Below are 57,671 nucleotides of genomic sequence, written 5' to 3'. Positions count from 1 at the left end.
TCACTTGGACTTTTTCTTTTGAAGGGTCACCCGAATGCGTTTGTGAAAGCCGGTGAAATTTCAGGTAATTAACCCATGTTGCAGAAGCTACTGAGTTTTCCGCCTCATTATCCAGTATGGAAACACTACCTGCATGAACTGCTGAAAAACCGATCTTGACCTTGCCGCCACCGGCGCTGGTCGTCATGCCGATTTGCGTACCATACAGTGCCTCCAAACCAGGAATGCGGGGGATCAGCATCACCGGGCTGAAATAGTTGGACGAAAGCTCTTGAATCAACGCTGCCACAGAACCCAAGCGATACTCCTGCTGGCCTTCGGCATCCTGGTCACTGCCATCGGTCTTCAACGCACTGCAGTCCTGATCCACATCAGAGACGATATTACCGTTCTCAAGCACCGTGAAATCAATTTTCCCGACCACACATCCGTTGGCTCCGCAACCGCTCAGCGGGCGCGTGTCATTGTTACGCAAGGTCATCTTCAAATGCAGCGGGAAAACCGGCTTGGCGTTCTGCCCGGAAGGCAAGGTACTCATGGTTTTCCAGACCACCGGATCGAGGAACGGGTCAAGGGTGCGGAACCTCTGAATCGTCGCGTTGCCTTCATACTGTGTCAAACCGGTGGGTCCCAACCGTTTCCATGACCCGATTTTCTTGGGGTCGACCGGCTCGGAATCAGACAGGCCGAACAGGTTCCGGTAAAACACCGCATGTCCCAAAATAAAACCATGCTCCATGGTTCCGGCTGTAATCTGCACAGTGCCCAGATTCTCCCCGGTTCCCGCTGTGCCCACACGGAATGAAAAATCAGGCTTGATCAAACCGGACATATTGAAGCCGATATTATTGCTGACCGGCGTCAAATCTACCGGGGCGGATTTTAATCGCATATCACTGACGGAGCGCGGAATCGACAGATCAGACGCATCAGTTGGGGAAGTCTGCACTTCATCCAGCCATTCCAGACCAAAGCCCAAGGATTTGCCGTCCCGATCCAGCATTAACAGGAAACCTTCCAGTGCCTTTTGGGAAATCCTGTTAGAGCCCGCCACCACGGTTGAACCACTTTGCCCAACGACGCCGACATCCCGAAGGTTCTGCTTTTCCAGATCAACAAATCCGGAAAACACCTGCGGATTGGCCTCATAAACACCGGCCTGCAACGCCCGAAATCCGGTCATGTAGCGGTCAATTGCAGCCGTTGCGGAAGGTAATGTGACACCGGCTGGCCCGACCTTGGCCAAAACCGGCTGTATCAGGCTGTCAAAATTAGATGTTGAAAACAGCACGGCTGCAAAATCCGTCTCCAAGGCTTCAATTGCTTTTTTCCGTTCATCCGTCAGCGTAATGCGGCCGCTTGCGCCCGGATAAGCATCAGCGGGATCACCCATCGCCTGTAGGAAACGGATGATGTTCAGAACCTGAATTACCTTGTTTTCCTGAGCATTCAGGTCATCAATGGCGTAACCATTATCAACCAGATTACGGGGGGTAATCTGCAGGAATTTGACGGTCTGGTAATTGTTTACACTGACAACCTTGGCAATCTTGACCGAGCCTAGCACAATTTCACGAGTGCCGTTTTTGGCTTTCAGATAAAAAGTTACCACTGAATTATTGGGGCAACTGAACATTCCTGTCGCGGATGTTTCACCCACCACATTTTCACAACGATAATTCAGGCCAGCCACCGGTTCGTCAACAAACTGCCCGGAAACGCAGGTAGCGCCAACGCAGGACGACTTGATTTCGGTGACAGGATCGTCAAGATTGTTGCTGCCGCCGCAAGCGGTTAAAGCCGCAGCCACCGCAGCCAATGCGGTCGACAGATAAAGCCTGCGGAAAAGATCAGCCATGATTCCAGCCTCATTATTCATATATTTCAACCGAAAACGAACCTTCCCGCTGGTAGCTGAAAGGAAGCCTGCTCTTGATGGAGTCTGAAGGGTTGTGCAAAGTGACATAGGCAACACCGTCACCAACCAGCAAGGTTCCTTCAAGGGATTCAAAACGCAAATCTGTCGAGGGATTCTGGTGTGACCAATAATTCCAAGCGCCCGATATCACACACCCTTTGGCATCGCGAAAAACCACAACGGGTGTATAAAAGCCCGGAATCGCAATAGAATCGGAATGCGTCAACATGAACAAGGCGGAATCAGGCTTGATGTTTTTCAGGCTCAATACCATGTCCGGTTGGCGAGGATCCTCATCCAGTGGGCGATAAACACGAAACACACTACGATGCAAAATAGTTCGAGCCTTCTTCAAGGCGCGAGCAGAAAGACACTGTTCTGACGGGACACCATAAGACGTCAACTCATCCGGCAACAACACCTGATAGTTCGGTGATGGCCTGACGGTGGGAGCCGAGTCTTCCTCTCCGGCAGATGGCTGGGTCCAGACCGGCACACCGTCCTCTGACTCTAGCGGAGTCTTGCCCATGCTGCCATCCGGCAGATAATAAAACCGGTTTTTCCCTTCTGGCTTGTACCCTTTTTGCTCCAACTCCTCACTAAAGGTATATGGCTGGGTTTCAGACAACTTGTCGATGGCTCCGGCTTGCGACTCCCCCCCACTTTGCTTTTCCACTGCCTTCGGCTCAGGCTTCGACGCATCCACTGCCGGCGGACTTACATCCGAAGCTTTGGCTTCCGGTTTGCCATCCTGCGCAGCGGACGACTTGATCACTATCATCCGCCCATTAGCATCCACGGTTGGAAAAAACTTTTCCCCAGCCGTCGCAAATGAGCAAACCGCCGCCATCAAAACACACATTCCACGCATGAATCACCAGCGAGTACGGTAAACAAGACCCATGATATTGACCACTGCCCTGGTTTTGACATCGAGGCCGGCAAAGGGGTTGTAAACCAAGTTATTGACACCTGTATTGTTAAGCAAGCTACTGGAGTTGGCCGGAATATCGTCACGACTGCGAAGATGCATCAGTGTCAGATCCAGATCGGTATCACGATCAAATTTATAACCGATACCGGTGCCGAACATTTGGGCATCATTGATAGGTGCCAGCGCATTACGCTTGTTCAACGGAATAGCGCTCTTGCGGGGTTCATAACCCAAACGGAATTTCAGGCGGTTGGTATGCGAATATTCAATACCGACACCCCAACTCCAAGGGCTGGAGAAACCCAATGGGAAATTCAAGGTTGTGGGTGTGGTGCCGGGCACCAGCAGACGGGCAATCTGCAGCACGGCCAATTGCCGGTCAAACTCGAATTTGAAGGCATCCCATGCACCATAGTCGGTCCAGCCAATATCGAAATTAATTTGCAGGGGAGGAATGACCTTATACTTAATGCCGGTCTGAAAGTGGGCCGGATAAGTCAGGTTCATGGACATCAACCCTTCTTCCTTGGCCGGCATATAAGTGGGCAAACCAAGAATTGCACCAAGAATCTGGCCGGTAATGGAGCTTTGCAAGCCGTTATTGATCAGTTCACGGGCACCCTTTTCGTAGGTGATTTTATATTTGCCCTTCAGTCGCATATTACTGCCGCTCTGATAGACCGCTCCCCAAGCGAAACTGTCATTCGGCTCCCAGAGCACACCCAAGTTATAAGTAGGGGACAATGTTTGCTGCATGCTTACATCCAGCGCCGCCAGCTTTTTGAACGGGCCCAGGCTTTCCTCGGCATTACAGATACCGAACAGCAGCAAATCAGTGACAATATTGGCGTTCCCCTTGAACGGAGCGCAGACATCTTCGTCTAGCAACCGGAAAACACCAATCAGTTCGTTGGGTCCTCTAAAATCCGTATTCAGGGTAATAGCCTGATAGGACATCCCGACTGAAAGCCCTACAGAAAGATCATCCGTCAGCTTGTAGGCCACAGAAGGCGAGAGATAGGTAATCCGTTCCAGCGCAACCTCCTTGCCCATGAAGGTTCCAGGATCATCAGGACTACGATATAGACCGGCAATCATGGGTGCATAGGCAGCCGTGGCGAAAGTGAAACGCGAGCCAGGAGGCTTGTATGCAATGCCAGCAGTAGGAGCGGCAATCGGACCAGGCGGCAACTTCACGAACTTGTCCAGAATGGGTAGATAAAGACCCACCCCCTTCACGGAACTTCTGCCAATCCTAAAGTTGGAGCAGAGTCGTTCGCCATCATTTTCAGCGTCATCACAAACTACAGGGTCATCAGAATAACCAAAGACATTAAAACCTTTGGGAGCAGAGAACTCACTCTCAATAGAGAAGTCTGCCATCAGTAACTGGACATCGAGCTGCAAACCATTGATTTTGGTAAGTCCAGCCGGGTTGAAGTGAATGGCATTCACACCCGGAGGATCGGCCGTAACCGCATTACCCAGTGACAATGACCGGAGATCAACGGAAAGATTCTGAGCCAGCTGCGCCTGAGCCGCACTGCCGGAGAGACAAACCGCCGCTGCCAGCGCACATCTCTTTCCCTTTAAATATGACATTTTCATTCTTTCACCCGGCCATCAAACGCGGTCAGTTAGCCGAAGCCAATCCAAGGAACTCTATCGGCATCGAGAAGCCCAATGTCACGTCAGGGGTGTCTTCGGTAAGACCATAGCCCAGATTCAGGTTGACAATGCGTTTAGGCGACGTACGGAGGGAAAGCGAAAAGTTGACCAATGCCGATACTTGGGTTGCAGACTCAACATACTTGCCATCATTAAACTTGAACCGGGAACCAGAGGTAACGCTTTGCTGGAAAGAGGCACTCATGCTCACATCATAATTCAGCGAATACGCAAAACCCATGGATACACCCAAGGTATCACCTGGGCTAACCCCGACCAAAGCTCGCGAACCGCGCTGCTGATTCAAGCTGCCAATATTATTACTGATAGTGGCGCTTGCAGAACCAAATAGCACAATGGGGTCTGTCACCTTGTTCATACTGACGCCGCCGGAGAAGCTGTAATAGCCCTTGCCAGTGGATAGATCCTGCCCGGCGTTGATTTCAAATGGACTATCGCCGGTGGCCGTGGAAATTGAACCAAACAATGTAGTGGTAGGCAGCCCGTTTTTCAGAGGCACCGGTTGCCACCTGACCCCGAGGGAAAGGTCTCCCAGTCCAACGACTTGCTTGTCCGCCTGGGAATCAATCTTGTAAACCAAGGGCAAACTGGCGGAAAAAGTCAGGTTATCCCGAAAGCCATAGGTGACTTCGAGCGAGTTGGAAAAAGTATGCTGAGCATCTTCCTCAATACGGAAACGGGTCAATCCGGAACCATTGCCATCCAGGGCAATATCAATACGACTGTCGCGGTAATAACTATAGTCGCCGCTATAGTTAGCGCCGAACTTGCCTTGCTTGAGCAGGGAATAAGTTTTTTCAGTAGCCTTGAATACCTGCTCAAGATTCTTGGTTGAACTGGCGTCTTCACTTTTCTGCGTCAAGGCGTCACGGGCCGCATCCGCGCCAGAAGCTGGTGCGGCAGCGGGAGTCACGGCTGCTGGTACAGCTGCCGCAGGCGTCGCAGCCGGGGCTGAAGCATCAGCTGCGGGCTGATCTTCCGCATAGGCCGCCGAGAAACACAAGCCATTCAGCATCATCACGAGATGCGGCGCCTTACCCCAATTTCTCATCATTGTAATTCCTTGGTCTTGTAAGAGTCTAATTCAGCTCAGCCAACTTATTTGCGACGGAAGTAGGTTCGCAACGGGACATTAACCGGCTTGTTGAAATCCGGACTTTCGGTGTCCATATTCAATACACGCTGCATGGTGCCCGCTCTGTCTGCATTCTCAGTCATCTGCTTGTCAAACGTGTACAGAGATGCAAACGTCAACTGGTTGATGGTCTGGTCATCCACATAACGCAGATCGGCTTCCGTTAACTCAAGTGTAGAGCGGGGTTTGAAACCGTTGGGGAAGACAATGAACATGACATTGTTTTCCCAGATTTCAGCAAAACGGTACTCCGGAAAACTGATATTACCCAGTGCCGGATCAGCCACAAAGAAGCGTCCGTCCTGATATTTACGGATAACCACGAAATGCTTGAAATTGGCATAATGAATGGGAACAATGGCCGGATGGTCAAGCTTTTTCAAGTCATCCATGGTCCCCTTGTAGCCACCACTGGGGTGTCCGAGCGCCGTTACCAAACGCTTCATGTCCAGCAGCGAAAATCCACGCCGCTGAACAATCTTGTCATATTCACCAAATTTCAGCAGTCCATCCATTACCTGCTTTTCAGTGAACTTGCGGCCCAAATAGCCATTCAATAATGTAGTCAGTGCCGCCGAGCCGCAGCTATAGTCATATGCTTGATGAACAATATTTCTGTAGCGCTGCTCTTGCAATGTCTCCACGGTCACTGGAGATTCACGCATGTTTTTTGGGCTATCCACCCGGCCATCCACCGTATGCGTGTAGTAAATTGTGGACGCAGGCACATCCGCCACTTCAAAAGCCTCGTTGGCGAACATGTAGATCAGGGCGGAGCCAAGTGTCAGTGTGAACATAAACTGTTTTTCTAGTTTTAGGCACCCGGAGGAGCCATGATGATTATGACCGCAGCCTATAGACTGCCTGATGGCTTACAAGCAATCAACTGGTGAAAAATACCTTCTTTTAAAAGAGTTTTCACGCGCAATTTACGTAAACCCTACGCAAATACGCATGCAACCCCAACAACTGTTCGTTCTTTCAGCTTTTCCCGGAAATACGGACAGACAGGTTGGTCAGCGTGATATTCGTTACGCCCACCGAGCCCATGGTAGTGGTGGTATTCCCGGCAATGATATCGGTCATGGTGAAGCCAAGGCCAGTCATGCTGGGATTGCCGATCACCAGTCCGGTGGGAATTACATTCACAGTGGTGTTGGTTAAATCCAGACCGGTCAGGGCGAAGCTGAACCGGATGTTCCGGTTATTAACAAGCGTATCACTCTTGTCGCGCAGCAGCACCTGACCAAAATCCAGTGTACCGACATTAAATGATGCCAGCGTTATCATGTTGCCACCGGGTTCGTTACCCAGCTGAATATTCAAGGCCGGTGCCCCTGCGGGGCGAATCACATCAACATAGCCCTGCGCCAGATCAATTATTTCAACATTGTTGCCGCCTAACCCGTTTTGCAAACTGATGTTATCCAGCAGGAAACGAATTTTACCAATGCCAGCATCCCAGTTAACTGCCATTTGTATAAAAGGTGCAGCACCGCCAGTGGCATCAATCAGGATATTGAACGTCGGATTGGTGGTGGTGGTGCAGGCTGCACCCGCGCCATTGGTACAACCCTGCATGCCCCAGCCATTGAATGCCACGGTGCCAGCATTGGCATTGCCTGCCACCAAGGTGGCTGGCACCCCGTTAAGATCATGAACTTTGACTGACTGCGACAACCAGTTTACGGAGGTGCTGATGGTGATGCCATCCTGGCCTACGGACTCGGACAGGGCCTCATCAGCAATGGATTCCAGCGCATGGGCCTGAAGGGAAAGCACGCCGACAATAAGGATTCCGGGAATTATGAAGTTGGCCATACACTGATCCGCTGGGTGGCTGTTATTTTTATTGACCTTTGGATGATAAACGATAGGTGGATTTATTTCATCGTTTTTAGTGGCGTTTTTTGTACCCAACAATACAAAACGGCAGCCGAGGCTGCCGTTTTGACCAACAGAGGCAAACCTCTATTGATTAGTGACCGCTGATGATCAGGCTGGCACCGGCCAGGTTCAGACCCAGCATTTGCACGTCGCCCAGATCGGGAGCAGCAGCGCTACCCAATTGAACATTGTTCAAAGTGATGTCTGCACCGCCAAGAGCCGTACCCAATTGACCCAGTGTGATCACCAGACCATTCGGGTTGGTAGCGGCAGAACCGTCACCCACGTTCACACCAGCAACGACATCCAGATTACCACCAACACCGGAACCAGCGTTGTTGATAGCCATGGAAGCGGCGCGGATGCCACCCAAGCCAGGACCGGCAACTGCGTCTTGGTCAAGCAGTTCCAGATTGGAAATCACCAGACCGCCAGTCAGAGTAGCAGTCAGCTTGATCATCACTTCCGGGTTCACAGCAGAAGCAGCGCCACCGAACAGGGTCTGAGCTTCGTTACCCAGTTGGATGGTCATCAGGTTGTTACCGGCACCGCTGGCACCAACCTTCAGGGTCAAGCCATTCATGATGCGAATGGAGTCAGAGTTGCTGGAACCGTTGGTTTCGACGTCCAGAATGTCGCCGTCGCCATTGTGATCCAAACCGGAAACAGTTTCGTCAGCGTTGGCGTTGGAAGCAGCAACGTAAATGTCAGAGGTCTTGATGACCAGCGTCGGGGTTTCGATACCAACTTGCAGCATGGCGGTGTTACCGGCAGCAGCTGAGTTATCACCAATAGCATCGATCTTGACAATGATCGGGGTTTGGTTGTCAGCAAAAATCACAGTGGCGTCAGCAGCAGTGCCGTCACCCATGACGATGGCACCAGCGCGGGACAGACCAAGAGTGTTCAAGCCGTCGTCATCATGGATAACGGTTTGGGTGATGCTGAGGCCCTTGTACACGCCGTCAGCGTTACCGCCGTTGATTGCCAAGTCCAGATCCACGCCGGCATCCAGCAGATTGACACCAAGACCAGTCAACTGGGCACCGGTGCGGGTACCAGGAGCGATGGCGATGGTGATACCGTCTTGGCCAGTTGCAGCAGCCAGGGTTTCGTCATCAGCAACTTCCATGGCGAAAGCGGTGGAGGTCAGAGCAATAGCGGAAACAAGAGCGAGCTTTTGAAAAGCTTTCATTTGGAGTTCTCCTCGAGGGGGTTTAATTCTAATTTTTTGTCACCGTGGAATCGGTAACGTGCTATTAGGCAAACGAAAAGTAACACTACTCCTACCATCGGACAAGCCCCGGAATGCATCTTTTTGCCCCGAGTCCGACAAAAGGTAGAATTTTCGTTACGAATGAGGACTGCATCACAAAACTTGTTGGCTGGCGAAGCTGTTGAAGCCAAGGCTTGCCCTTTCCGTCAGCATATGACTCGGGTTTGGAAGCTGAGTAGCATCCAAGAGCAACCATCAAGCGACCGTTAGCGAGCCCTATCCCGGCGCTGCGCGCCACCCTCCTTCAGGCATTGATAAAGGCGTTTTAACGGCCTGCGGTGACATAGTCATAAAAAAGGCCACGTATAAAGTGGCCTTTTTTATGACTATGTCACCCACTCCGCATCAAAGATGACCGGATATCTGGATCAGCGTAGACGCCAGGTTCAAGCCGACAATATCCACATTGCCAATGGATGTGGCGCCAGCATTGCCAAGCTTCACGCCACCCAACTGCAAGTCCATGCCACCTGCCAGGGTACCCAATTGAATGACCTCGGCTACTAGACCCGCCGGCCCGATGTCTACGCCCACGGAAACATCCAGCGCAGTACTGGCTCCGTTATTCTCAATCGCAATGGTATTTATACGAATACCCCCCCCCGAATTGACATCATTCAGGACAAAGTTGGAACCCGTAATTCCACCCGCCATATTCCCATTGACCAGCAACATGTACCCTTGGTTTTCTGTGCCAAGCTGGGCATTCACAGTTAAAGCCCCCACATTTAGGGTCATACCCTCGGTAATGGCCCCGGACAAGTCAGAAACAACTGCACCTGTACCGTTACTGCGCGCTGCATACAATTTACCTGTCTTGAGGGTAAAAGCCGGCACATCAATATTTATGTTCAACATGGCCTGGTTGCCCGGCAATGCACTGGCATCACCCACAGCATCAACCATTGTCGTGATGACGCTACCCGCCGCCATGGTCAACTCCAGTCGATCCCCCACAATACTCGTACCATGAACTATTGCGCCCGGCGTGCCATCACCGTCATGCAGCAACGTTTGGCCAACACTCAAACCGAGATCGGTGCCCGCCCCTGCGCCGTCAAAATCCGCCAGAATCAGTTTAAAGGTGACACCGTCACGCGCGACTTCACCGGACAGATCGGTATCGGAGAGATTTTCAAGGGCAAAAGCCGGGGAAGCCGTGAGTACACAAGCCATGAGGGCGGTTGCTTTGGCAAAAGGAGTGGGGCCTTTCATGGGCAGATCTCCATGGCATTGTGATTTTTATAGTGTTATTAGTTTGCACATCTTACAGCAAGCTTTTTGCTTTGGCCACAGCACTGATCATCCAGCAGACAGAAGGCCTGGATTCCCTCCCAATTTTCACTTTTGATGCCCCACAAAGCAGAATGCCCCGATAACGGGGCATTCTGCACACTTAAAGCAACAACCGGATTAGTGACCGGCGATCTTGATCAGCGTACCTGCCAGGTTCAGACCGACGATATCCACGTTGCCAATGGCCACGTTATCCACTGCGGAAGTGCTACCGAAGCGCAAACCTGTCAACTGTACATCAGCACCGCCAGCCAACGTACCGAACTGAACCAGATTGACTTGCAGGCCGGTAGGCACTACATCAATACGGGCATCAATGTTAAGGTCGGTGCTGGCACCCAGATCATTCATGACAATGCTGGTGGCGCGAATGGCGGAGCCACCACTGGCCGCACTACCGTTGCCGCCGTTGGCATCACGAAGGGCAAAGTTGGCCAGCGTCAAACCACCGGTCATGAGGGAGGTAAAGCGCATCATTTGGCCGGTAGTGGCTACTTCATTACCCAGTGTCATGGCCAGAGTGGTTGCACCCAAGGTCACAGTGATGTCATCAACAATAGCCGCAGTTTGGTTGGTGACAGCCACGCCGGCCAAGTTACTTTGGGCTGCCGAGATGGAGCCGGTATGAATGATGGTGCCTGTCGGAATAACCACGTTAACCAGCAAGGAGGCCTGGTTACCAGCGGTGCCAGCATCTACATCACCCGTGGCATCGACCACCAGATTGATCGACTGACCAACCGGGGTAGTGATACTGGTAGCGGTATGACCGGCTGCCGACAGTGGGTTACCAATGATGATGGCGCCATCAACAGCGGGATCAGAATCATGGATCACCGTAGAAAACACGATACCGGCGACAGGCGGGGTAATGCTGATGGTGACGCCGTCCTGACCGGAGGTCTGGGACAGGGCCTCATCTTCCAGCGACTCCAGAGCGAAGGCGGAAGAGGATGTGGCAATCAGGGAAGCAAGCAGAAGGCGATTGAAATGAGTCATTGTTCTCTCCAAGGGGTGGCAATATTGGCTTATTCGCGTGGTTTTTAGTACACCCGTCCTTATTCTTTCACACACCTCCCCCCAAAACAATACTTGATGCGCCATTTGCCAATGAGACGGATGAACAATTTCCAGCCACTCCCGTGCAAGACTCTGCCTGCAGCTTTGTGGATTGCGACCACCCGGTAACTTAGCCTTGCGGCCTAACGAATATTCCGATAATTGGCCTGAATATCCATTCATTCCCATGTCAACTTACGAAAAAGAATGCCCCGAATACGGGGCATTCTGTACACCTAAAATAACAACCGGATTAGTGACCGGCGATCTTGATCAGCGTACCTGCCAGGTTCAGACCGACGATATCCACGTTGCCGATAGCCACGTTGTCCACTGCGGAAGTACTACCGAAGCGCAAGCCCGTCATCTGCACATCCGCACCACCAGCCAACGTACCGAACTGCACCAGATTGACTTGCAGGCCGGTAGGCACTACATCAATACGGGCATCAATATTAAGATTGGTGCTGGCGCCGAGATCATTCATGACAATGCTGGTGGCGCGAATGGCAGAACCGCCGCTGGCCGCACTGCCGTTACCGCCGTTGGCGTCGCGCAGGGCGAAGTTGGCCAGCGTCAAACCACCGGTCATGAGGGAGGTAAAGCGCATCATTTGGCCGGTAGTGGCCACTTCATTACCCAGTGTCATGGCCAGAGTGGTTGCACCCAAGGTCACAGTGATGTCATCAACAATAGCCGCAGTTTGGTTGGTGACAGCTACGCCGGCCAAGTTACTTTGGGCTGCCGAGATGGAGCCGGTATGAATAATAGTGCCTGTCGGAATAACCACGTTAACCAGCAAGGAGGCCTGGTTACCAGCGGTGCCAGCGTCTACATCACCCGTGGCATCGACCACCAGATTGATCGACTGACCGACCGGGGTAGTGATACTGGTAGCGGTATGACCGGCTGCCGACAGTGGGTTACCAATGATGATGGCGCCATCAACAACAGGATCAGAATCATGGATCACCGTAGAAAACACGATGCCGGCGACAGGCGGGGTAATGCTGATGGTTACGCCGTCCTGACCAGTGGTCTGGGACAGTGCCTCATCTTCCAGCGACTCCAGAGCAAAGGCGGATGAAGATGCGGCAACAATGGAAGCAAGCATAAGGCGGTTGAAATAAGACATTATTCTCTCCATGGGGTGGAAGTATTGGAATTTTTGCGTGATTTTAGTACACCCGTTCACATTCTTTCATAGTTAGCACGGGTGTGCAAGATTCAACCAGAACATTGACGGCAGGCGTTTTGCTGGAAAATGCTACGGGAGTCGGCCTGAAAACCCTTACGGCGCAAAACAGCTTGTCATTGACAACGCGTTCAGGGAAGATCAACTTCAGCTTCAACCACGGCCCCTCTGCGCGCATGCCCCACCACCCATTCAGCCAGCAATTACCTTCAGACATCCCCCCGGAAACACTGTCAGACAAACCGGGTGACTGGAGCGTTTGGCTGCGATCCGGAACTGCGACCACCCTTGCCACACTACCCCGGCAGGTCATTGTGCAGACCGGTAATGACGGCATCCATCTCTACACGCGCCAGGATGATTACAACTACCGTCATGAACGCATTGACAGCCCACTGCTGCCGCTGCTGAAAGCCACCTTGAATCACTTTCCCTCCCTGCTTCCCCACAGCCCGGACTTCAGTGGCGGCATGATCGGCTGGCTGGCTTACAATGCAACCCAAAATCGGACTCACCCCAAGCAACATGCGCCAGATTTTCCCCTGGCGTGCTTCGGGTTTTATGATGCGTTCATTTCCCTGCAAGCCACCGGCGAAGCCGTCATCACGGCCGCCACCAGTGAACTGCTGTCCACCCTGCATGCAGCCGTCACCACCAGTAAAACCGGACTTGCTCAACCGTTCCAGCTGAACGCCGCCTTCAACGCACTTACCCCGGCCGCAGACTACGCACATAACTTCCAGCGCATTCAGCACTACCTCCATGCCGGTGACTGCTATCAGGTCAATCTGGCGCAGGCCTTCAAGGCCCCTTGCCGGGGCAACAGCCTGAACGCCTTCCTGGCTCTTGATAGCATCAGCCGCCCTCCCCACGCTGCCTATGCCGCCACCCCTTTTGGCGATATCCTTTGCCTGTCACCGGAGCTTTTCCTGCGTTTCGACGGCAACCGCGTAGTCACCCGCCCCATCAAAGGCACCCGCCCCCGCAGCTCCGACCCTGCGGAAGACGCCGCCCTGCTGCAAGAATTGTCCCTGCACCCCAAGGACCGCGCTGAAAACCTGATGATTGTCGACCTGTTGCGCAATGACCTCAGCCAGCATGCCGTTACCGGCTCGGTGCGCGCCGACGAGCTGTTCCGCATTGAGTCCTTCGCCCATGTTCACCACATGATCAGCGAAATCAGCTGTCAGCTTCATCCGGACTCCCACCCGCTGGATTTGCTGTTTGATGCCTTTCCCGGCGGCTCCATTACCGGCGCCCCCAAAAAGAGGGCCATGGAAATCATCGACGAGCTGGAAAACTGCGAACGCTCCATTTATTGCGGAACCATGGGCTGGCTGTCGGCGGACGGGCAGGGGGAATGGAACATCGCCATCCGCACCTTGCTGCGGGTGAAGAACGAAATTTACGCCTGGGCGGGCGGCGGCATTGTAGCGGATTCGGAATGCGAGGCGGAGTATCAGGAATGCTTCAACAAGATTGGACCGTTGCTGAAGGAATTGGAGCGGCGGTTTTTGAAACCGGGTTGAAAACATGTTTCCACCATCATGAACTTTAGTGGTTCAGATGGCGGACACATGTGAATGCGTAACTTTAATCAGGGAATATTGCGCAACGAGCCGCTGCGAATCTGGGCCTTCAGTTCTTCATAGGTCTTGGTCACCGGGAACTGCGGAAATTCGCGAATGACGTTGTCCGGGGCATCAAAAAGAATGCCCTTTTCCGCTTCGCCCAGCATGGCGGTGTCGTTATAGGAATCACCGGCGGCAATAACGCGATACTTCAGGCCATGCAGGGCTTTGACAGCCTCACGCTTCTGGTCCGGCTGGCGCAGCACATAATTGGTGATCATGCCGTTGCTGTCGGTTTCCAGCTTGTGGCAGAAAATGGTGGGGCGGCCCAGTTGCTTCATCAGCGGATCGGCAAACTCATAGAAGGTGTCGGAGAGGATGATCAACTGGAAATGCTCGCGCACCCAGGCGACAAATTCAGCGGCGCCGGGAAGCGGCCCCATGTCGGCGATGACGGCCTGAATGTCGGGCAAGCCCAGCTTGTGCTCGCGCAGGATTTCCAGGCGCTGCTTCATCAGCACATCGTAGTCGGGAATGTCGCGAGTGGTGGCTTCAAGCGCCTTGATGCCCGTCTTCTTCGCAAAATTGATCCAGATTTCCGGCACCAGCACGCCTTCCAGATCCAGACATACGATTTCCATAGCCACCCCGTCAAATATTGTGTTTAAAACCTGGCGCGAACTCTACCGATTTCATCCCGCCGGTGCAATCTCCGACTTTTTTGCTGGTAGAATTATGCCCCTTCGTCCCCATCTTACTGATACCCATTCCCCTCACGAGGATCCGTCATGACCATCACCAAAGAGACTGTCCAGCAATGGGCGGCTGATTTCGACGCCAAAACACCCCAGGAAATCCTGGCGCTGGCACTGGACAACTTTGGCGAAAATGCAGCCATCTCTTTCAGTGGCGCGGATGATGTGGTGCTGGTGGACATGGCGGCCCGTCTGGGCAAGCCGTTCCGGGTTTTTTCGCTGGATACCGGCCGCCTGCACGGTGAAACCTACCGCCTGCTGGACAAGGTGCGTGATAAATACAAGGTCAGCATAGAAATCTGCTTCCCCGATGCCACGCTGGTGGAAGAGATGGTGAACAAGAAAGGCATGTTCAGCTTTTATACCGAGGATCACAAGGAATGTTGCGGTGTGCGCAAGGTGGCTCCCTTACGCAAGAAACTGGCCACGCTGGATGCCTGGATTACCGGCCAGCGCAAGGACCAAAGCCCCGGCACCCGCGTCAGCGTGCCCGTGGTGCAACCTGATGCCGCTTTTTCCGGACCGGGCAAGAGCCTGGTGAAGTTCAACCCGCTGGCCAACTGGACTTCGGAACAGGTGTGGGATTACATCCGCGCTTATGAAGTTCCCTACAATGAGCTGCATGAGAAAGGTTTCACCAGCATTGGCTGCGAGCCCTGCACCCGTCCGGTGTTGCCGAACCAGCACGAACGTGAAGGACGCTGGTGGTGGGAAGAAGCCACCAAGAAGGAATGCGGCCTGCACGTCGTTAACCTGAAGTAAGCCAACGGCCCCGGTTTTAACGTTTTTGCATACCCGCCCGGATGCAAGCAGTATTGATGGAGGTAACAACCATGCACATTACCATGGTGAAAAAGATCCTGATGGATGGCTCTCCCTGCAAAAAGTGCGGTGAAGTGCTGGAACGCATGGAAGCCGAGAACCAGATGCGCTTTGTGGATGAACTGCTGGTGGCTGATGAGCGCGACCCGGAATCCGCCGGCATGCAACTGGCGGCCCGACTGAGCGTGGACCGGGCGCCGTTTTTTGTGGTTACCGCCAATGACGGCACACAAACCGTGCATACGGTTTATTTGAAGTTTGTGAAGGAAGTTCTGGCAACTGCCGTATCCGAAAAGGATGAGTTGCGGGAAATCATGAACAACGAAAATCTGGACTTTCTGTAACGGGTTAGGGTTCAGGATAAACCTGCAACCCCGAATTTCATCAATGCAGACGGTGGCGGTCAACACTCTCTGCCGGGGTGTCTGCCGCATTTTCATCTTCGTCGGCACTGGCCTCATGCCCGGCCGCTTCCGCCTGCTGCCGGAACATTAACCCGACCATCTGCAATCCGGCGGCAATCATGGACTTGCCCAGATTACCGGCCTGACCGCCCAGAATCTCCCGCGCTTCCTCCGAAAAGCGGATTGAGACCAGCGGCTCCCCGGAACCTTGGCTGCTGTCAGCGCGACGCAATACGACTTCGCCATCCCTGACTTCAACCACTTCCAGCAACTCGGGGCCGGATTCTTTCTGTTCTATCATTCCACCCGTTCCTGACGATCACTGGCTTCACCGGCCGTCAGCTCAGCGCCAACGGCCAGAAGCCGCTTATTTTTCACCCTTGGGCATTTTCCCCTTCACCACTTGCCAGTGGCCGTCGCGGAAAAAGGCCTGCCAGCCCGAAGGCTTGCCTTCGCCGTCTTCGGTAGTGACATATTGCTCCTTGCTTTTGCGGCTGAACCGCAGTTGCGCGGGGTTACCGCAATCATCCATGTCCGGGGCCTGCAACAGGTAATGATGCTTGGGGTCCAAGCGGTCGGCGACGCTGCGCAGTTCGGCAATGGTTGGCGCCCGGGTTTCCCGATGTTTGGGGAACTGGCTGGCAGCCAGGAACAGTCCGGCGGCGCCATCCCGCAGAATAAAGAAGTCATCCGTCTTGACGCAGCGCAGCTCCGGCATGGGAATCGGGTCAGCCTTGGGCGGAGCAGCCTCCCCGTTCTTCAGGACCTTGCGGGTATTGGCGCAGCTGGTGCAGGCGAAATACTGGCCAAAGCGGCCACTCTTCAACTCCATGCGGCCGTTGCACTTGTCACACTCAATGGTGGGGCCTTCATAACCCTTGAGCCGGTATTCCCCTTCTTCCAACTGGAAACCGTCACAATCCGGATTATTGCCGCAAACATGCAGCTTGCGCCCGGCATCCACCAGATAGCTGTCCATGGCGGTGCCGCACTTGGGACAACGCCGACGGGCGCGCAATTCGTTGGTTTCACCTTCTTCATCATTATCGGCCAAGGCCACATGTTCGACCGGCACCAGATTGACCGTACCCTTGCAGCGTTCCTTCGGGGGCAACGCATACCCTGAGCAACCCAGAAACACCCCGGTGCTGGCGGTACGGATCTGCATTTCCCGTCCGCACTGTACGCACGGCAGGTCAATGGTGACCGGCTGGTTGCGGCGCATGCCGTTATCCCCGGCCGCCTGCTGCAAGCGCTGGCTGAAGCCCTGATAGAATTGATCCAGCACTTGTTTCCAATTGCTGTCGCCCTCCGCCACCTTGTCGAGATTCTCTTCCAGATGCGCGGTAAAGTCGTAGTCCATCAGGTCATGGAAGCTTTCCAGCAAGCGGTCCGTGACAATGTCGCCCATTTTCTCGGCGTAGAAGCGCTTGTTTTCCAGCTTGACGTAACCGCGATCCTGAATGGTGGAAATGATGGAGGCATAGGTCGACGGACGGCCGATGCCCCGTTTTTCCAGCTCCCGCACCAATGTCGCTTCAGTGAAGCGTGGCGGCGCCTTGGTGAAATGCTGGGTGGGTATCAGCTCCACCAGCGTCAATGCCTCACCCACCTTGATATCGGGCAGGACGATATCTTCATTGTCCTTTTGCACCGGCGACAAGACGCGGGTAAAACCGTCGAACGTCAGGATACGGCCCTTGGTGCGCAATTCATAAGCGCCGGCGGTTACGGTAATGGTGGTGCTGAGGTATTCGGCATCGGGCATCTGGCAGGCTACAAACTGACGCCAAATCAGGTCATACAGCCGTTCCGAGTCACGCTCCATGCCGGCGATGCTGCCGGGCCGGGTATGCACATCTGAAGGACGAATGGCTTCGTGCGCTTCCTGGGCGCCGGACTTGCTGGCGTAAAAATTGGGTTTTTCCGGCAGGTATTTATTGCCGAAGGTCTGGTCAATAAAGCCGCGCACGGTTTGCAGGGCGTCCTGACTGAGGTTGGTCGAGTCGGTACGCATGTAGGTAATGTAGCCCGCCTCGTACAGCCGCTGCGCCAGAGTCATGGTCTTCTTGACCGTGAAGCCCAGACGGGTGCTGGCCGCCTGTTGCAGCGTGGACGTGATGAAAGGTGCTGGCGGGCGGGTGCGGGTTGGCTTGTCCTCGCGCTTGCCCACCGACATCGGCGCGGCTTGCAGCTCGGCTTTGGCCTTCATGGCGTCTTTTTCGTTATGCGGGCGGAAGGCCTGATCCTGGTAGCGTGCAACTTGCAAGCGCAATTTCACGGCCTGCGGAGTCAGGGTGTCAGCGTGAATTTCCCAGTACTCTTCCGGTACAAAGGCGCGGATATCCCGTTCCTTTTCCACAACCAGGCGCACAGCCACGGATTGCACCCGGCCGGCGGACAAGCCGCGTGCAATTTTCTCCCATAGCAGCGGCGACACCATGTACCCGACAATACGATCCAGAAAGCGACGCGCCTGCTGGGCGTTGACGCGATCCATGTTCAGCTGGCTGGGTTTCTGGAAGGCGGCCGTGATGGCGGTCTTGGTGATTTCGTTGAAAACCACCCGCTGGTAACGGTCCGAGTTGCCGCCGATCACTTCTCGCAGATGCCAGGCAATCGCTTCTCCTTCGCGATCCAAGTCGGTTGCGAGGTAGATGGTTTCGACACCGGCCGCCAACATCTTCAATTCGGCAATGACTTTTTCCTTGCCGGGCAAAATCTGGTAATGGGCTTCCCAATCGTGATCGGGATCCACCCCCATCCGTGAAATCAGGGCGCTGCGGGTCCTTTCGGCCTTGTCGGCAGGACTCTTGGCCTTGGTGCGGACAGCAGGCTCCTTCTCGTCTTTGGCGCCTCCGCTGACCGGCAGATCACGCACATGGCCGATACTGGATTTGACGATGAAATCCTTCCCGAGATATTTGTTGATCGTTTTTGCTTTGGCGGGCGATTCAACGATTACCAGTGCTTTAGCCATAAGGTTCCGGATTTGTAATTAAAAGTCAGGCGCGGGAAGGCGCAAAGTCGGCCATATATAAAAGGAAGAAACGCCGGGGTCAAGCAAGCATACAAGAAGATGGCAGACAAAATCGCCGGAACCCGCTTTCAGACCCCTGATTTTGCGTCATTAAGCAGCAACCGAACGAGTTTTGACCTGTGTTAAAGACCAATAAGCTGAGGACTCTTATTGTAAGTTCGCCTTAGCCAGTAATTGAAGCAGGCTTTTCAACTCCTCCAGCACCTCGGTTCCGGCCGTTTCACGCCAGTAGAAGCAGACGGCATTCGCCTGTCCTTCCATGGCCAGCAATTGATCGGCAGCCGCCGGCATGACAATGCCCGGCAAACGATCCTGTCCCGAAACAGTTTTCCATTGATCATCAATGCGTTGCACCCGCCAATAAGGCATGACGGCCTCGGGAACGATCAGGGTGTAACACGCCACCATTTGCCGCGAATCCTGCTTCAGCCACTCCGGGGCTGCCAGCAATCGCGGTTGCAGCCCCGTTTTCCGGGCGGTCTCCCGCAGTGTCAGCAAGGCTTGATCACGGGCATTGGGACGCATCGCCAGAATCTGACCGCCCACAAAAATCACCACCGCCAGCATGATCCAGATAAATGCCGTCATAGTTCATGGCTGCTGTAAAAAACATTTTTCATGCGGGCCAACTGGGAGTCCAGCGATTTGGCGACATCGGCGGAAATGGTGAAGAAGCTCAGCAAGGCCTTGGAGTTGGCATCACTCTCATAGGCCGTCATCAAGCGCTGCCAGAACGCCTGGTTGACCTTTTGCAACTCCTGATGCTCGTTAACGACGCCTCGCAGATCCCAATCAGGCTCCTTGCCGTCACGCCAGACCAGATATTGCTTCATCAGATACAGCGAGGCCAGACGCAGCACCATTTCTTCCCGGCTGGCGAATGGCAAATGCGTGCGGGCATTGGGCTTCAACTCCTGGAACACTGGGCAGGCGCTGGTGGACATGATCAGCCCGATCAGCGAACGCACGCCCTCTTCCACCGGCGCGCGCTTGGCATACTCGCGATCCGGCGCCATCACCTGAACATTCACTTTCAGGCTGGCCGGTATGCGTTGGAAGCTGCTGACCACCTTGTCCAGATCCAGGGCTGCCGGACAATGGGAGTACACCGAGGCGTCCAACGGACAATTGGGGCATCGGCAATTGCCCAGATGCGTCCAGGCCGGTGCGGAGTCACGGTTCTGCCGGGTGTCAAAATGCCGGTCCAGATCAACAACGAAACTCAGATCACGGCCGTCATCGAACGAAAAGCGGTAATCAATCTGCATGATGCTGGTATCTCCTCAGGCTCCGGCGAATGGACAGTAGCGGAAATGAAACCCTCCTGGTGACTCATCCGGACAGCGCGCTACCCTCATTCTGTCGTGAAAAATACATTTTTCATGCGGGTAATCTGGCTTTGCAACGACGATGACATACTGGAAGACATCGTGAAGAAGCTCAGCAGCGCCTTGGAGTTGGCGTCACTCTGGAACTCGGTCATGATGCGTTGCCAGAAAGCGTGATTGACCATCTGCAACTGTTCGCTGTTCTTGACCAAGCCTTTCAATTCCCAGTCCGGAGCGCCTCCTTCACGCCAGACCAGATACTGCTTCATCAGGTAGAGGGACACAGACCGCAGCACATATTCTTCCTGACGGGCAAATGGCAGGTGGTGACGGGCGTTGGGCTTCAGGGTGCCGAATACCGGGCAGGCGCTGGTGGCCATGACCAGCCCCATCAGGGCGCGGGCCCCCTCTTCCAGCGTCACCCGCTTCACATACTCACGCTCCTGCGTCACCACCCTGACATTGATCTTTGTCGAAGCCAGTGTGCCGTGGAAGCCACGGATGACATCATCCAGATCCACCGCGGCCGGGCAATGCTGATGACTGGATGAAGAAAGCGGGCAATTCTGGCATTTATTATTGTCCAAGGCCGTCCACGATGCAGCCTTCTTCGCCTTGGCGGCATCATAGTGACGGTCCAGATCGACGTTGAAGGACATCTCCCGTCCATCATCAAACGAAAAATGATAGCTAATGATCATGACTTTATTCCTTATTATTGCCTGTCAGCCGATGGCGAAAACTCGCCATCCGGCCACGATTCAAACTGCAGTAATCCACTGCACCCTGTCACCCGTACTTATCCGGCCTTCCCCACCCAGCGTGATGACCACGGCATTCTGGCCCAGATAAATTTTCCCGTCGGCCTGACGCCGCTCATGGGCCAGCATCTGCTGAAAACCACTGTCCTTGAGCGCCGTCACCGGGTCAATAGACGGGATGACACAGCGCGAACATGGTTTCACCATGGCAAACTTCGTTCCACTTATCTGCAATTCCGACCATTTGTCTTCAGCAAACGGCAGCGCTGTGCCCCCGATCACAATATTGGGCCGAAAACGCAGCCAATGAACCGGTCTTTCCCATTGCATCGACAGCCGGTCAAAGCCCGACTGCGTGGTGACCAGAAACGGGAAACCGTCAGAAAATGACGTAAAGTGTCCATTTCCGGCCCAGAATGGATCTACCTCCCGTTGTACAGCCTCCGGGAAGTGCACCAAACGTACCTTGGCGCTCAAAAATGCGCACAACCAGGCATCCGCCTCGGCGCTCACGGTTTCAGCCGGAACCTGATCATTCCAGACCTTAACATGAAGCGTGACGGGTGTGTAAGGTCTGGCAAGCAAGTCAGGCATGCCCGGCGCCTCCAGCGCCAGCATTCCGTCTTCCACCGAGGCCCGGATCAATGCCATGCGCGGCTGGACGCGCTGCGTCACAAAGTTGCCATCCGCATCCACCAACATCCAGTGGCGGTCCCACTCCAGCCCGCGCGGAGTTATCCTGGCGCTTGGCACCGGAATTCCTGCGGCTGACTTCAAGGGATAAATCGCCAGTGCGGAAACAAAACAATCCATGATGGCTTCCTGAGAGACTTCCAGGGGAAACTCGTAGTTTTCGGGGCCCCGAAACAAGAACGCCCCGTCGGGGACGGGGCGTTCTTGTTGGCAAAGCCGGTGAATTACACCAGTTTTTCCAATTGCGGCACGATGTCGAACAGATCGCCCACCAGACCATAATCCGCCACAGAGAAGATCGGAGCTTCTTCATCCTTGTTGATGGCGACAATGACCTTGGAGTCCTTCATACCGGCCAAGTGCTGGATGGCGCCGGAAATACCGACAGCGACATACAGTTGCGGTGCCACGATCTTGCCGGTCTGACCGACCTGCATGTCGTTGGGCACGAAACCGGCGTCAACGGCGGCGCGGGAAGCACCGACGGCAGCTCCCAGCTTGTCAGCCAGGCTGTAGAGGATCTTGAAGTTATCGCCATTGCCCATGCCACGGCCGCCGGAAACAACGATCTTGGCAGCCGTCAGTTCGGGACGGTCAGACTTGGCCAGCTCTTCGCTGACAAACTTCGAGGAACCGGCGTCGGTCGCGGAAGCCACGGCTTCGATAGCGGCGGAACCACCGGTGGCGGCAACGGCGTCAAAGCCGGTGGCGCGAACGGTGATGACCTTGATGCTGTCGGAGGATTGCACAGTGGCGATGGCGTTTCCGGCGTAGATGGGGCGCTCGAAGGTATCGGCGCTGATCACCTTGGTGATTTCGGAAATCTGGCCAACATCCAGCAGCGCAGCGGCACGCGGGGCGAAGTTCTTGCCCGTGGTGGTGGCGGAAGCCAGGATGTGGGTATAGCCCTTGCCGAGTTCGGCAACCAGCAGGCTGACGTTTTCAGCCAGTTGGTTGGCATAGGCGGCGTTGTCGGCAACCAGCACCTTGCTCACACCGGCAATTTGCGCGGCGGCCTGGGCGGCGGCCTGGCAGTTACTGCCGGCAACCAGCACATGCACGTCACCGCCAATGGCCTTGGCAGCCGCGACGGTGTTAAGGGTGGCGCCTTTCAGGGAGGCGTTATCGTGTTCAGCGTAAACCAGTACGGCCATGATTAGATCACCTTCGCTTCGTTTTTCAGCTTGGCAACGAGTTCCTCAACAGTCTTGACCTTGATGCCGGCCTGACGTTCGGCGGGCGGCTCAACCTTGAGGGTCTTGATACGGGGCGTCATGTCCACACCGTAGTCTGCCGGGGTCTTGATATCCAGAGGCTTCTTCTTGGCCTTCATGATATTGGGCAGGGCAGCGTAGCGCGGCTCGTTCAGGCGCAGGTCGGTTGTGACCACGGCCGGAAGGTTAAGCTCAACGGTTTGGGCGCCGCCGTCAATTTCACGGGTAACGATAGCCTTTCCGCCTTCAACCTTCAGCACAGCGGCGAAGGTGCCTTGTGCGTAGCCGGTCAGCGCAGCGAGCATTTGGCCGGTCTGGTTGTTGTCACCATCAATGGCTTGCTTGCCAAGGATCACCAGCTGGGGTTGTTCGGCGTCGCAGATCTGCTTCAGCAGCTTGGCGATGGCCAGGGGCTGGGCTTCTTCAGCGGTTTCCACCAGGATGCCGCGATCCGCGCCCAGCGCCATGGCGGTGCGTATCTGTTCCTGGGCTTCTTTCGGGCCCACGGAAACCACTACGATTTCGGTGACGATGCCCTTCTCTTTCAGGCGTACGGCTTCTTCAACGGCAATTTCGCAGAACGGGTTGATGGCCATTTTGACGTTGGCGAGCTCAACACCGGTCTTGTCCGCCTTGACGCGAACTTTCACGTTGTAGTCTACAACGCGCTTGACAGCAACAAGAGCCTTCATGGAATCCTCGGATGGTGACGATTTATCAGGAAGAACGGAAGTTGGCGCAACCCTGCCAAAGCAAGGCCCGCCAAGGGTGCGATATCTTCCGCAATCCGGCCGCGAAGGTCAAGTCTGCACTGACGGATATCCCCGTATTTATAGTCATTGACAGTCCATTTGATATCCGTCATTGTTTAATATATACAATTGTATATTAATTGCCGCATGGCCGCTTGTAAGGTTACTCTTGCGCGGGCTGTCATGCCGCTGTAACGCCCATGCACACACAATTAGAAACATTACTTGCCGTTTGATGTAGGTTTTATGACAGATTCACTTGCTAGAATCCCCCCGATTGAAAACCCGGACGTTCCGATGCGTGTAGACCAGTTTGACCGTGAACAGTTGCTTGCCTGCGGGCGTGGTGAACTTTTTGGTCCGGGCAATGCCCGACTCCCCCTCCCCCCCATGCTGATGTTTGACCGCATCCTGAAAATTTCCGACGGTGACGGCTCTTTCGGCAAGGGCGAAATTATTGCCGAGTTCGACATCAACCCCGACCTCTGGTTTTTCGGCTGCCACTTTGAAACCGACCCGGTTATGCCGGGATGCCTGGGTCTGGATGCCATGTGGCAGCTGCTGGGCTTCTGGCTAGGCTGGCGCGGCAACCCCGGACGCGGTCGCGCCTTGGGTGTCGGCGAAGTTAAATTTTTCGGCCAGATTCTTCCCACCCACCGGAAAATCACCTATGAACTGCAGATGAAGCGGGTCATTGAGCGCAAGCTGGTGATGGGTATCGCCGACGCCAGGCTGCTGGTGGACGGCCGGGAGATTTACACCGCCCATGACTTACGGTGCGGTCTATTTACTTCCACGGATAACTTTTAAGTTACATCGCCCCCTCTGAATTTGGGGGCTTCCTTTTTCTGGCGGAGAAATAAAATGCGGCGTGTCGTCGTCACCGGTCTGGGAATCGTTTCCTGTCTGGGCAATGATGCCCGGACTGTCAGCCACAGTCTGAAAAACGGAATTTCAGGCCTTCGTTCCAATGCGGAATATCAGGCCATGGGGTTTCGCAGCCAGGTCAGCGGCCGCCCGGATGTCGATCTGGAAGCTTCCATTGACCGCAAGCTGAAACGCTTCATGGGCGATGCTGCTGCTTATGCGTACTTGTCCATGCAGCAGGCCATTCTGGATGCCGGACTGACACCTGAGGACGTGGCCGGCAAGCCCCGTATCGGCGTCATCGCCGGTTCCGGCGGCGCGTCTACCGCCAATGTGGTTATTGCGGCTGACACCGCGCGTGAGAAAGGCATCAAGCGCATTGGGCCTTACATGGTTCCACGCACCATGACCAGCACCGTGGTGGCTTCGCTGGCGACCGCCTTCCGCATCCATGGCGTCAACTATTCCATTTCCTCGGCCTGCGCCACCTCCGCACACTGCATCGGCAACGCCATGGAACAGATCCAGCTCAACAAGCAGGACATGGTGTTTGCCGGTGGCGGCGAGGAAGAACACTGGAGCTTGTCCTGCCTGTTCGACGCCATGGGCGCGATGTCCAGCAAGTACAACGATACGCCGCAAAATGCTTCCCGGCCCTTTGCGGCCAGCCGTGACGGATTCGTGATTGCGGGCGGCGGCGGCATGCTGGTGCTGGAAGAATACGAGCACGCTGTCAAGCGCGGTGCGAGAATTTATGCCGAACTGGTGGGTTACGCGGCGACATCGGACGGCTATGACATGGTGGCCCCCAGTGGCGAAGGCGCGGCCCGCTGCATGCAACTGGCGCACGCCATGGCCGGTGGCTCCGTTGACTATGTCAATGCCCACGGCACCGCCACACCCACTGGCGACACCATGGAGCTGAAGGCTTTACGCACCGCCTTCGGTGACAAACTGCCCTTCATCAGCTCCACCAAGGCGCTGTCCGGGCACTCACTGGGCGCTGCTGGCGTTCAGGAAGCGATTTACTGCCTGTTGATGATGCAGGACAGCTTCATGGCGGGCTCGGCCAATATCGACGTACTGGATCAGGAAGCGGAAGGTTACCCTATACTGCGGGAAAGCCGTGAGGGCGCATTTGATACCGCCATGTCCAACAGCTTTGGCTTCGGCGGCACCAACGCCTCGCTGGTGTTCCGCAAACCCGCCTGACCGCTCAGCGATCTCCTGGCCTGAACACGGCCAGGGGTAAGCCCTCGTCGTTTTTCAGCACAAGTCTACCATCATCCAGTTGCTCCCATGTCACGGCATCACTCAGTGACTGGATCAGCAAAGCCTCAAAAGTCACCGCATCCGTACAGGGCATCTTGCCCGCCTTCAAATTACTGATTCGGACTTTTTGCCCTTCCAGTACATAATCAGCCTTCAGCGGATTGCAACCCGTGTGCCCTTCCAGCTTTTCCAAAATATGATTAAAGCGGATATACCCTTCGCGACTGTGCGGACCGCCGGCGGACAGGGCGATGGGCAGATTGATCAAGAGCCAGGAACGGCCTTCAATGACTCCCGGCTGGCGGGCCGCCTTAACCGGCTCCAGGACCGCCGGCTCCGCCTTCTGATCAACTGCTGTGCCAACAGGTGCTCCAGCGGCACCGTGGGTGACAGGCGCAATTGGTGATCCGGCGCAGGCCGCAAGTACCGCAGCCGTTGCCATCAACAGGCTGATGCGGAATCCAGGCCGTATTGGAAAGGTATTCATTATTCAAAGGTCTCCAGTCTGTCCTTACCCGGCATTCTTGTCGATTCGCCGTACGGACCATCATGATATGTCGGGGTATTTTGCAACGGCTCACGCCCGGAGAATGCGGCGTTTATGTAATCAGCAGGGCCGGTTCGCCGTTCGCCGCAAAGTCAGCGTTGAAGCCAATGCCGGGAACCATGGCCAAAACCCCGTCAACATAGATCAAAGGCCATAACGGCCGTTGCCACGAGGGTGTTCCAGCTTCCTGGAAAAGGTTTTTCAGCGCCTTGTGATGGCCTGATCCGTCAATCCGCAAGCGCTCTCCTCCCTGCCGGAAACGAACCTCCACTACGCCAGCCTGTCGCCACAAAGACAAGCGGATTCCCGTCCCGCCCCCGCAAACGGGACTCAGCGTCCTTCCGGATGGAAGTACCAGGGGGGACTCCCGGTCCTGCCAGACCACCCGAAAGCTATTGTCCGCTTCCGGCAAGGGTTTCATGGCATATAACTGATCCCGATAGCGCCGCACTTCCGCAAGCCGCCAGTTGAATTCCGGGGTTCCGTCACACCTGGCCGCGCAGACTTCATCCATGATCCGGTGCAAGCCCGGCCTGTCCGGCGCAGTCAAGCCCTGGCTAAGCAACCAGAAACGCAGCAGATTGATCTGGCGCGTCCGGCTCAGGGTTTGCAGGCCGGATATGCAAAGGGTGAAATTCTCCCGCAGCAAAGGTTGCAGGTCCAGTATCGCCAGATCATTCAAGAGGCTGTCTGCTTCCTGCATGCGTTGCGCTGTCAGGGCCAGCACCGGCACCGCCTGCGGCCAGCGCGTCTCCAGTTCAGGGATGATGCCATGCCTCAGGGCATTACGGTCATGACGGATATCCTGATTCGAGGCATCATCCACCCAGACCAGTCCCCGGCTGCGGGCGTAAAGTTCCAGTTGCGACCGGCCAACCGTCAGCAAGGGCCGCCAAAGCGGGAATCGGCCTTCTGAAAATGGCAGATCACTGACAGGATGCATGCCGGACAAGCCCCTGACGCCGCTGCCCCGCAACAAGCGCAACAGCACCGTTTCCGCCTGGTCGTTGCGGTGGTGGGCGGTCAGCAGGACATCGCCCTCCTTTAACTCACCGGCAATGGCGCGGTATCGGGCCTCGCGGGCCGCCTCTTCCAGACTGCCTGCGTCGCCAACCCGGACTGAAAGCTTGCAGAAGGAAGCCTGATGCCTGGCCGACGCCAGCTGTACCAGTTCCGCCCAATCATCGGCAAACCGGCTGAGACCGTGGTGGACATGCACAACATGCAGCGAGTAGCGGTTAAGGTGCGCCTTGGCGGCCACGACATCCAGCAGGGCCATGGAATCCAGTCCGCCGCTGCAGGCGACAACCAAACGCCTTACGCCCGGATGCAGATGCGCATCCAGAAACTGTGATACCGCCTGTTCCGGCATGAACTCAGCGACTGCCGTAGCTCATCAGCCGCTCGAAGCGGCGGGTCCGCAGCGTGGCATTGTCCAGTGAGCGCAGCTTCTTCAATTGCTTGATCAGTCCCTTGCGCAGGTTATCGGCCATCAGGCTGACATCGCGATGCGCTCCGCCCAACGGCTCCAGGATAATATCATCCACAAAACCCAACTCATGCAAGCGCTGTGCGGTGAGGCCCATGGCCTCAGCGGCATCCGCCGCCCGATCGGAGGTCTTCCAGAGAATGGACGCGCAGCCTTCCGGGGAAATCACCGAATAGGTGCTGTATTGCAGCATCAGCAGGCTGTCGCCGACCCCGATGGCCAGCGCACCGCCGGAGCCGCCCTCCCCAATCACCGTTGCGACAATCGGGGTATTCAGCCGCGACATCACCGCCAGATTGCGGGCAATGGCCTCGCTCTGGCCGCGCTCTTCGGCCTCGATCCCGGGATAAGCGCCGGGCGTATCAATAAAGGTAAAAATCGGCAGTTTGAAGCGCTCCGCCATTTCCATGAGCCGCAATGCCTTGCGATAGCCTTCGGGATTGGGCATGCCGAAATTGCGCCGCACTTTTTCCTTGATGTCGCGGCCCTTCTGGTGACCGATGACCATGACCGGCTCACCCTGCAAGCGCGCCGGGCCGCCGACAATGGCGTCGTCATCGGCAAACACCCGGTCGCCATGCAGTTCGTCGAAGTCGGTAAAGATATGATTGATGTAATCCAGTGTATAGGGCCGCTGCGGGTGACGGGCCATTTGCGCCACTTGCCAGGGTGTCAGCCGGGAGAACAGCTCCTCGGTCAGGGCCAGGCTTTTCTGCTCCAGTCGCCGCACCTCCTCGGTCAAATTGAGGCTGCTGCTGCCCCCCAGCGCCTTCAGGCCTTCAATCTTGGCTTCCAGCTCTGCAATAGGCTGCTCAAAATCCAGAAAATTCGGATTCATGGGTTCGGATTCCGTTTAATACACAATACGCAACGCGCCGGGACCATAAAGTTGGCGCAGCCGCTTGATAAGGCTGTCACCGGGGTACACGCGCCAGTTATCGCCACACTGTAGCACGGCTGTTGCACGGGTTTGCTGGCAGCGAATCTGCATAACGACGCTTTTTTGATCACTTGTCGGTAAATTCTGCTGCAAAAGAGCCTGCAATTCCCGGATTCCGGGCAATCGCAGATTCTGCATATCCAATGTCAGCTCCAGGGTGCGGGCGGCATTGATGCGGGCTTCAGCCACCGAATAGACCTTGCGGGCGGTCACCCGGAAACCTCCGGAGTACTCGTCCGGACTGATTTCCGCTTCGACCATCACCACTTGATCTACCTGCAGCAGGTTCTTGTTGTTCTCCAGCACTTCCCCGAAGAAACTGGCCTCCACCCGGCCGCTGCGGTCATCCAGCAGCACGATGGCGCGAGGCGCCTTGCCGGGCTTGGCGAAGATACGCACATCCATTACCAGACCGGCAATCAGCACGGTCTGGCCGCGCCGGGTGGGCTGCACGTCACTGAGACGGCAACCGATATAGCGCTTGATTTCATCCAGGTATTGATCAATCGGATGGCCGGTCAGGAACAAGCCCAGCGTTTCCTTTTCACCGGTCAGCCGCTCATCGTCAGTCCAGTGCAGGACCGTGGGATAGGCATTGTCGGGGGTGGCTTCAACGATTTCGCCGAACAGGTCCATCATGCCCGCGCTGGCGTTGCGCGCCTGTTGTTCGGCAGCCTTGACCGCCTCCGGCAGGGTCGCCATCAGGCAGGCGCGGTGCGGCCCCAGCTTGTCCATGGCGCCGGCCTTGATCAGCGCTTCCAGCGTCCGCTTATTGGCTTTTTTCAGGTCGATACGGCGGCAGAAGTCGAAGATGTCCTGATAGGGACCGGACTGACGACCTTCGACGATGGACTCGATCGGCCCCTCGCCCACCCCCTTGATCGCTCCGAGCCCATAGACAATGGTTTCATTGAGCGGCACGAACTTGAAACGTGAATGGTTGACGTCCGGAGGCACAATCGGGATACCCATGGTGCGGCATTCCTCAATGAACAGCACCACGTTGTCGGTGTTGTGCATTTCCGCAGACAGCACCGCCGCCATGAACTCCGCCGGGTAATGATGCTTCAGCCAGGCCGTCTGATACGAGACCAGCGCATAGGCCGCCGAGTGCGACTTGTTGAAGCCGTAACCGGCAAACTTTTCCATCAAGTCGAAGATGTGACCGGCAAGATCCGCGTCAATTTCCTGTTCTTTGGCGCCCGCCATGAACTTGACGCGCTCCTTGGCCATCTCCTCGGGCTTCTTCTTGCCCATGGCGCGACGCAGCATGTCCGCGCCGCCCAGGGAGTAACCGGCCATCGCCTGACCGATCTGCATCACCTGTTCCTGATAAACGATGACGCCGTAAGTCGGTTTCAGGATCGGTTCCAGACATGCGTGCTGGTACTTGGCATCCGGGTAAGCAACCTGCGCCCGACCGTGCTTACGGTTGCAGAAGTCATCCACCATGCCCGATTCCAGCGGACCGGGACGATAGAGCGCCACCAAGGCGATCAAGTCTTCAAAATTGGAGGGCTTGAGCTTCTTCAGCAACTCCTTCATGCCGCGCGATTCCAACTGGAACACGGCAGTGGTGCGCCCCTCCTGCAGCAGCTTGTAGCTGGCGGGGTCGTCCAGCGGGATGGTCGTCAGGTCCAGCGGCCCCTGGCCTTTCACGGCCCGCTTGCGGTTGATGTCGGCCAGCGCCCAGTCAATGATGGTCAGCGTTCGCAGGCCCAGAAAGTCGAACTTGACCAGACCGACAGCCTCCACATCATCCTTGTCGAACTGGCTGACCCATTTCCCTTCTTCGTCACAATAAACGGGGGTGAAGTCTGTGAGGCGACCCGGCGCAATCAATACGCCGCCGGCATGCTTGCCAACACCCCGGGTCAGGCCTTCCAGCTTCAGCGCCATGTCCCAGATTTCGTTGGCGTCCTCGAAATCCCGCTCTTCGGGATTGCTGAGCATGTCGTTGAGTTGCGGCTCCTGCGCCCGGGCCTCTTCCAGCGAAATGCCGGGGGTTTTCGGGATCAGCTTGGAAATCCGGTCGGCCAGACCATAGGACTTGCTTTGCACCCGTGCTACGTCACGCACCACCGCCTTGGCCGCCATGGTGCCGAAGGTGATGATCTGCGAAACCGCTTCCCGGCCATAACAGTTGGCGACGTACTCAATGACGCGGTCACGGCCGTCCATGCAAAAGTCGATATCGAAGTCGGGCATGGAGACCCGTTCGGGATTGAGGAACCGTTCAAACAGCAAATCGTACTTAAGCGGGTCCAGATCGGTGATTTTCAGCGAATACGCCACCAGTGACCCTGCGCCTGAACCCCGGCCGGGGCCTACCGGCACACCGTTGTTCTTGGCCCAGCCGATGAAATCCATGACGATCAGGAAGTAACCGGGAAACCCCATCTGGTTGATGATCTGCAACTCGAAATCGAGGCGATCGTGGTAGATCTTCGAGGTGGCGGCAAAATCCGGCGCGTTGCGGTCATACAGCTTGTCCAGCCGTTCTTCCAGGCCTTTACGGGAAATGTCGATGAAGAAGTCATTGACGGTCATGCCTTCCGGCACCGGAAAATCGGGCAGGAAACTCTTGCCGAGACGAATTCCCACCGAACAACGCCGCGCAATTTCAAGCGTATTTTCAATAGCTTCCGGAATATCCTTAAACAACTCCCGCATCTGTTCCGGGGTCTTCAGATATTGTTCGGGACTATATTCCCTCGGGCGTTTAGGGTCGGCCAGCACGTAGGATTGGGCGATGCAGACGCGCACTTCGTGGGCTTCAAAATCCTCCGGCTCAATGAAACGGACATCGTTGGTCGCCACCACAGGGCAGTCGCATTGGGTTGCCAGATCAACCGCCGCATGGACAAAAGCTTCGTCACCGGCGCGACTGGTGCGCTGCAACTCCAGATAGGTACGGTCGGGGAAAACCTCCATCCAGGCTTGCAGGGTGGGAACGGACAGGGTGGCATCCGCACCCAGCAGCGTCTGACCGATATTGCTGCGCTTGCCAAGCAGCAGGATAAGGCCGGTATTCAACTCCTCCAGCCAGGGGCGCTGGACGATAGCCTTTCCGTCACGCTGACCTTCCACGAAACTACGCGAAATAACCTTGATAAGGCTTTGATATCCATGATCATTCATGGCGAGCGCAGTAACCGTGAACGTCTGGTCGCCATCCTGGATGTAGAGATCAGCGCCAAAGACAGGTTTGACGCCCTTGCCTTGCGCCGCCTTGTAGAATTTGACCAGACCGTAGAGATTGCCGAGATCAGTTATCGCCACAGCGGGAATATTGGCGCCCTTGCAGGCCTTGACCAGATCGTCAATGCGCACCAGCGAGTCCTGCAGGGAGAACTCGGTGTGGACACGCAGGTGGACGAAGGACATAGGCAGGCTCTCGATCGTTTGGGAAAGTTTCCGGTTGGCAATCATATCATCGGTCATCGATATCGGGGTGCCCCCTCTCTCAACAGCCAACGTCTTTCAGTACGGCTTGACCCTGTCGATCGTGTGTGATTAGCTGACTCTCGGACTTCGGTCGGCCGCTTCTGGCCGCCAATATTTTACATGACTGACCTCGGAAGATTCTCATGACAACCTCTCCCGTTCACTGGCCTTGGTATGTTGCCGAATTTGTGGTGACCGAGACTCTTGCAAACAGTACGCCGCACTTCTCCATCCATGCTTATTTGATTTGGGCGCATAGTCCGGAAAATGCTTATATCAATGCCAAAAACCTGGAGCTGGCGCTTGGGGAAAAGTTGCGGCATGCGCACCGCGAATCAACCGGCAGCGACGATACCGAGTACCGCTGCATGGGCATTCACGAACTGAGCACCCTGCATGTGGACGAACTGCATAACGGCATCCATTTATCCGTCGTTCGCTGGCCTAACGACGACGCCCCTATCATTCGTGAAATGCCGGATCTGGCCTTGTATCAGGAGCTTTCGGGAGCTTGAATGACCAAACGGCCGGCAAGTTAAGATTGACGCCTTTAAAGGTTGTTCAGATGGTGGCTCAAGGCCTCGCGCACCGGCCCGAATGAACGGCGGTGCTCCAGGATCGGCCCGAATTCCTTCAAGGCTGCCAAGTGTTTTGCGGTGGGATATCCCTTATGCTCCGCAAAGCCGTACTGCGGATAACGCTCATGCAACCGTAGCATTTCCGCATCCCGCGCCACCTTGGCCAGTATGCTGGCGGCGCTGATGGCCGGCACCAGCGCGTCACCTTTGACCACGGCCTGACAGGGATAGGTCAGCATGGGGCAGCGATTTCCATCCACCAACACAAAATCAGGGTGTTCCTTCAGGCCGTTGACCGCCCGCTGCATGGCCAGCATGGTAGCCTTCAGGATATTGATTTCATCAATTTCAATGCGCTCGGCGCGGCCCAGACTCCATGCCAGGGCCTTCTCGCGAATCTCCACCGCCAGCTCTTCCCGGCGCTTCTCGGACAGCTTCTTGGAGTCTTTCAGCCCGCTGATGGGGCGCGACGGGTCCAGGATCACCGCTGCTGTCACCACCGCTCCCACCAAGGGGCCGCGACCGACTTCATCCACTCCGGCAATGCGGGTGTACTGCGCAAAAATCTGTTCCAGTTCCACGTTATCGGGCCTCAAGTAATTGTTGTATGGCTTCGGCGCCGGTTTCACTGCCATTCACCTGCATGCTGCGGTGAATGGCAGCAAAGCGGCTGATACGGCTGTCACGATAGTCGGCATCATCCAGCCACTGGCTGGCTGCGTCCGTGACGGCTTGCGGAGTAGCGGCTCCCTGCAACAACTCGGGAACCAGCGTGTCATCCGCCAGCAGGTTGGGCAGACTGAAAAAGCGGGAAGTGACCATGTAGCGCACCAACAGGTAAGTCAGCCAGTGCATCTTGTAGAGCACCACCATCGGCCGCTTCAGCAACATGGCTTCGAGCGTAGCGGTTCCGGAGGCCATGATCACCAGATCCGCCGCCCCCATCACCAAGCGGCCGACACCAGCCCCGTAACGCTCATCGGCAATCCGTGCATTCAGGCCGGATTCGGCCAGCAAGGCTGTAATCTGCTCGCGCCGGAAACTGTTGATGGCCGGAATGACAAACTCGGCATCCGGGTACTTTTGGGCCAGTTTCTTCCCCGCCTCGAACAACACCGGAGCCAAACGACTGACCTCTCCCCCCCGGCTGCCCGGCAGCAAGGCAATCACTTTGGCGTCCGGGGCAATACCCAGTTGCTGCCGGGCATGACGAACGTCATGTTCCAGTGGGATGCTGTCGGCCAGCGGATGGCCGACAAATACGGCCTTGAGTTCATGCCGGTCGTAGAACGCCTTTTCAAAAGGCAACAGGCACAACATCAGGTCAATGGCGGCCTTGATCTTGTGAATGCGGCCCTGCCGCCATGCCCAGACTGTGGGGCTGACGTAATGCACGGTCGGAATACCCGCCAATTTCAGCGACGGCGCCACACGCAGGTTGAAGTCGGGAGCATCAATCCCGATGAAACAATCAATCTTTTCCTCAATGAAACGACGTTGTAACTCATCACGGATGGAAAACAGCTCACGGATTCGGCCAAGTACTTCAACCAAGCCCATCACAGACAACCGCTCCATCGGAAACCAGCTTTCACCGCCCGCTTCCTGCATTTGCGGCCCGCAAATACCCACAAAACGGGCGTCCGGATAGCGTTTCTTCAGGGCGCGGATCAGTCCCGCTCCCAGCGTATCGCCGGAAACTTCACCGGCAACAATGCCGAAGACGGGTTTGGGGCGGATCGGGTTCATAAGCACTCTGCCGTCGTTCTATGGAAAGGCATCATCCCACCAGCTCGAACGAGTTCTCGGGGTGAATCATCAGCGCCGTCGCCTCGGCATGGCGGATCTTCTCGCACAAGGCCTCGACGCTGCCACCGCGATGACGGCGGCGGCTATCCACCAACAGCACAAATTCGACATTCACCGGCTTTGATGAAAATCGCTGCGAACTGACACGGTAACGCTTGTAGGGGCGACAGAAAACTTCGGTATGGCCCTTGCTGATGCAGGTCGAAACCATGCCTTCCAGCGGAATCATGCCATCGGTGCTGTAACTGGTGAGAATATAGTGCGCATCCAGATTTTCCATCATCGCCGCATAAGCCGTCCAAGCTTCACTGCGATAGTTATAGGCGCTGCGGCGTTCGGTTTTCCAGTCTTCCCGGATAGCCGATTTGTTGCGACCCTCGATCTTGGGTGTCACGGACGGCTTGTCCCACAAGGACAGGCTGTTCAGCACATGATAATTGCTGCCATACGGATGCTGATTGTAAGGCGGATCCAGATAGGCTACATCGACCGGTATTTTTTCCGACGCCAGATACTGCACCAACTGATGGCAATCGAATTGGTAAACCTCGTTATCCCGGCCGTTGTCGCAAAACAGTGCCGGCTTCAGATCCACTTCCGACAGAATGCGATACAACGCCGTTCCGGTCTGCCCTCCCCAGCCGCGATGGAACGCCTTGAACAAACCGCTGGTATTGCTGGTGTAACTCGCCTGATAGAGCAATGGCGCCAACAGGCAGGATTTCTCCGCTGTACTCAGCACCCCTTGATGATCCCAGAGTTCAATGCGGTCCCGCATGGCGTCCAGCCGCATGCCATTGGCGCGGGTATAGAACATCCGGTCGCGCTCGACATCAAAATGGATATCGTCGTCCGGGCACAAATGGCGGGTCACCCAGTCTTCACGGGGGTCCAGACTGTTCAGCAGTGCCAGGGCGCGCTCATAGCCGCCCAGTTCTGCAAACAGCGGCGGCTGGTTACAGCCGACATGGCAGGCGTTGATATCGTAGGAGTACGGTTCCCAATCGTTGGCAATGACCCGGAAACCCAGGCGCTTGGCCATCCGCGCCACCACCCCGGATCCGGCAAACAGATCCAGAAAAGTCGCCTTCGCCGGATCCACTTCCGTAAACTCGATGGACTGCTGCAACAGACCGAGCAACTTGCGCTTGTTGCCGATATAGGGAATGAGCTGCTGGAAAACGTAATCCTGCGTCCAGGCGGCGGCATGATTTTCTTTCTGGTACTGAAACATGGGCTTGGCCTGGCTGATCGAACTGTCCGGAGACAGCATGAACGCAAAACAGCCTGCTCGGTAAAACCGGCAGGCAGTGGAAACCGACTATAACGGTTAGCGCGTGATTCCGCGACTGGAAGATTTCAGGGAGTCGATCAACAGGCCGACTTCCGGGCAAACCGGCAGCAAATCCTGCTCCAGTTGCCGAATCGCCTCCTCCATGGTCAGGCTCTGGCGATAAACTATCCGGTAAGCGCGTTTCAGGTTATTGATGGTTTCGCTGGTCCAGCCGCGACGGCGCATGCCTTCGAAATTCATGCCGGCAGCCTGGGCTGGGTTACCGGACACCATGACAAAGGCCGGCACATCCTTCAGGATCAGGCTGCCGCCGCCCACCATGCTGTAGGACGACAGCACACAGAACTGGTGAATGCCGGAATTGCCCCCGACGATGACGCTGTTGCCCACCTTAACATGACCGGCGATGCCGACATTGTTGGCGAAAATGCAGTCATCTCCCACCACACAATCATGCGCCACATGGGAATTGACCATGAACAGGTTACGGCTGCCAATCTTGGTCAGGGCATGATCCTGCACGGTGCCGCGATGGATGGTGCAGGCCTCGCGGATGACATTGTCATCCCCGATTTCCAGATAGGTCGGCTCACCCTTGTACTTCTTGTCCTGGCAATCTTCGCCCACGGAGGAAAACTGGAAAATCCGATTGTTGCGGCCGATCCGGGTATGCCCCTTGATCACCACATGCGGCCCGATCTCGCACCCTTCGCCAATCTCGACATCAGGGCCGATGATGGTATAGGGATGAATGATGACCCCTTCGGCGATCCTGGCCCGACTGTCCACAATGGCGGTTGGATGAATCTGCATTACATTACCTGCTCGGCTACCAGAATGTCAGAGGTGGCGGCCAGTTCGTCACCCACCATGGCGCGGCAGGTAAATTTATAGATATGGCGTTTGCTGGTGACCAGCTCAGCGTGCAATGTCAGTGTATCACCGGGAATCACCTGCCGCTTGAAGCGCGTATTGTCAGCACCCACAAACAGATAGATGTAACCATCGGCAGGTCTTCTGCCTGTGGTGACAAAGCCGAGGATACCCGCTATCTGGGCCATGGCTTCAACAATCAGAACTCCGGGCATGATCGGCTTGTTCGGAAAGTGTCCGCTGAAAAATTCTTCGTTGATGGTCAGGTTCTTGTAGCCGGTAATGCTCTTCCCCAGCTCGATGTCGGTAACCCGGTCAACCAGCAAAAAAGGATAACGATGTGGAAGATATTCACGAATCGTTTGCACATACAGCGGGAGTTTCACATTGTCCGTCATCTGGGCTCTCAATCAGTTTTCGAGGTTAACTGCTGCACAAGCCCCTCCAACTCGCGCAATCGTCTGGCCATATCGTCCAGTTTTTTCAGGCGTACCGCGGATTTTCTCCAGTTCTCGGTACTGTCGAAAGCCGTACCCGACGAATAACTGCCGGGTTTGGTTATGGACTTGGTCACCATGGTCATGCCGGTGAGGCGGACCTTGTCACAAATTTCAATGTGGCCCGCCAAGCCGACACCGCCGGCAAAGACACACCAGGCACCGATTTTAGTACTTCCGGATATGCCACAACAACCGGCAATTGCGGTATGCGGACCGATTTCGACATTGTGGGCGATATGCACCAGGTTATCAATGATCACACCCTGATGAATCACGGTATCGTCCAGCGCGCCGCGATCAATGCAGGTGCCCGAACCGATGTCCACATCATCATGAATCACCACCCGGCCGATCTGGGCAATCTTGTTCCAGCGGCCGCCGGCGGGCACAAATCCGAAACCATCATCGCCAATGACCACCCCGGAATGGATAAGCACGCGGTCACCCAGCACACAATCATGGTGTATGGTGGAATTGGCCCTGAGCCTGCATCCTGCGCCAATACGGACCCGGGCTCCGACAAACACCCCCGCCTCAATGACCGAACCCGCGCCAATGGTGGCTCCCGCCTCGATCACCGCACAAGCTGCCACTGACACACCGGGCGCCAGGACGGCCTCCGGGTGCACCACCGACTGAGGATGGATAACGGCCTCCGGGCGCGGAGTCCGGTCGAAAAGATGGGTCAATCCGGCATAGATGGCGTAAGGGTTGGCGACAATCAGGGCATTGCCGTCAAATCCCTCGGCATCTTCCGCATTCAGCAATACCGCGCCTGCACCGGTCGCGGCCAGCGCCGAACGGTAAAGCGGATTGGCCAGAAACGAAAGCTGGTGCGGCCCGGCGCTTTTCAGGGTTCCCAAACCATCAATACGGCAGGCTCCGTCACCGCGCAACTGTGCGCCGGTACGGTCGGCCAGTTCGGACAGCGTCCAGCTTTTCATTCTGATCTTCCCGCTTATTTGGCGGCCGGAGCGTTCATGGCCGCATTCAGCTTGGTGGTGATTTCCTTGGTGATGTCGTTGGCCGCATCGGACCAGATCACGTTCTTGCGTTCGACTATCATATCGATTTTTTTGGTCTTGCGGATTTCATCCACGGCCGCTTCCAGCTTGGGATACATCTTCTGGATCATTTCCTGCTGCACATCCTGAGCGCGCTTCTGCACGGCCTGCGCCAGGTTATTGAACTCCTCCAGCTTCTGACGCGCTTGGGTTTGCAACTCGCCCTTTTCCTTGTCGCTCATGATAGACGAGTTCTTCTGGAACTTTTCCTCGATGCCCGACAATTCCTTGCGCAACAACTCCAGCCGCTCACGTTGCGGCTTCATGTCGGCGTTCAGTTTCACGAACGTATTCTTGGCGTAGTCAGTAGACATGACGGCGGAGGTGCTGTCAGCCACCACGACATTGGTGGCATGAGCAACTGCTGCGGAAGCCACACCCAACACCAGCGCCATTATTTTCATCGTTGAACGCATAACCCTCACTCCTGCGGAAACGCCTGCCTTATAGAGACTGGCCAATAGTAAATTGGAACGCTTGTGTTTCATCACCCGGCTGCTTGTTCAGGGGACGGGACAAACTGAATGTCAACGGACCGATCGCGGTCAACCAGGCCAGCGACACGCCGGCCGAATAACGTATTTCACCCAGATCCAGATTGTAACCGGGCAACTCCGTGTGATACGCCATGCCCGAATCCACAAACAGCACCGTCCGCAACTGACGGTTGTCTCGGGCAAACGGTGTAGGCACGATCAGCTCGACACCGTTTTCGACAAGAATATTGCCGCCTACATACTCGGGATCGGGATCTGTGGCGCTGGTACCGCTGCGCGGCCCCAGGCGGTTGTCACGCCAACCCCGGACCGAGCCATAGCCCCCGGCAAAAAAGTTCTTGTAGAACGGCAACTTGTACCCGTAGCCGAGCTCCGTTCTGAGGCGGACGCTGAAATCATCATTGAGCGGAAAATAAACCTGACCGCTGTAGCTGAGCTTGAAATAGTCCACATCGCTGCCGGGCAACGCCAGATCGAAGCCGACCCGTTGCGAAACACCCTTGGTGGCGAAAACGCCCCGGTTCAGCGTGTTCTGGTTCCAGGCAACCGTGGCGGTGTATGTGGAAATGCTCTTGCCGTATTCCGCCACGAAATCGTTGACCAACTGCGCCGCCAGCCCGCCGGTCGTAATATCGGTCAGATCGCCGCCCAAGGCCAGGCTGATGCTCTTGGTTTCATCAATCGGATAACTGAAACTGATGTTGCCGCCTTTGGAGTCCGTGACATAGGTGCTGACGTTCAGGTTGTCCAGCTTGGTCTTGCGGTAGTAAAGGTTATAGCCGCGACTGATGCCGTCCAGAGTGAAATACGGATCCACAAAGGACAGGTTGTAGGAGTCACTGGTGTCGGAGCGATTCAAGTTGACGCCAACCTTGTTGCCGGTGCCCAGGAAGTTGTTCTGGCTGACGCTGAAGGTGAAGATGATACCGGCGCCCTGCGAGTAGCCCAGACTGGCCGACAAGGTACCGGAGGGTTGCTCTTCCACCCGGACATTGACATCGACTTGATCATTGCTGTTCGGGACTCGCGGCGTTTCCACCGTCACATCTTTAAAGAAGCCCAGCCGTTGCAGGCGCAACTTGGACAAATCCAGCTTGTCGGATGCCGCCAGAGAACCTTCAAACTGGCGCATTTCACGGCGTAACACAGTTTCATCAGTTTTCAGGTTACCCTGGAAACTGATGCGGCGCACATAAGTCGGCTTGCCGGGATTGACGTAGAAATTGAGGTTGACCTTGCGGGCGGCCTCATCAATATCCGGCGCAGGATTGACTTCAGCAAAGAGGAAGCCGTCGTTACCGAGGCGCGCCCGCAGCAATTTTTCACTGGCGGATACCAACTGCTGGGAGAAGGTGGTTCCCGGCACAATCAGCAGCAGCTTCTTCAGCTCTTGTTCTTCAACCGGCAACTCGCCCATCAGCCGGGCCTCGCCGAAGGTATATTTCTCCCCTTCGACCATGTTCACATCGACAAACACCTTGCGCTTGTCAGGACTCAGCGTGACCTGCGTGGAGGTGATGGTGAAGTTGATATAACCACGATCCAGATACCAGGAACGTATGGCTTCCAGATCGCCATTCAACCGCTCGCGGGAATACTTGTCGTCACTTTTGTAGAACGAAGTGAAGTGTGACGGCTTGAGCTGGAAGACCTCGGTCAGCTCCTCATCACTGAAGGCGCTATTGCCGACAAAGTTGATGGCCTTGATGCGCGCCGGGGTGCCTTCCTCGATCTTGATATTGAGCGCCACCCGGTTGCGGGGCTTGGGTGTGGAAACCACGCTAATGACTGCGTCATAACGCCCCTGCCCCATGTACTGCCGCTCAAGCTCGCCCTTGATGTGATCCAGCGTGGAACGGCGATAGACTTCACCCTCGGTCAGGTCGGCTTTCTTGAGCGCCTCCATCAGGGTGTCGGTGTCAATCGCCTTGTTGCCTTCCAGCTTGACTTCGGTAATGGAGGGACGTTCGGTCAACCGGAAGACCAGCACATCTCCCTCGCGTTCGGCGGAGATATCCTCGAAATTTCCGGATTTGAACAGGCTGCGGATCGCTTCCGCCACCCGCTCATCGGTCGCCAGATCACCACCGGCCAACGGCAGCAGGGCATAGACACTAGCAGGAGAAACCCGCATCAGGCCTTCAAGACGGATATCCCGGACAGTGAAGCTGTCGGCGTTCGCCGCCCAGCCCGTCGCGCCGATCAGCAAACCCAACGCCAGTTTAGACAACCGCTTGCGCATAAAAAGTTCAATCCCCGTGCAGACACTTGGGCGCCAAGCGCCGTCCGCACCTTCTAGTCAAACCGCTTAACTGAACTGGCGCACCAGATCATTGAATATGGCGAGCAGCATCAGGCTGCCCATGATTGCGATACCGGCCTTCAAGCCCCATTCCTGAATCCTTTCCGGCAAGGGCCTGCCCAGCAAACCCTCTATGGTGTAAAACAACAGATGCCCGCCATCCAGCACCGGAATCGGCAACAGGTTCAACACCCCCAGACTGACACTCAACAACGCCATGAACCCGATCAGGGGTTCCCAGCCGATACTGGCGGTATGCCCGGCAACCTTGGCAATGGTGATGGGGCCGCTGAGATTGTCGAGTCCGATCAATCCCACCACCATTTTCCCCAGCGAAACCAGGGTCATGTCTATCAGGTTGCCGGTCTTTCGGAATGCCTCGACCAGCGCCGAGGCGGGATCATAATCCTGTTTCTGGAGATATGCGGGGGGAATTTCGAGATTCTGGGCGCTGATGCCGATATCCAGCTTGCCCTCTCTGGAGCCCAACTCATCTTTTTGGGCGCGGGGGGTCAAGGTCAGGGTCAGCTTTGTTCCGGCCCGCTGAATGTCTGCCGTAAAGGATTTTTCAGGATGCGCCCGCACCACCTCAACAAAATCCTGCCAGGTTCGAATCGACTGCCCATTGATCGCCAGCACGCGATCACCGGATTTCATGCCCTGTGTATCGGCCGGCCCCCCGCTCTTGACATCGCCAATGACCGGGTCCAGCGGCGGCTGGTAGGGAGTAAAGCCCAAGGCGCGCAGCGGATCATCGCCGGCTGTCTTCAAATAATGACTGACTTGCAGCGGCAGTTCCACCGGGCGGGAGCCGCCTTTGGGCATCACCGTCAGGGTGATGCGGCCGCTTTCACCCATGCGGTCCACCAGGGCATAGGTCACCTTTTCCCAGTCCCGGGTGTCCCGGCCGTCCACTTTCAGGATTTCATCACCCGTCTTGAGTCCCGCCACCGCCGCCGGCGACTGCTCACGCACCGAACCGACCACGGTGCGCAGGGTTTCCATGCCCTGCATGAACAGAATCCAGAACAGGAATACGGCAAACGCCAGGTTGATCAGCGGGCCGGCCGCAACAATGGCCATGCGCGCCGGGACGGACTGGCGGTTGAAGGCGCGCGGAATATCCGCTTCAGGAACCTCACCCTCCCGCTCATCCGCCATCTTCACGTATCCGCCCAGGGGAATGGCGGCAATACGGTACTCAGTGCCGTCTTTGGCGGTGCGCGACCAGAGCGCCGGACCAAACCCGATGGAAAAGGTCAGGACTTTGACGCCCAGACGCCGGGCGACCCAGAAATGACCGAACTCATGGATGGCGATGAGCGGTCCAAGAACGATGATTGCGGCCAGCAGGATTTGCAGAATGTCCATAAAAACCGTCACGCTCGACACAAGGGGAGGCAGGCCAGGGCAGCCTTGCGGGCAGCCTGGTCAGCGGCGAGGATTGTGTCCAGATTGTCGGCGGGACTCATTGGCAATTGTGTAAGCACCCGTTCGATGACACCGGGAATGGCGCGAAAGGAAATTTGCCGGTCGAGGAAAGCGGCGACCGCAACCTCATTGGCCGCGTTGAGGATGGCCGGGGCCGTGCCGCCCGACTCCATGGCTTCACGAGCCAGCCGCAGGCAGGGAAAACGGGCCTCATCCGGCGCCTGGAAGTCCAGCACATAGCGGGTGAGGTCCAGCCGCGCCACACCGGCTTGGATGCGTTCCGGCCAAGCCAGGGCATGGGCGATGGGCGTGCGCATGTCAGGGTTGCCCAGTTGCGCCAGTGTGGAGCCGTCCACATACTGCACCAGCGAATGAATAATGCTTTGCGGGTGCACCAGCACCTCTATCTGGTCGGGACGGGCGTCAAACAACCAGCAGGCTTCGATGAACTCCAGCCCCTTGTTCATCAGCGTGGCGGAATCCACAGAAATCTTCCGGCCCATGCTCCAGTTCGGATGCTTGCAGGCCTGCTCGGGAGTGACATCCTGCAACTGATCCTCCGCCAGCAGCCTGAACGGCCCGCCGGACGCGGTGAGCAAAATTTTCTCCACCCCGCCGTGGGCCAGTCCTGACTGACCGGCAGGCAAACACTGGAAGATGGCATTATGCTCGGAATCAATGGGCAGCAGCTTGGCTCCATGTTCGCGCACGGCTGCCATGAATAGGCCCCCGGCCATGACCAGCGATTCCTTGTTGGCCAGCAGCACCTTCTTCCCGGCCCTCACCGCCGCCAGCGTGGGCAGCAGTCCGGCAGCGCCGACAATGGCCGCCATGACCGTGTCGCAATCCGGATGGGCGGCGACAGCCGCCAGTGCAGCATCCCCGACCAGCACTTCCGTATGTACATTGGCCAGCCTGACCTGCAAGCGGACGCCGTCCTCGGCCCTACTGACCACGGCATAGCGCGGAGTGAACCGCTGGCACAGGGCGGCCAACTCTTCCACCCGGCTGTGCGCCGTCAGGGCGAATACCTGATAACGGTCCGGGTGCCGGGCAATGACATCCAGCGTGCTTTGCCCGATGGAGCCGGTGGCGCCAAGAACGGTAATACGCTGCATGAATTCAGAAGCCTCCGGACAACAACCAGCCCAGTGCGAAAACCGGGGCGGCGGCCGTGAGGCTGTCAATACGGTCCAGAGCACCGCCATGACCCGGGAAGATACTACCCGAATCCTTCACTCCGGCATGGCGCTTGACCATGGATTCGACCAGATCACCCAGCACCGAGGCAAAAACCGTCATCAGGGATAAACCGGCAAACGCAATGAACCGGATTAGCGGCAGTTCACGGTAGAAGCCGACGGCAGCCATGATCACCATGGTTAGCGCCAGCCCGCCCAGCATGCCCTCGATAGTCTTGCCCGGGCTGACAGCCGGCGCCAGCTTGCGTTTGCCGATGGCGCGACCGGTAAAATAGGCACCGGTGTCAGCGCCCCAGACCAGCAGGAAGAGATACATCAGCCACCAGGGGGATACCTGATGCAGATAAACCAGACCTGACCACGCCGGCACCAGCAGGATCAGCCCCATCGGCAGCAGTACAATACCTTTAGCCCACCAGCGCGCCGATTCCGGATACCAGATCACCATGCGCACTGCGATCAGCCAGAATACGGATGCCGCCGCGAACAACGGTGTACGCAGTCCGGCCAGCGCGGGAAAGCTCATGGCGATGACACCGGCGACAACCAGCGCGGTAAACGCACCCCGCCCCAGCGGGCTCGCCACTTTCATCAGCGCCGTCCATTCCCAGGCGCCAACCATGACCAGTGTTCCGGCCAAGGCCATGAAAGCGGCCGACCCCTGGGCTCCGAACACGCACCACAGCACGATGGGGAGCAGGATCAACGCCGTAATGATGCGTTCCTTAAGCATGTCGGTTTTCTACCTGTGCGCTGGTGCGGCCGAATCGGCGTTGTCGGCGGGCGTAATCGGCCAAGGCCTCGTCCAGCGACGCGGGATCGAAGTCCGGCCAGAGTTTTTCGGAAAAATAGAATTCGGCGTAGGCCGCCTGCCACAGCACGAAATTGCTGATGCGCAACTCGCCGCCGGTGCGGATGAGCAGGTCCACCGGCGGCAGGTCGGACATCTGCACCTGCTGCTGGAGATGAGCGGTATCAATGTCCTCCGGACGCAAGGTTCCGGCCTGAACCTGCCGGGCCAGTTCCTGGGCGGCATTGGCAACATCCCACTGCCCGCCGTAACTGGCGGCAATCACCAGCGTCATGCCGGTATTGGCGGCGGTCTTGGCCTCACCCGCCGCCATGCCGTCCTGCAGAATCCGGGCGAACATGGCGCGGTCGCCAATAAAGCGCACCCGGATATTGTGCCGGTGCAGATCTTCAACCTGCTTCTCCAGCGCATGCAGGAACAACTTCATCAGCAGCGTGACTTCGTTTTCAGGACGACGCCAGTTTTCGCTGGAAAAGGCAAAAACGGTCAACACCTCGACGCCCTGACGGGCCGCATGCTCGACAATCTTGTGCAAGGCCGACTCACCGGCCTTGTGGCCGGCGCCGCCGGGCAGCAGGCGTTTCTTCGCCCAGCGGTTGTTGCCATCCATGATGATGGCGACATGGCGCGGCAGAGCTGAACCGCCGGTGCTGTCGAGGTCTGGCGCTGAACTCACGGAATCAGACCTGAATCAGCTCGGCTTCCTTGGCCGCCAGGTGCTTGTCGACTTCCTGCACGAATTTGTCGGTAATCTTCTGCACATCTTCCGACGCCTTGCGATCGTCATCCTCGGAAATTTCCTTCTCCTTGAGCAGCTCCTTGACGTCCGCCAGCACATCACGGCGAATGTTGCGCAAGGCCACCTTGGCGTTTTCCGCCTCACCGCGCGCCACTTTCTGCATGTTGCGGCGGGTTTCCTCAGTCAGCGCCGGCAGCGGGACACGGATCACATCGGCGGAAATGGGGTTGAGACCGAGGTCGCTGTTGCGGATGGCCTTGTCGATGGCGCCGGTCATGGTGCGTTCGTAGGGCTGGATCAGCAGCGTGCGGGAATCATCCACCGAAACGTTGGCCACTTGCAGCAAGGGCACATCGGAACCGTAATAAGGCACCATGACATCCTTGAGGATGGAAGGGTGGGCGCGGCCGGTGCGCACCTTGCCGAATGCCTGGTCCAGGGATTCGAGGGTCTTGCGCATGCGGGTTTCGCAGTCTTTCTTCAGATCGTTGAGCATGATTTTCTCCGGATTCCTTAGCGGGGCTTGTTGCCGAGCAGCGTGCCTTCGGCCTCGCCCATCAGCAGGTTGATCAAAGCGCCCGGCTTGTTCATATTGAAGACGCGCAGCGGCATTTTCTGGTCGCGGCACAGGCAGATGGCCGTCAGGTCCATCACGCCGAGTTTTTTCGACAGCGCCTCGTCGAAAGTCAGATAGTCGTATTTGACGGCATCCGGGTTCTTGACCGGGTCGGAGTCATAAACGCCGTCGACCTTGGTGGCCTTGAGCACGACATCCGCCTGGATCTCGATACCGCGCAGAGTGGCGGCGGTGTCCGTAGTGAAGAAGGGGTTGCCGGTGCCGCCGACAAAAATGCAGACATCGCCGCTTTGCAGGGCGCGGATGGCAGCGCGGCGGTCATAGTGGTCGACAATGCCGCTCATGGGAATGGCCGACAGGATACGGGTGCGGATGTTCGCTCGTTCGAGGGCGTCACGCAGGGCCAGGCCGTTCATGACGGTGGCCAGCATGCCCATGTGGTCACCTGCGACCCGGTCCAGGCCGTTGGCCTGCAACTCGGCGCCGCGAAAGATGTTGCCGCCGCCCAGCACCAGGCCGACTTGCACACCGATCCCGACCAATTGGCCGATTTCCAGCGCCATGCGGTTCAGCACGCGCGGATCAATGCCCATTTCAGCATCGCCGGACAGGGCTTCTCCCGAGAGTTTGAGCAGGATACGTTGGTAGGCGGGTCTGCGCTCGGTCATGGAGAACTCCTGTGGGTGACGGGTGGGTCTTGGGGGCCGTATGTTAGCAGAAAGCAGGCCATGGCCGAAACGGGTTCGTTCACCCGCTTGACTGCCCCAGCCACAAGGCCACGCTCAAATCCCCATAGGAAAACCGGTTGCCCAGCTCCTCCTTCAATTCCTTGCCCGCCGGTTTACCTGCCGGATGCCCCATCTCCGCCGCCGCCCGGACAATTTCGGCCACTTCGCCTTCCGACAAATACAGCACTGCACGCCGCCCGATTTTTCCTGCCTGATACAATTTCAGCAAATGCCCCGCCACCGTATCCTCGGACAAGCCGCGCCGCTGCGCAATCTCCGCCCGGTCCAGGCCTTGCTCCACCAGTTCCAGTGTCGCCGCCACGGTATCCACTTTCTCCTTCGCCGCCGGTTCTGCAAAGCCGTGGCTTTCCCCCGGCGGCAACCCCCGCACCTCCGACAAACGGTCCAGGAACTGCTGTCCGTACCGCGCCAGCTTTTGTTCACCGACTCCGCTGATTTCCAGCAACTCCATCATCGAGGTCGGGTCACAGACCGCCATTTCCCGCAGCGTGGCATCGTTGAAGATCACATAGGGCGGAACCTTCTGCACCTGAGCCAACGACAAGCGCAGTACCCGCAGCGCATCAAAACGGCGCTGGGCTTCAGGCGGCAAGTCGCTGGCGACCGCCAGGCTACGATCCTTGCGGGTGGATTTGGGACGTGGCGCAGCCTGTTCCCGCAGATTCAGGGTCACTTCCCCTTTCAGTAACGCCCTCGCCTGCTCACCGGCCATCAAGCCGCCAAAACCTTCGTCGTCTGGCAGCAAATAGCCCAGCGCCACCAGTTGCCGCACCACATTGCGCCACGCCGGTTCCGACAATTCCTTGCCAATACCGAAGGTGGGCAGTTTGTCATGGCCGAATTGCAGCACTTTTTCCGTCGCTTCTCCGGTCACGACATCAATCAGGTGCGCCGCGCCGAACCGGTTGCCGGTGCGAATGGCCGCTGACAGCAATTTCTGGGCGGCCACGGTAGCGTTCCAGGTGCTGGGCGGATCGCTGCAGATATCACAGTTGCCGCAGGGCTGCGCCAGGTTCTCCCCGAAATAAGCCAGTAGTACCTGACGGCGGCAGGTGGCCGTTTCGCAATAGGCCAGCAGCGCATCCAGCTTGCGCGCCTCGATGCGCTTCACTTCCGCCGGGGCTTCCGACTGCGACAACATGCGCCGCACCTGCACAATGTCCTGCAAACCGTAGCTCATCCACGCTTGCGACGGCAGGCCGTCACGACCGGCGCGACCGGTTTCCTGATAGTAGCCTTCCAGCGACTTCGGCAAATCCAGATGCGCCACGAAACGCACGTTCGGCTTGTCGATACCCATGCCGAAGGCAACCGTGGCGCAGACGATGCGGCCCTCCTGCAACAGGAACTCGTCCTGCACCCGCACCCGCTCCGCCGCCGGCAGGCCTGCATGGTAGGCCAGCGCCGGAAGACCCTTGCCTCGCAGGAATTCCGCCGTTTCCTCCACCCGTTTGCGCGACAGGCAATAGACAATACCCGCCGACCCTTCCGGCTGCTGGCGGATGAAGTCGAACAACTGCTTGCGGCCATTGTCCTTCTCGACAATGGTGTAGCGGATATTGGGCCGGTCAAAGCTGGACAGGAAAACGGGGGCGTCTTCCAGCTTCAGCACCGCGATCATGTCGCGGCGGGTGCGCTCGTCGGCGGTTGCGGTCAGGGCGATGCGCGGTATCTGCGGGAAACGTTCGGCCAGGATACCCAGTTGCTGGTATTCGGGGCGGAAATCGTGCCCCCATTGGCTGACGCAATGCGCTTCATCAATCGCGAACAAGGCCGGATTGACGCGCCCCAGCAAACTGAGGAAACCCTCGGTCAGCAAGCGTTCGGGAGCGACATAAAGCATGTCCAGTTGCCCGGCCAGCAGCGCCTGCTCCACCTGACGTTGTTCGGTGATGGGCAGCGAGCTGTTGAGGAAAGCCGCCTTCACCCCCAGTTCCCGCAAGGTATCCACCTGATCCTTCATCAAGGCAATCAACGGCGAGACGATGATGCCCGTGCCGTCGCGAAGCAGCGCCGGAATCTGGTAACAGAGACTCTTGCCGCCGCCGGTGGGCATCAGCACCAGGGCGTTGCGGCCTTCCGTCAGGGTGAGGACGACTTCTTGCTGGTTGCCGCGAAAGTGGTCGTAGCCGAAGATGCGGGAGAGGATTTCGAGGGCGCGGGACGGGAGATTGGGCATATCGGGGGCACTATATTGGGATTCGTAAATGGCTTGTTGAATGACACCGAGCACACGTTGGCGCTCATGAAGGACTTGCAGGTTGCTGAAACGGATGACCCGGAGTCCAAGGCTGGCAAAGCAGGCATCGCGCTGCCGGTCATAGGCCTGATCGTGGGGCCGAAGATGCTGGTTTCCGTCCAGCTCAATCACCAGACGCGCTTGATAGCTATAGAAATCGGCAATGTAGCCCAACAGCGGTTTCTGGCGGGCAAATCTGACGCCCTGCTGGCGACGCCGGAGACTCGCCCACAAGCACTGTTCTGCTTCGGTCGCATGACGGCGCAACGAACGCGCCAACGGTTTTAGAACCGTCAGGTAAGGATCCATTGTAAATTCCATCTTCCTTGATACAAAACCCCGGCACTCCGTGCCGCCCCCTTTCCAAGGGGGCTATTCTAGGCATCTGCGGCCCGATTTCAAGCGGTCGATTGACTCGCCCCCTTGGAAAGGGGGCCGGCGGCAAAGCCGGCGGGGGGTTTTAGACCCTTGGTTGGCCGCGAAGGTATGCGCCAATTTCGCTGTTGGAAAACCCCGGCGCTTTGCGCCGCCCCCTTTCCAAGGGGGCTTCAGGTCACAGAGAAAAACCTGCCAAATATCGCCCCCTTGGAAAGGGGGCCGACGCGCAGCGGCGGGGGGTTTTAATACTTCTCCGGAACCTCCCGCAACCGCATCAGCCCTTCCTGCGCCGTACTCGCCACCAGCACTCCGTCACGGCTGTAAATACGACCGAAGTTCATGCCGCGCCCGTCATTGGCGTTGGGACCGGTCATTTCGTACAACAGCCACTCATCCATGCGGAACGGCCGGTGGAACCAGATGGCATGGTCCAGGCTGGCCGCCTGCAGGTTGGACTGCATGAAGGTGACGGCGTGCGGCAACATCGCCGTCCCCATCAGGGCGAAATCGGAGGCGAAGGCCAAGGCGCATTGATGCAGCAGCGGATCGTCCGGCAGCTTCTCCTGGGCGCGCATCCAGTGATGGCGCAGTGCTTCCTGCGGGGTCGGGGCAAAAGGGTTCTGCGGGTTGATGGGGCGAATCTCGATCGGGCGTTCGCGGGAGAAACTGTTGCGGATCTTTTCCGGCAGCAGGCCGCAGATCTTCTGCCGCAACTCATGCTCGCTCAGCAATCCGTCCGGGCCTTCCACATCCGGCATGGCGGACTGGTGGTCCAAGCCTTCCTCATGGTCGGCAAACGAGGCGGAACACATGAAGATCGGCTCGCCGTGCTGGATGGCGGTGACCTGGCGGTTGACGAAGCTCTTGCCATCGCGCACGCGGTCCACTTCATAAATGATCGGCACCGTGGTGTCGCCGGCGCGCAGGAAATAGCCGTGCAGGGAATGCGCGAGGCGCCCCTCCACCGTGCGGCCCGCCGCCATCAGCGCCTGGCCCAGCACCTGACCGCCAAAGACGTTCTTGCCGACAATATTGAGGCTCTTGCCCCGAAAAAGGTTGGCTTCCAGGGTTTCCAGTTGCAACAGTTCCAGCAGCTCGGCGATCACAGGATTCATGTTTGCTCTCTTCTTCATCATTCAGACTCTATAACCATCTCGCCCGTTTTAACCGACGGAACAGCCACAGGCAACCCAAAAGCATGACCGTCATGGTTGCAGGATAGCCGAAGTGCCAGTGCAACTCCGGCATATGGTCGAAATTCATGCCGTAGAAACTGGCAATCATGGTGGGAATGGCGAGGATGGCCGCCCAGGACGCCAGCCGCTTCACAATCTCGTTCTGCCCCACCGTCACCAGCGCCATGTTGACGTCCATGGCCACTTTCAGCATTTCGCTCTGGGCGTCAATGGCATCCAGGATGCGCAACACATGGTCGTGGATGTCACGGTAATACGGCAATATGGCGCGGGGAATCAGCTTTTCGTCGGGATGGTTGAGTAGATAGCTGCTGATATCCTGCAACGGCGTCACCGCCAGCCGCAGCTTTACCATGTCCGCCTTCAGGTCATACAGGTGGCGGACGGTGGGTTTCTTGAAGCTGTCGGAAAAAATCTCATTTTCAATGGCGTGCAGGTGCGCGCCCATGTCATCCGCGACCGGGAAATAATTGTCCACCACGAAGTCGAGCAAGGCATGCAGCACATAGCCCGGTCCGTGGCGCATCAGCTTCTGGTTATGTTCGCACTGGTTGCGGACCGTGGCGTAACTGAGCGAAGCGCCCTGCCGGATGGTCAGGATGTAGCGCGGACCGAGAAAGATATAGGTGATGCCGAAGCTGATGTCATCCTGTTCCAGCCGTGCGGTGCGCACCACCACGAACAGGGAGTCGCCATACGCTTCCAGCTTGGGCCGCTGATAGGCGCGTGACGCATCCTCCACCGCCAGATCATGCAGGCCGAACTCTTCCTGCACCAGCTTCATCAGCTCAGTGCCAGGCTCATGCAGGCCCACCCACACAAAATTGTCACTGTCCGCCGCCAGTGTTTCACTGACCTGGTCGATCGGCATTTCCGCCACACGCTTGCCGGTCTTGCGGCTATAGGCGGCGCAATTCACTACACTCATCTATTCCATCCTGCCTTGATAACTGCCTGTTTTTGGCACATTCAGAAACCAACTTTAACAGCATCGCCCATGAATTCATGTCAAACGAGTGAAAAAGCTGTTAGCGTTTCGGCCCAGCAATCCTGCGTACCGTGACTCCATGACTGATTATGGCAAACTGGTTTGGTCTTGACCGTCTCTTCGTCGCCGCCTCCCGCAAGGCGCTCGACACTTGGGTAAGCCCCGATGTACACACCGAAAACCTGGCCGATCTGAAAATCGATCCCAACAAGCCGGTGTGTTATGTGCTGCAATCGCCGTCGCTGTCGAATGCCCTGGTGGTGGACCGCGAAACCCAGCAGCTGGGCCTGCCGCGCGCGCTCAAGCCCATGGACACGCACCTTTTCCGGGAAGACCAGTCCTTCTTCTATCTGACCCAGGAAGCCTCCAGCCAGTCGGCCGCCAAGAACCGCTTCGAGTATTCCGATCGTTTTGTGCGGCTAGTGGAAGCCGTGCGCCAGAATCCGGAACTGGATATCCAGCTGGTGCCGGTGACCATTCTCTGGGGCCGCTCGCCGGACAAGGAAGAGTCGCTGTTCAAGATCCTGTTCTCCGATTCCTGGTCCACACCCGGCGCCATCAAGCAGCTGGCCACCGTGGTGCTGAACGGCAAGTCCACCATGGTCAAGTTCGGCAGCCCGTTGCTGGTGCGCAGCCTGATGACCGACGACATGAGCGATTCGCTGGCCCTGCGCAAGATTGCCCGCGTGTTGCGCGTGCACTTCCGCCGCCAGCGCGAAATGGCGATTGGCCCCGACCTGTCGCACCGCCGCACGCTGATGCATTCCATATTGCAATCCACGGCCGTGCGCGCCGCCATTCATGAAGAATCGGTTGAAAAGCAACTGCCGCCGGAAGCCATTGAAGACAAGGCCCGCGAGTACGTCAACGAAATCGCCGCTGACTACGCCTATCCGGTCATCCGTTCGCTATCGCTGCTGCTGAACTGGCTGTGGACACGCCTGTATGATGGCGTTGAAGTTCATCACTTCGAAGAAGTCACGAAAATGGCTTCCGACTACGAAATCATTTATGTGCCCTGCCATCGCAGCCACATTGACTACCTGTTGCTGTCCTACATCATTCATGACCGGGGTCTGATGCCGCCGCACATTGCCGCCGGCGCCAACCTCAACCTGCCGGTGGTCGGTCCCATCTTGCGACGCGGCGGTGCGTTCTTCCTGCGCCGTTCGTTCAAGGGCAACAACCTGTATGCCTCTGTTTTCACCGAATACCTGCACCTGATCACCACCAAGGGCTTCCCCATCGAGTACTTCATCGAGGGCGGACGTTCCCGCACCGGCCGTCTGTTGCCCCCCAAGGGCGGCATGCTGGCAATGACGGTGAAGAGCTTCATGCGCGACAACACCCGCCCCATCGCTTTCATCCCGACCTACATTGGTTATGAGCGGCTGATGGAAGGCAGCACCTATATTGGCGAACTGCGCGGCAAGACCAAGCAGAAGGAATCTCTAGCCTCGGTGGTGATGGCGGCGCGCAAGATTGAGAAGATTTTCGGCAAAGTGCACCTCAGCTTTGGCGAACCGATCTTGCTGAACGATGTGCTGGAACAGGAAAATCCCGGCTGGAAGAACGAGCAATGGGATGTGGATGCCAAGCTGCCCTGGGTGAACCGCAGCGTCAGCAAACTGGCGAACCAGATCAACACCCACATCAACAGCACGGCGGTGATCAACCCCATTACGTTGCTGAGCCTGGTGCTGTTGTCCACGCCCAACCATGCCATTGATGAAGATGTGCTGGTGCGGCAACTGGATCTATACCAACAACTGGCCCTGCGACTGCCCTACAGCCGAAAGATTGAAGTCACGCACATGGCGCCGGTCAACATTGTGTCCTATGGCGTGCAGTTGAAGGCCATCCAGCGCGTAAAGCATCCGCTGGGCGACCTGGTGTGCGTGGCGGAAAACCAGGCGGTGTTCCTGACCTACTTCCGCAACAACATCCTACACCTGTACATCATTCCGTCACTGGTGGCGTGTCTGGTGCAGCAAAACGGCCAGATTCAGCGCGAACAGCTGGTGCAGGTGATTGCCTCGCTGTATCCCTACCTGCAATCCGAACTGTTCCTGGGTTTTGACGCATCGGAAATTGAAGCGCTGGTGAACAGCCATGTGGATGCCCTGAGCGATTTCGGTTTGATGAGCACCGTTGACGGCATGGTCAACAGCCCGCAACCCAATACTGAAGCCTTTGCGCAACTGGTGGTGTTGGGTGAAGCCGTCAAGGAAACGATGGAACGGTATTACATGACCATCTCGCTGCTGACCCGTCGCGGCAGCGGCAAAGTGAAGCAGAAGCAACTGGAAGACCTGTGTTCCCTGCTGGCGCAGCGGGTGTCGGTGCTGTACGAGTTCAACTCGCCCGAGTTTTTTGACAAGGCCATTTTCCGCAACTTCATTGAGACCTTGAAGAAGGTGGGTTTCCTGCGCCTGGACGAGGAGGAAATGCTGCATTTCGATGATCGTCTGAACGAGATGGCGACTCAGGCGAATCTGGTGCTGCGTCCGGAGGCGTTGAACACCATTCTGCATATCACCAGTGTCAGCGATGAGGAAATTGCCTCGGCGATGGCGCAGTTGGAAGCGAAGGGTAAGCGGAAAGGCTGATGAAACAGCCAATGACCGGTTTCTTTCAGGATGAAGCCGGTCACTGGGTGGCCGTACTCGCGTGCGGCCATACCCAGCATGTGCGGCATGATCCACCCTGGCAGTCGAGGCCGTGGGTGGTGACAGCCGAGGGACGGGACAGGATGTTGGGGGTCACGCTGACTTGCCTGCTTTGCAAAAGCCGTACATGAATCCTGATCTTTTTTCTCGCTGACGTTAAATAGAACGCCTATCCATTTGATTTCATGAATATTCAGCCTCACCCCGCCAAATAAACATCAAACCGGCTGCTCTCCCCTTCAAACACCACCGACGGTTCCCGGCCCGCCAACGGCTCCGCCAATCTGGGCCGCTTCACCACCACCCGCTTCTTCGCCGCTCGCAGCGCCGGTTCCAGCAAGCCGGCGGCATCGGGGTCTGCGCCCACAGCCTGATGAAAGACCTGCATGTTCACCTTCACCTTCGCGGATTTTTCCCGCGTTGGAAACATCGGGTCCAGATACACCACTTCCGGGCGATGGTCCCCGGCCAGGCTGCCCAGCCACGCCGCCGAGTCCGCAAACACGAGTTCCATCCGCTGCAACGCCGCCGCCAGCAACGGCTCTGCCTGCGCACGCTTCCAGCCATCCTGCAGCAAGGCCTGCACCACCGGCGAGCGCTCCAGCAAAGTCACCCGGCAACCCAGCCATGCCAGCAGCAGGCTGTCACGGCCAAAACCGGCCGTGGCATCCACCACCCATGGCAAATAATCACCTTTGATGCCGCAGGCCTTGGCCAGCATTTCACCGCGCCCGCCGCCATGCTGCAAGCGCCACAAGGTCTGCCCGTCCGTCCAGTCCACACGCACCGGGCCGGGCAAAGGCAGCTGGAAGGTTTGCAGACTGACATCTTCACCCACCATCAAGGCGAGCGACACCGACGACGCCAATCGCTTCAGCGTCTTGCGTTCAAAATCGGGAAGGGTTTGCAAGGGTGCGCCCAGCCGCAGCGCCAGATCGGCGGCATGCAGCTGGGTGTCAGGAAGGCAGAGGACCTGCAAGGGTGACATCGGCAGGTATCAGGCGGACCAGGGAATGAGGCCGAAATACCAGGTCACGAGAATGAAGGAACCGAAGACGATGCGGTACCAGGCAAACACGGTGAAATCATGGTTGGTGATGAAACGCATCAGCGCGCGGATCACCAGCAAGGCGGAAATGAACGACACCACAAAACCGACCGCAAACACCGGCATGTCGGCCGCCACAAAGGCGTCGCGGTTCTTCAGCACATCGTAGAATGTTGCGGCGAACATGGTGGGAATGGCGAGGAAGAAGGAGAACTCTGCCGCCGCCTTGCGCGACAAGCCAAACAGCAAGCCGCCAATGATGGTGGCGCCGGAACGCGAGGTGCCCGGAATCAGCGCCACGCACTGCGCCAGACCCACCTTCAGCGCATCACGGATGCGCATGTCTTCCACTTCCTGGACCGTGATGGTGTGCCGGCGTTTCTCCGCCCACAGAATGACGAAGCCGCCGACAATCAAGGCGCAGGCGACGGTGACGCCGTTGAACAGGTGTTCCTTCAAATAGTGGATGGTGAAAAAACCGAGTATGGCGGCGGGCAGGAAAGCCACCAGCACATTGATGGCGAACAGCCATGACTTGTCGTTCTTCTTCAGCATGCCCTGCATGACATTGATCAGGCGCACCCTGTATTCGTAACAGACCGAGAGAATGGCCCCCAACTGAATGGCGACTTCAAAAACGTCGCGTTTTTCCTTGGTCCAGAAGTTCAGCAGTTCGGCGGTGAGGATCAGGTGGCCGGTGCTGGAAATGGGCAGGAATTCGGTAATGCCCTCCACAATGCCCATCACCAGTGCTTGCAGCAACAACAGCATATCCATGTTGAAACTCTCTTGTGTCTAATTCAACGGCCCGGCAGCTTTTGCCAGACTTGATCGCGCAGGTACACCGGCAAGGCGTGTTCGGCGTCTTGCGCTTCACCGCGCTGGAAGGCGGCATTCGCCAGCACCGCCAGGTCCCAGGCGTGGGGATGCACGTCGGCCATCTCCCCTTTCACCTGCAAATGTGCGGGAAAGCCATCCCGGAGGTTACAACCGTTTCCGGCCAGATACCATGCCCCGCCGGGCAACAGCGGCAGGTTTTGCGGGGCGTACAGGCCATCGGGCAGCACCGGCTGCATCAGGCCGTCGTGCAGTTCGTAGGCTCCGGCGTAGACCTCGTTCATGCGGGCGTCGAACAGGGCCAGCACGCGGTCTTGCCCGGTGAGGCGGTGTACATGCTGCGCCAGTACTTGCAGGCTGGACAGGGCCAGCACCGGCAGGTTGAGGCCGAAGGCAAAGCCCTGGGCGGCGGCGGCGGCAATGCGCACGCCGGTGAACGCGCCCGGCCCGCGGCTGTAGGCCACGGCATCCAGGTTTTGCAGGGTGATTCCGGCTTCACGGAGCAGGTCGTCCACCATGGGCAGCAGCAGTTGGGTTTGCAGCCGGGGTGCGTGTTCAAAACGGCTGATGATGCGGCCGTCGGCGAGGTATAACGCGGCGGAACACGCTTCGGTGGCGGTTTCCAGGGCAAGAATGGGCATGGCTGGCTGGTTAAAAGCGGTTGGCTCGCGCTTTATACGCGCCTTGCGGGTATCATTCAAGGCTGACGCTGTTACGGGAAATTCCTGATCATGATTCCGATTTCTGCGCTGATTCTGGCCGGTGGCCAGGCGACGCGTATGCAGGGCCGCGACAAGGGCTTGGTGGTGTGGCGCGGCAAGCCGTTGATTGAGCATGTGCTGGCGAGGGTGCTGCCGCAGGTTGATGATGTGGTGATCAGTTGCAACCGAAATGCGGAGTTGTATTCGCGTTATGGGCGCTGTCTGCCGGATGTGGTTGAGGGGTTTGCGGGGCCGTTGGCGGGGATGGCGGCTTGCCTGCCTTTGTGCGGTCATGAGTGGGTGTTGGTGGTGGCTTGCGATATGCCTTGTTTGCCGGTGTCGCTGGCGGAGCGGTTGATGGCGGGGTTGGGGGATAATCGGTTGGCGGTGGCTCACGATGGGGAGCATTTGCAGCCGTTGGCGTTGTTGATGCATCGGGATTTGGGGGATTCGTTGGAGGGGGCGTTGCGGGAGGGGGTTTATTCGGTGCAGCGGTGGATTAACGGGCATTCGCATTCGGTGGTTTATTTTGAGGATGAGGGGGGGTTTATTAATGTTAATCGGTTGGGGGAGTTGGAGTAGTCGGATTGTCACATTATTAGTATCAAGCCGACTTTGCCTAATTAATTACGCGCCGTCCCTGATTTTATGTTAGGCATTTGTTGGCTTATAAGCAACGATATTCACCGTGCCTTTTCCTTTGTATTTCTTTATTTCAAAATCATTTTTCAGATTTTGAATAATCTCAGGTAGCTTTGGAGGGTGTAATTAGCTTTGTGTAAACGGTCATTTGGCATCACACTGCCGCTCCCCTGGAGTCATTATGACCGCTGCAAAAAGTACCAAACGGGCCAAGCCCGATCCTGAACTCCTCCAATTTGCCGACCGTCTGTTGGCC

Annotated in this window: 52 protein-coding genes (1 of these 52 running past the window's edge); 9 read left to right on the top strand and 43 right to left on the bottom strand. The window is 57.0% G+C overall.

The window, feature by feature from the left end; genetic code table 11:
* The 10 genes from Q7T36_RS15190 to Q7T36_RS15145 form a co-directional block, all read right to left on the bottom strand.
* On the bottom strand, positions 1 to 1,858 hold the 5' portion of the coding sequence (locus tag Q7T36_RS15190) for a hypothetical protein (RefSeq protein ID WP_304850490.1). It extends 110 nt beyond the left edge of the window; only the first 1,858 of its 1,968 coding nucleotides appear in the window; its start codon is at positions 1,856 to 1,858; its stop codon lies beyond the left edge, outside the window.
* Between the two features lie 13 nt (positions 1,859 to 1,871).
* Positions 1,872 to 2,789, bottom strand: coding sequence for a hypothetical protein (locus Q7T36_RS15185; protein ID WP_304850487.1), 918 nt, complete (start codon positions 2,787 to 2,789; stop codon positions 1,872 to 1,874).
* Positions 2,790 to 2,792: 3 nt separating this feature from the next.
* The gene (locus Q7T36_RS15180; protein ID WP_304850727.1) at positions 2,793 to 4,454 is read right to left on the bottom strand and encodes an OmpP1/FadL family transporter; all 1,662 of its coding nucleotides are present in this window, start codon (positions 4,452 to 4,454) and stop codon (positions 2,793 to 2,795) included.
* Between the two features lie 31 nt (positions 4,455 to 4,485).
* Positions 4,486 to 5,595: a hypothetical protein gene (locus Q7T36_RS15175; RefSeq protein WP_304850484.1), complete on the bottom strand. Its 1,110-nt coding sequence runs from the start codon at positions 5,593 to 5,595 to the stop codon at positions 4,486 to 4,488.
* Positions 5,596 to 5,639: 44 nt separating this feature from the next.
* Entirely contained in the window at positions 5,640 to 6,473 is an 834-nt protein-coding gene (locus Q7T36_RS15170) for a C39 family peptidase (protein WP_304850481.1), read from the bottom strand.
* A 184-nt stretch (positions 6,474 to 6,657) separates the two neighbouring features.
* Positions 6,658 to 7,497: a DUF6160 family protein gene (locus Q7T36_RS15165; RefSeq protein ID WP_304850478.1), complete on the bottom strand. Its 840-nt coding sequence runs from the start codon at positions 7,495 to 7,497 to the stop codon at positions 6,658 to 6,660.
* Positions 7,498 to 7,654: 157 nt separating this feature from the next.
* Complete coding sequence (locus Q7T36_RS15160) at positions 7,655 to 8,758, bottom strand: DUF6160 family protein (protein ID WP_304850475.1); 1,104 nt, start codon at positions 8,756 to 8,758, stop codon at positions 7,655 to 7,657.
* A 426-nt stretch (positions 8,759 to 9,184) separates the two neighbouring features.
* Positions 9,185 to 10,054 (bottom strand): hypothetical protein, encoded by an 870-nt coding sequence (locus Q7T36_RS15155; protein WP_304850472.1) that lies wholly within the window; start codon positions 10,052 to 10,054, stop codon positions 9,185 to 9,187.
* A gap of 198 nt (positions 10,055 to 10,252) precedes the next feature.
* Complete coding sequence (locus tag Q7T36_RS15150; RefSeq protein ID WP_304850469.1) at positions 10,253 to 11,134, bottom strand: DUF6160 family protein; 882 nt, start codon at positions 11,132 to 11,134, stop codon at positions 10,253 to 10,255.
* A gap of 313 nt (positions 11,135 to 11,447) precedes the next feature.
* Positions 11,448 to 12,329 (bottom strand): DUF6160 family protein, encoded by an 882-nt coding sequence (locus Q7T36_RS15145; RefSeq protein ID WP_304850466.1) that lies wholly within the window; start codon positions 12,327 to 12,329, stop codon positions 11,448 to 11,450.
* A 236-nt stretch (positions 12,330 to 12,565) separates the two neighbouring features.
* Here Q7T36_RS15145 and pabB point away from each other — a divergent pair, with 236 nt between their 5' ends.
* Positions 12,566 to 13,918 (top strand): aminodeoxychorismate synthase component I, encoded by a 1,353-nt coding sequence (pabB, locus tag Q7T36_RS15140; RefSeq protein WP_304850463.1) that lies wholly within the window; start codon positions 12,566 to 12,568, stop codon positions 13,916 to 13,918.
* A 68-nt stretch (positions 13,919 to 13,986) separates the two neighbouring features.
* Here the strand turns inward: pabB and thrH are convergent, their stop codons facing one another.
* Positions 13,987 to 14,601 (bottom strand): bifunctional phosphoserine phosphatase/homoserine phosphotransferase ThrH, encoded by a 615-nt coding sequence (gene thrH, locus Q7T36_RS15135; protein WP_304850460.1) that lies wholly within the window; start codon positions 14,599 to 14,601, stop codon positions 13,987 to 13,989.
* A gap of 147 nt (positions 14,602 to 14,748) precedes the next feature.
* Here thrH and Q7T36_RS15130 point away from each other — a divergent pair, with 147 nt between their 5' ends.
* Together Q7T36_RS15130 and Q7T36_RS15125 are read left to right on the top strand one after the other, a co-directional pair.
* On the top strand, positions 14,749 to 15,477 hold the full coding sequence (locus Q7T36_RS15130; RefSeq protein ID WP_304850457.1) for a phosphoadenylyl-sulfate reductase: 729 nt from the start codon (positions 14,749 to 14,751) through the stop codon (positions 15,475 to 15,477).
* A gap of 71 nt (positions 15,478 to 15,548) precedes the next feature.
* A complete protein-coding gene (locus tag Q7T36_RS15125) occupies positions 15,549 to 15,881 on the top strand; it encodes a hypothetical protein (RefSeq protein ID WP_304850454.1) in 333 nt (110 codons plus the stop codon).
* 40 nt (positions 15,882 to 15,921) lie between these two features.
* Here the strand turns inward: Q7T36_RS15125 and Q7T36_RS15120 are convergent, their stop codons facing one another.
* From Q7T36_RS15120 to Q7T36_RS15085, 8 genes are all read right to left on the bottom strand, one after another.
* Positions 15,922 to 16,242, bottom strand: a complete 321-nt coding sequence (locus Q7T36_RS15120) for a hypothetical protein (protein ID WP_304850451.1) — start codon at positions 16,240 to 16,242, stop codon at positions 15,922 to 15,924.
* 66 nt (positions 16,243 to 16,308) lie between these two features.
* The gene (gene topA / locus Q7T36_RS15115) at positions 16,309 to 18,921 is read right to left on the bottom strand and encodes a type I DNA topoisomerase (protein WP_370690138.1); all 2,613 of its coding nucleotides are present in this window, start codon (positions 18,919 to 18,921) and stop codon (positions 16,309 to 16,311) included.
* A 207-nt stretch (positions 18,922 to 19,128) separates the two neighbouring features.
* Positions 19,129 to 19,569 carry a hypothetical protein gene (locus tag Q7T36_RS15110; RefSeq protein ID WP_304850448.1) on the bottom strand — a complete coding sequence of 147 codons (441 nt, stop codon included), beginning with the start codon at positions 19,567 to 19,569 and terminating at the stop codon, positions 19,129 to 19,131.
* A complete protein-coding gene (locus tag Q7T36_RS15105) occupies positions 19,566 to 20,249 on the bottom strand; it encodes a hypothetical protein (RefSeq protein ID WP_304850445.1) in 684 nt (227 codons plus the stop codon). Before Q7T36_RS15105 ends, Q7T36_RS15110 begins: the two co-directional genes overlap by 4 nt.
* An 86-nt stretch (positions 20,250 to 20,335) precedes the next feature.
* Positions 20,336 to 21,010: a hypothetical protein gene (locus tag Q7T36_RS15100; RefSeq protein ID WP_304850440.1), complete on the bottom strand. Its 675-nt coding sequence runs from the start codon at positions 21,008 to 21,010 to the stop codon at positions 20,336 to 20,338.
* A 60-nt stretch (positions 21,011 to 21,070) separates the two neighbouring features.
* Entirely contained in the window at positions 21,071 to 21,883 is an 813-nt protein-coding gene (locus Q7T36_RS15095; RefSeq protein ID WP_304850437.1) for an MOSC domain-containing protein, read from the bottom strand.
* Positions 21,884 to 21,987: 104 nt separating this feature from the next.
* Positions 21,988 to 22,917: an electron transfer flavoprotein subunit alpha/FixB family protein gene (locus Q7T36_RS15090; RefSeq protein ID WP_304850435.1), complete on the bottom strand. Its 930-nt coding sequence runs from the start codon at positions 22,915 to 22,917 to the stop codon at positions 21,988 to 21,990.
* Between the two features lie 2 nt (positions 22,918 to 22,919).
* On the bottom strand, positions 22,920 to 23,669 hold the full coding sequence (locus Q7T36_RS15085; protein ID WP_304850432.1) for an electron transfer flavoprotein subunit beta/FixA family protein: 750 nt from the start codon (positions 23,667 to 23,669) through the stop codon (positions 22,920 to 22,922).
* Between the two features lie 357 nt (positions 23,670 to 24,026).
* On the opposite strand from Q7T36_RS15085, the gene fabA reads away from it, so the two are divergent.
* Both fabA and fabB read left to right on the top strand, forming a co-directional pair.
* Positions 24,027 to 24,539 carry a 3-hydroxyacyl-[acyl-carrier-protein] dehydratase FabA gene (fabA, locus tag Q7T36_RS15080; protein ID WP_304850429.1) on the top strand — a complete coding sequence of 171 codons (513 nt, stop codon included), beginning with the start codon at positions 24,027 to 24,029 and terminating at the stop codon, positions 24,537 to 24,539.
* A 54-nt stretch (positions 24,540 to 24,593) separates the two neighbouring features.
* Positions 24,594 to 25,808 (top strand): beta-ketoacyl-ACP synthase I, encoded by a 1,215-nt coding sequence (gene fabB / locus Q7T36_RS15075; protein ID WP_304850426.1) that lies wholly within the window; start codon positions 24,594 to 24,596, stop codon positions 25,806 to 25,808.
* Between the two features lie 4 nt (positions 25,809 to 25,812).
* Here fabB and Q7T36_RS15070 read toward each other — a convergent pair whose 3' ends face one another.
* The 4 genes from Q7T36_RS15070 to dnaE form a co-directional block, all read right to left on the bottom strand.
* The gene (locus Q7T36_RS15070) at positions 25,813 to 26,310 is read right to left on the bottom strand and encodes an META domain-containing protein (protein WP_304850423.1); all 498 of its coding nucleotides are present in this window, start codon (positions 26,308 to 26,310) and stop codon (positions 25,813 to 25,815) included.
* Positions 26,311 to 26,467: 157 nt separating this feature from the next.
* Positions 26,468 to 27,787: a tRNA lysidine(34) synthetase TilS gene (tilS, locus tag Q7T36_RS15065; RefSeq protein WP_304850419.1), complete on the bottom strand. Its 1,320-nt coding sequence runs from the start codon at positions 27,785 to 27,787 to the stop codon at positions 26,468 to 26,470.
* A gap of 4 nt (positions 27,788 to 27,791) precedes the next feature.
* On the bottom strand, positions 27,792 to 28,742 hold the full coding sequence (locus tag Q7T36_RS15060; RefSeq protein WP_304850416.1) for an acetyl-CoA carboxylase carboxyltransferase subunit alpha: 951 nt from the start codon (positions 28,740 to 28,742) through the stop codon (positions 27,792 to 27,794).
* Between the two features lie 15 nt (positions 28,743 to 28,757).
* Positions 28,758 to 32,231, bottom strand: a complete 3,474-nt coding sequence (gene dnaE, locus Q7T36_RS15055; RefSeq protein ID WP_304850413.1) for a DNA polymerase III subunit alpha — start codon at positions 32,229 to 32,231, stop codon at positions 28,758 to 28,760.
* A gap of 203 nt (positions 32,232 to 32,434) precedes the next feature.
* Between dnaE and Q7T36_RS15050 the strand changes: the two genes are divergently transcribed.
* Complete coding sequence (locus Q7T36_RS15050; protein WP_304850410.1) at positions 32,435 to 32,806, top strand: hypothetical protein; 372 nt, start codon at positions 32,435 to 32,437, stop codon at positions 32,804 to 32,806.
* 35 nt (positions 32,807 to 32,841) lie between these two features.
* Here the strand turns inward: Q7T36_RS15050 and rnhB are convergent, their stop codons facing one another.
* From rnhB to corA, 17 genes are all read right to left on the bottom strand, one after another.
* Entirely contained in the window at positions 32,842 to 33,465 is a 624-nt protein-coding gene (gene rnhB / locus Q7T36_RS15045) for a ribonuclease HII (RefSeq protein ID WP_304850407.1), read from the bottom strand.
* On the bottom strand, positions 33,452 to 34,618 hold the full coding sequence (gene lpxB / locus Q7T36_RS15040) for a lipid-A-disaccharide synthase (protein WP_304850404.1): 1,167 nt from the start codon (positions 34,616 to 34,618) through the stop codon (positions 33,452 to 33,454). The genes rnhB and lpxB overlap by 14 nt, the downstream gene beginning before the upstream one ends.
* A gap of 31 nt (positions 34,619 to 34,649) precedes the next feature.
* Positions 34,650 to 35,951 carry a DNA adenine methylase gene (locus Q7T36_RS15035; protein WP_304850401.1) on the bottom strand — a complete coding sequence of 434 codons (1,302 nt, stop codon included), beginning with the start codon at positions 35,949 to 35,951 and terminating at the stop codon, positions 34,650 to 34,652.
* Between the two features lie 57 nt (positions 35,952 to 36,008).
* On the bottom strand, positions 36,009 to 36,785 hold the full coding sequence (lpxA, locus tag Q7T36_RS15030; RefSeq protein WP_304850398.1) for an acyl-ACP--UDP-N-acetylglucosamine O-acyltransferase: 777 nt from the start codon (positions 36,783 to 36,785) through the stop codon (positions 36,009 to 36,011).
* The gene (fabZ, locus tag Q7T36_RS15025) at positions 36,785 to 37,243 is read right to left on the bottom strand and encodes a 3-hydroxyacyl-ACP dehydratase FabZ (RefSeq protein ID WP_304850395.1); all 459 of its coding nucleotides are present in this window, start codon (positions 37,241 to 37,243) and stop codon (positions 36,785 to 36,787) included. Before fabZ ends, lpxA begins: the two co-directional genes overlap by 1 nt.
* 8 nt (positions 37,244 to 37,251) lie before the next feature.
* Positions 37,252 to 38,289 carry a UDP-3-O-(3-hydroxymyristoyl)glucosamine N-acyltransferase gene (lpxD, locus tag Q7T36_RS15020; protein WP_304850392.1) on the bottom strand — a complete coding sequence of 346 codons (1,038 nt, stop codon included), beginning with the start codon at positions 38,287 to 38,289 and terminating at the stop codon, positions 37,252 to 37,254.
* Positions 38,290 to 38,303: 14 nt separating this feature from the next.
* The gene (locus Q7T36_RS15015; RefSeq protein ID WP_304850389.1) at positions 38,304 to 38,825 is read right to left on the bottom strand and encodes an OmpH family outer membrane protein; all 522 of its coding nucleotides are present in this window, start codon (positions 38,823 to 38,825) and stop codon (positions 38,304 to 38,306) included.
* A 28-nt stretch (positions 38,826 to 38,853) separates the two neighbouring features.
* Entirely contained in the window at positions 38,854 to 41,148 is a 2,295-nt protein-coding gene (bamA, locus tag Q7T36_RS15010; RefSeq protein ID WP_304850386.1) for an outer membrane protein assembly factor BamA, read from the bottom strand.
* A 66-nt stretch (positions 41,149 to 41,214) separates the two neighbouring features.
* The gene (rseP, locus tag Q7T36_RS15005) at positions 41,215 to 42,579 is read right to left on the bottom strand and encodes an RIP metalloprotease RseP (RefSeq protein ID WP_304850383.1); all 1,365 of its coding nucleotides are present in this window, start codon (positions 42,577 to 42,579) and stop codon (positions 41,215 to 41,217) included.
* 8 nt (positions 42,580 to 42,587) lie between these two features.
* A complete protein-coding gene (gene ispC / locus Q7T36_RS15000; RefSeq protein WP_304850380.1) occupies positions 42,588 to 43,757 on the bottom strand; it encodes a 1-deoxy-D-xylulose-5-phosphate reductoisomerase in 1,170 nt (389 codons plus the stop codon).
* A gap of 4 nt (positions 43,758 to 43,761) precedes the next feature.
* Positions 43,762 to 44,574 carry a phosphatidate cytidylyltransferase gene (locus tag Q7T36_RS14995; protein WP_304850377.1) on the bottom strand — a complete coding sequence of 271 codons (813 nt, stop codon included), beginning with the start codon at positions 44,572 to 44,574 and terminating at the stop codon, positions 43,762 to 43,764.
* A complete protein-coding gene (gene uppS, locus Q7T36_RS14990; RefSeq protein WP_304850373.1) occupies positions 44,567 to 45,328 on the bottom strand; it encodes a polyprenyl diphosphate synthase in 762 nt (253 codons plus the stop codon). Before uppS ends, Q7T36_RS14995 begins: the two co-directional genes overlap by 8 nt.
* A 4-nt stretch (positions 45,329 to 45,332) precedes the next feature.
* Positions 45,333 to 45,887 carry a ribosome recycling factor gene (frr, locus tag Q7T36_RS14985; RefSeq protein WP_304850370.1) on the bottom strand — a complete coding sequence of 185 codons (555 nt, stop codon included), beginning with the start codon at positions 45,885 to 45,887 and terminating at the stop codon, positions 45,333 to 45,335.
* Positions 45,888 to 45,904: 17 nt separating this feature from the next.
* Entirely contained in the window at positions 45,905 to 46,636 is a 732-nt protein-coding gene (gene pyrH, locus Q7T36_RS14980; protein ID WP_304850368.1) for a UMP kinase, read from the bottom strand.
* A 79-nt stretch (positions 46,637 to 46,715) separates the two neighbouring features.
* Entirely contained in the window at positions 46,716 to 49,265 is a 2,550-nt protein-coding gene (gene recQ, locus Q7T36_RS14975) for a DNA helicase RecQ (RefSeq protein WP_304850365.1), read from the bottom strand.
* A gap of 311 nt (positions 49,266 to 49,576) precedes the next feature.
* A complete protein-coding gene (gene tesB / locus Q7T36_RS14970) occupies positions 49,577 to 50,449 on the bottom strand; it encodes an acyl-CoA thioesterase II (protein WP_304850362.1) in 873 nt (290 codons plus the stop codon).
* 28 nt (positions 50,450 to 50,477) lie between these two features.
* Complete coding sequence (corA, locus tag Q7T36_RS14965) at positions 50,478 to 51,458, bottom strand: magnesium/cobalt transporter CorA (RefSeq protein ID WP_304850359.1); 981 nt, start codon at positions 51,456 to 51,458, stop codon at positions 50,478 to 50,480.
* A gap of 149 nt (positions 51,459 to 51,607) precedes the next feature.
* On the opposite strand from corA, the gene plsB reads away from it, so the two are divergent.
* Positions 51,608 to 54,127: a glycerol-3-phosphate 1-O-acyltransferase PlsB gene (gene plsB / locus Q7T36_RS14960; protein WP_304850356.1), complete on the top strand. Its 2,520-nt coding sequence runs from the start codon at positions 51,608 to 51,610 to the stop codon at positions 54,125 to 54,127.
* A complete protein-coding gene (locus Q7T36_RS14955; RefSeq protein WP_304850353.1) occupies positions 54,127 to 54,318 on the top strand; it encodes a DUF3565 domain-containing protein in 192 nt (63 codons plus the stop codon). The genes plsB and Q7T36_RS14955 overlap by 1 nt, the downstream gene beginning before the upstream one ends.
* A gap of 68 nt (positions 54,319 to 54,386) precedes the next feature.
* Here Q7T36_RS14955 and Q7T36_RS14950 read toward each other — a convergent pair whose 3' ends face one another.
* From Q7T36_RS14950 to tsaB, 3 genes are read right to left on the bottom strand one after another with little or no spacing between them, the layout of a single operon-like run.
* Positions 54,387 to 55,175, bottom strand: a complete 789-nt coding sequence (locus Q7T36_RS14950; RefSeq protein WP_304850350.1) for a class I SAM-dependent methyltransferase — start codon at positions 55,173 to 55,175, stop codon at positions 54,387 to 54,389.
* Between the two features lie 9 nt (positions 55,176 to 55,184).
* On the bottom strand, positions 55,185 to 56,012 hold the full coding sequence (locus Q7T36_RS14945; RefSeq protein WP_304850347.1) for an undecaprenyl-diphosphate phosphatase: 828 nt from the start codon (positions 56,010 to 56,012) through the stop codon (positions 55,185 to 55,187).
* Between the two features lie 23 nt (positions 56,013 to 56,035).
* The gene (gene tsaB, locus Q7T36_RS14940; protein WP_304850344.1) at positions 56,036 to 56,713 is read right to left on the bottom strand and encodes a tRNA (adenosine(37)-N6)-threonylcarbamoyltransferase complex dimerization subunit type 1 TsaB; all 678 of its coding nucleotides are present in this window, start codon (positions 56,711 to 56,713) and stop codon (positions 56,036 to 56,038) included.
* A 90-nt stretch (positions 56,714 to 56,803) separates the two neighbouring features.
* Between tsaB and mobA the strand changes: the two genes are divergently transcribed.
* Positions 56,804 to 57,355 (top strand): molybdenum cofactor guanylyltransferase MobA, encoded by a 552-nt coding sequence (gene mobA / locus Q7T36_RS14935; protein WP_304850341.1) that lies wholly within the window; start codon positions 56,804 to 56,806, stop codon positions 57,353 to 57,355.
* The last annotated feature ends 316 nt before the right edge of the window (positions 57,356 to 57,671 follow it).

The organism is Fluviicoccus sp. (assembly GCF_030646115.1).
Taxonomy (GTDB): domain Bacteria; phylum Pseudomonadota; class Gammaproteobacteria; order Pseudomonadales; family Moraxellaceae; genus Fluviicoccus.
The sequence above is the reverse complement of the archived record's forward strand: the minus strand, read 5'-3'. Positions and strand labels throughout refer to the sequence as shown.

Coding starts and splice junctions, on each gene's coding strand:
- Q7T36_RS15180 (WP_304850727.1), bottom strand. CDS start 4,454: ATGTCATATTTAAAGGGAAAGAGATGTGCGCTGGCAGCGGCGGTTTGT.
- Q7T36_RS15110 (WP_304850448.1), bottom strand. CDS start 19,569: ATGACGGCATTTATCTGGATCATGCTGGCGGTGGTGATTTTTGTGGGC.
- fabA (WP_304850429.1), top strand. CDS start 24,027: ATGCGTGTAGACCAGTTTGACCGTGAACAGTTGCTTGCCTGCGGGCGT.
- Q7T36_RS15070 (WP_304850423.1), bottom strand. CDS start 26,310: ATGGCAACGGCTGCGGTACTTGCGGCCTGCGCCGGATCACCAATTGCG.
- Q7T36_RS15175 (WP_304850484.1), bottom strand. CDS start 5,595: ATGATGAGAAATTGGGGTAAGGCGCCGCATCTCGTGATGATGCTGAAT.
- Q7T36_RS14995 (WP_304850377.1), bottom strand. CDS start 44,574: ATGCTTAAGGAACGCATCATTACGGCGTTGATCCTGCTCCCCATCGTG.
- tsaB (WP_304850344.1), bottom strand. CDS start 56,713: ATGCCCATTCTTGCCCTGGAAACCGCCACCGAAGCGTGTTCCGCCGCG.
- Q7T36_RS15145 (WP_304850466.1), bottom strand. CDS start 12,329: ATGTCTTATTTCAACCGCCTTATGCTTGCTTCCATTGTTGCCGCATCT.
- lpxD (WP_304850392.1), bottom strand. CDS start 38,289: ATGAAAAGCTGGACGCTGTCCGAACTGGCCGACCGTACCGGCGCACAG.
- Q7T36_RS14945 (WP_304850347.1), bottom strand. CDS start 56,012: ATGGATATGCTGTTGTTGCTGCAAGCACTGGTGATGGGCATTGTGGAG.
- topA (WP_370690138.1), bottom strand. CDS start 18,921: ATGGCTAAAGCACTGGTAATCGTTGAATCGCCCGCCAAAGCAAAAACG.
- Q7T36_RS15120 (WP_304850451.1), bottom strand. CDS start 16,242: ATGATAGAACAGAAAGAATCCGGCCCCGAGTTGCTGGAAGTGGTTGAA.
- Q7T36_RS15015 (WP_304850389.1), bottom strand. CDS start 38,825: ATGCGTTCAACGATGAAAATAATGGCGCTGGTGTTGGGTGTGGCTTCC.
- plsB (WP_304850356.1), top strand. CDS start 51,608: ATGGCAAACTGGTTTGGTCTTGACCGTCTCTTCGTCGCCGCCTCCCGC.
- Q7T36_RS15165 (WP_304850478.1), bottom strand. CDS start 7,497: ATGGCCAACTTCATAATTCCCGGAATCCTTATTGTCGGCGTGCTTTCC.
- tilS (WP_304850419.1), bottom strand. CDS start 27,787: ATGCCGGAACAGGCGGTATCACAGTTTCTGGATGCGCATCTGCATCCG.
- Q7T36_RS15125 (WP_304850454.1), top strand. CDS start 15,549: ATGCACATTACCATGGTGAAAAAGATCCTGATGGATGGCTCTCCCTGC.
- Q7T36_RS15170 (WP_304850481.1), bottom strand. CDS start 6,473: ATGTTCACACTGACACTTGGCTCCGCCCTGATCTACATGTTCGCCAAC.
- pabB (WP_304850463.1), top strand. CDS start 12,566: ATGCCCCACCACCCATTCAGCCAGCAATTACCTTCAGACATCCCCCCG.
- fabZ (WP_304850395.1), bottom strand. CDS start 37,243: ATGACGGACAATGTGAAACTCCCGCTGTATGTGCAAACGATTCGTGAA.
- tesB (WP_304850362.1), bottom strand. CDS start 50,449: ATGAATCCTGTGATCGCCGAGCTGCTGGAACTGTTGCAACTGGAAACC.
- dnaE (WP_304850413.1), bottom strand. CDS start 32,231: ATGTCCTTCGTCCACCTGCGTGTCCACACCGAGTTCTCCCTGCAGGAC.
- Q7T36_RS15185 (WP_304850487.1), bottom strand. CDS start 2,789: ATGCGTGGAATGTGTGTTTTGATGGCGGCGGTTTGCTCATTTGCGACG.
- mobA (WP_304850341.1), top strand. CDS start 56,804: ATGATTCCGATTTCTGCGCTGATTCTGGCCGGTGGCCAGGCGACGCGT.
- Q7T36_RS15090 (WP_304850435.1), bottom strand. CDS start 22,917: ATGGCCGTACTGGTTTACGCTGAACACGATAACGCCTCCCTGAAAGGC.
- ispC (WP_304850380.1), bottom strand. CDS start 43,757: ATGCAGCGTATTACCGTTCTTGGCGCCACCGGCTCCATCGGGCAAAGC.
- Q7T36_RS15105 (WP_304850445.1), bottom strand. CDS start 20,249: ATGCAGATTGATTACCGCTTTTCGTTCGATGACGGCCGTGATCTGAGT.
- frr (WP_304850370.1), bottom strand. CDS start 45,887: ATGCTCAACGATCTGAAGAAAGACTGCGAAACCCGCATGCGCAAGACC.
- Q7T36_RS15100 (WP_304850440.1), bottom strand. CDS start 21,010: ATGATCATTAGCTATCATTTTTCGTTTGATGATGGACGGGAGATGTCC.
- rseP (WP_304850383.1), bottom strand. CDS start 42,579: ATGGACATTCTGCAAATCCTGCTGGCCGCAATCATCGTTCTTGGACCG.
- Q7T36_RS15160 (WP_304850475.1), bottom strand. CDS start 8,758: ATGAAAGCTTTTCAAAAGCTCGCTCTTGTTTCCGCTATTGCTCTGACC.
- corA (WP_304850359.1), bottom strand. CDS start 51,458: ATGAGTGTAGTGAATTGCGCCGCCTATAGCCGCAAGACCGGCAAGCGT.
- Q7T36_RS15035 (WP_304850401.1), bottom strand. CDS start 35,951: ATGCTGTCTCCGGACAGTTCGATCAGCCAGGCCAAGCCCATGTTTCAG.
- thrH (WP_304850460.1), bottom strand. CDS start 14,601: ATGGAAATCGTATGTCTGGATCTGGAAGGCGTGCTGGTGCCGGAAATC.
- bamA (WP_304850386.1), bottom strand. CDS start 41,148: ATGCGCAAGCGGTTGTCTAAACTGGCGTTGGGTTTGCTGATCGGCGCG.
- Q7T36_RS15085 (WP_304850432.1), bottom strand. CDS start 23,669: ATGAAGGCTCTTGTTGCTGTCAAGCGCGTTGTAGACTACAACGTGAAA.
- Q7T36_RS15060 (WP_304850416.1), bottom strand. CDS start 28,742: ATGAATCCGAATTTTCTGGATTTTGAGCAGCCTATTGCAGAGCTGGAA.
- pyrH (WP_304850368.1), bottom strand. CDS start 46,636: ATGACCGAGCGCAGACCCGCCTACCAACGTATCCTGCTCAAACTCTCG.
- Q7T36_RS15050 (WP_304850410.1), top strand. CDS start 32,435: ATGACAACCTCTCCCGTTCACTGGCCTTGGTATGTTGCCGAATTTGTG.
- fabB (WP_304850426.1), top strand. CDS start 24,594: ATGCGGCGTGTCGTCGTCACCGGTCTGGGAATCGTTTCCTGTCTGGGC.
- Q7T36_RS14950 (WP_304850350.1), bottom strand. CDS start 55,175: ATGTCACCCTTGCAGGTCCTCTGCCTTCCTGACACCCAGCTGCATGCC.
- Q7T36_RS15155 (WP_304850472.1), bottom strand. CDS start 10,054: ATGAAAGGCCCCACTCCTTTTGCCAAAGCAACCGCCCTCATGGCTTGT.
- Q7T36_RS15130 (WP_304850457.1), top strand. CDS start 14,749: ATGACCATCACCAAAGAGACTGTCCAGCAATGGGCGGCTGATTTCGAC.
- lpxB (WP_304850404.1), bottom strand. CDS start 34,618: ATGAACCCGATCCGCCCCAAACCCGTCTTCGGCATTGTTGCCGGTGAA.
- Q7T36_RS15150 (WP_304850469.1), bottom strand. CDS start 11,134: ATGACTCATTTCAATCGCCTTCTGCTTGCTTCCCTGATTGCCACATCC.
- recQ (WP_304850365.1), bottom strand. CDS start 49,265: ATGGATCCTTACCTGACGGTTCTAAAACCGTTGGCGCGTTCGTTGCGC.
- Q7T36_RS14955 (WP_304850353.1), top strand. CDS start 54,127: ATGAAACAGCCAATGACCGGTTTCTTTCAGGATGAAGCCGGTCACTGG.
- lpxA (WP_304850398.1), bottom strand. CDS start 36,785: ATGCAGATTCATCCAACCGCCATTGTGGACAGTCGGGCCAGGATCGCC.
- Q7T36_RS15095 (WP_304850437.1), bottom strand. CDS start 21,883: ATGGATTGTTTTGTTTCCGCACTGGCGATTTATCCCTTGAAGTCAGCC.